Annotated in this window: 51 protein-coding genes, 3 tRNA genes and 1 riboswitch (1 of these 55 only partly in view); of the genes, 9 read left to right on the forward strand and 45 right to left on the reverse strand. The window is 53.8% G+C overall.

The features are described from left to right. Nucleotides 1-256, forward strand: a 256-nt coding sequence (locus BN5935_RS15430; protein ID WP_204244910.1) for a hypothetical protein, incomplete at its 5' end; no start/stop codon positions are given. Between the two features lie 514 nt (nucleotides 257-770). Here the strand turns inward: BN5935_RS15430 and BN5935_RS11575 are convergent. The 13 genes from BN5935_RS11575 to BN5935_RS14960 form a co-directional block, all read right to left on the reverse strand. Continuing rightward, nucleotides 771-1,985: a site-specific integrase gene (locus BN5935_RS11575; protein ID WP_064974829.1), complete on the reverse strand. Its 1,215-nt coding sequence runs from the start codon at nucleotides 1,983-1,985 to the stop codon at nucleotides 771-773. A 251-nt stretch (nucleotides 1,986-2,236) separates the two neighbouring features. Continuing rightward, nucleotides 2,237-2,338: transfer RNA gene (locus tag BN5935_RS15230), tRNA-Gly, on the reverse strand. Between the two features lie 311 nt (nucleotides 2,339-2,649). Beyond that, nucleotides 2,650-2,847 (reverse strand): hypothetical protein, encoded by a 198-nt coding sequence (locus BN5935_RS11580; protein ID WP_064976222.1) that lies wholly within the window; start codon nucleotides 2,845-2,847, stop codon nucleotides 2,650-2,652. A gap of 457 nt (nucleotides 2,848-3,304) precedes the next feature. Then, nucleotides 3,305-3,733 (reverse strand): lipocalin family protein, encoded by a 429-nt coding sequence (locus BN5935_RS11585; protein ID WP_064976223.1) that lies wholly within the window; start codon nucleotides 3,731-3,733, stop codon nucleotides 3,305-3,307. A gap of 36 nt (nucleotides 3,734-3,769) precedes the next feature. Beyond that, nucleotides 3,770-4,234, reverse strand: a complete 465-nt coding sequence (locus tag BN5935_RS11590) for a lipocalin-like domain-containing protein (RefSeq protein ID WP_064976224.1) — start codon at nucleotides 4,232-4,234, stop codon at nucleotides 3,770-3,772. Beyond that, complete coding sequence (locus tag BN5935_RS11595) at nucleotides 4,231-4,653, reverse strand: lipocalin-like domain-containing protein (RefSeq protein ID WP_082944123.1); 423 nt, start codon at nucleotides 4,651-4,653, stop codon at nucleotides 4,231-4,233. Before BN5935_RS11595 ends, BN5935_RS11590 begins: the two co-directional genes overlap by 4 nt. Before the next feature lie 352 nt (nucleotides 4,654-5,005). After that, complete coding sequence (locus BN5935_RS11600) at nucleotides 5,006-5,302, reverse strand: hypothetical protein (protein WP_064976226.1); 297 nt, start codon at nucleotides 5,300-5,302, stop codon at nucleotides 5,006-5,008. A gap of 248 nt (nucleotides 5,303-5,550) precedes the next feature. Next, entirely contained in the window at nucleotides 5,551-5,943 is a 393-nt protein-coding gene (locus tag BN5935_RS11605; protein WP_064976227.1) for a hypothetical protein, read from the reverse strand. A 1-nt stretch (nucleotide 5,944) separates the two neighbouring features. Next, complete coding sequence (locus tag BN5935_RS11610) at nucleotides 5,945-6,418, reverse strand: hypothetical protein (protein ID WP_147625823.1); 474 nt, start codon at nucleotides 6,416-6,418, stop codon at nucleotides 5,945-5,947. A gap of 157 nt (nucleotides 6,419-6,575) precedes the next feature. After that, the gene (locus BN5935_RS14945) at nucleotides 6,576-7,112 is read right to left on the reverse strand and encodes a hypothetical protein (protein ID WP_082944211.1); all 537 of its coding nucleotides are present in this window, start codon (nucleotides 7,110-7,112) and stop codon (nucleotides 6,576-6,578) included. A 69-nt stretch (nucleotides 7,113-7,181) separates the two neighbouring features. After that, the gene (locus BN5935_RS14950; RefSeq protein WP_235821087.1) at nucleotides 7,182-7,553 is read right to left on the reverse strand and encodes a hypothetical protein; all 372 of its coding nucleotides are present in this window, start codon (nucleotides 7,551-7,553) and stop codon (nucleotides 7,182-7,184) included. Between the two features lie 177 nt (nucleotides 7,554-7,730). Then, on the reverse strand, nucleotides 7,731-7,979 hold the full coding sequence (locus BN5935_RS14955) for a hypothetical protein (RefSeq protein ID WP_082944125.1): 249 nt from the start codon (nucleotides 7,977-7,979) through the stop codon (nucleotides 7,731-7,733). A 6-nt stretch (nucleotides 7,980-7,985) separates the two neighbouring features. Further along, the gene (locus BN5935_RS14960; protein WP_082944126.1) at nucleotides 7,986-8,261 is read right to left on the reverse strand and encodes a hypothetical protein; all 276 of its coding nucleotides are present in this window, start codon (nucleotides 8,259-8,261) and stop codon (nucleotides 7,986-7,988) included. A 590-nt stretch (nucleotides 8,262-8,851) separates the two neighbouring features. Between BN5935_RS14960 and BN5935_RS11625 the strand changes: the two genes are divergently transcribed. Continuing rightward, nucleotides 8,852-9,463 (forward strand): hypothetical protein, encoded by a 612-nt coding sequence (locus BN5935_RS11625; protein WP_064976229.1) that lies wholly within the window; start codon nucleotides 8,852-8,854, stop codon nucleotides 9,461-9,463. A gap of 388 nt (nucleotides 9,464-9,851) precedes the next feature. Beyond that, nucleotides 9,852-10,403, forward strand: a complete 552-nt coding sequence (locus BN5935_RS11630; RefSeq protein WP_147625824.1) for a hypothetical protein — start codon at nucleotides 9,852-9,854, stop codon at nucleotides 10,401-10,403. A gap of 39 nt (nucleotides 10,404-10,442) precedes the next feature. On the opposite strand, the gene BN5935_RS11635 is transcribed toward BN5935_RS11630, so the two are convergent. The 3 genes from BN5935_RS11635 to BN5935_RS11645 form a co-directional block, all read right to left on the reverse strand. Continuing rightward, nucleotides 10,443-11,648: a site-specific integrase gene (locus tag BN5935_RS11635; protein ID WP_064976231.1), complete on the reverse strand. Its 1,206-nt coding sequence runs from the start codon at nucleotides 11,646-11,648 to the stop codon at nucleotides 10,443-10,445. A 179-nt stretch (nucleotides 11,649-11,827) separates the two neighbouring features. After that, nucleotides 11,828-11,900 (reverse strand) — tRNA-Gly (locus tag BN5935_RS11640). 109 nt (nucleotides 11,901-12,009) lie between these two features. Continuing rightward, on the reverse strand, nucleotides 12,010-12,612 hold the full coding sequence (locus BN5935_RS11645) for a nitroreductase family protein (protein WP_064976232.1): 603 nt from the start codon (nucleotides 12,610-12,612) through the stop codon (nucleotides 12,010-12,012). A gap of 97 nt (nucleotides 12,613-12,709) precedes the next feature. Between BN5935_RS11645 and BN5935_RS11650 the strand changes: the two genes are divergently transcribed. The 4 genes from BN5935_RS11650 (at nucleotide 12,710) to BN5935_RS11665 (ending at nucleotide 15,333) form a co-directional block, all read left to right on the forward strand. Further along, nucleotides 12,710-13,696, forward strand: a complete 987-nt coding sequence (locus BN5935_RS11650) for an acyl-CoA reductase (protein WP_064976233.1) — start codon at nucleotides 12,710-12,712, stop codon at nucleotides 13,694-13,696. A 46-nt stretch (nucleotides 13,697-13,742) separates the two neighbouring features. Next, a complete protein-coding gene (locus BN5935_RS11655; protein WP_064976234.1) occupies nucleotides 13,743-14,255 on the forward strand; it encodes an IS1096 element passenger TnpR family protein in 513 nt (170 codons plus the stop codon). Next, nucleotides 14,245-15,144 (forward strand): tRNA (adenosine(37)-N6)-dimethylallyltransferase MiaA, encoded by a 900-nt coding sequence (gene miaA / locus BN5935_RS11660; RefSeq protein WP_064976937.1) that lies wholly within the window; start codon nucleotides 14,245-14,247, stop codon nucleotides 15,142-15,144. Before BN5935_RS11655 ends, miaA begins: the two co-directional genes overlap by 11 nt. A 103-nt stretch (nucleotides 15,145-15,247) precedes the next feature. Then, nucleotides 15,248-15,333 (forward strand) — tRNA-Leu (locus BN5935_RS11665). Between the two features lie 328 nt (nucleotides 15,334-15,661). Here BN5935_RS11665 and BN5935_RS15235 read toward each other — a convergent pair. The 13 genes from BN5935_RS15235 to BN5935_RS11725 form a co-directional block, all read right to left on the reverse strand. Then, nucleotides 15,662-16,678 carry a glycoside hydrolase gene (locus tag BN5935_RS15235; RefSeq protein ID WP_147625825.1) on the reverse strand — a complete coding sequence of 339 codons (1,017 nt, stop codon included), beginning with the start codon at nucleotides 16,676-16,678 and terminating at the stop codon, nucleotides 15,662-15,664. A gap of 68 nt (nucleotides 16,679-16,746) precedes the next feature. Next, nucleotides 16,747-17,259 carry a hypothetical protein gene (locus tag BN5935_RS11670; RefSeq protein WP_064976235.1) on the reverse strand — a complete coding sequence of 171 codons (513 nt, stop codon included), beginning with the start codon at nucleotides 17,257-17,259 and terminating at the stop codon, nucleotides 16,747-16,749. 85 nt (nucleotides 17,260-17,344) lie between these two features. Then, nucleotides 17,345-17,734, reverse strand: coding sequence for a hypothetical protein (locus tag BN5935_RS15240; RefSeq protein ID WP_147625826.1), 390 nt, complete (start codon nucleotides 17,732-17,734; stop codon nucleotides 17,345-17,347). A gap of 1,028 nt (nucleotides 17,735-18,762) precedes the next feature. Then, nucleotides 18,763-19,659, reverse strand: a complete 897-nt coding sequence (locus BN5935_RS11680) for a BT4734/BF3469 family protein (RefSeq protein ID WP_064976237.1) — start codon at nucleotides 19,657-19,659, stop codon at nucleotides 18,763-18,765. 93 nt (nucleotides 19,660-19,752) lie between these two features. Next, a complete protein-coding gene (locus BN5935_RS11685) occupies nucleotides 19,753-21,201 on the reverse strand; it encodes a DUF3987 domain-containing protein (protein WP_064976238.1) in 1,449 nt (482 codons plus the stop codon). Further along, nucleotides 21,194-21,505 carry a helix-turn-helix transcriptional regulator gene (locus tag BN5935_RS11690; protein ID WP_064976239.1) on the reverse strand — a complete coding sequence of 104 codons (312 nt, stop codon included), beginning with the start codon at nucleotides 21,503-21,505 and terminating at the stop codon, nucleotides 21,194-21,196. The genes BN5935_RS11685 and BN5935_RS11690 overlap by 8 nt, the downstream gene beginning before the upstream one ends. Nucleotides 21,506-21,836: 331 nt before the next feature. Next, on the reverse strand, nucleotides 21,837-23,168 hold the full coding sequence (locus tag BN5935_RS11695) for a site-specific integrase (protein WP_064976240.1): 1,332 nt from the start codon (nucleotides 23,166-23,168) through the stop codon (nucleotides 21,837-21,839). Nucleotides 23,169-23,471: 303 nt separating this feature from the next. Continuing rightward, nucleotides 23,472-23,996: a hypothetical protein gene (locus BN5935_RS11700; RefSeq protein WP_147625827.1), complete on the reverse strand. Its 525-nt coding sequence runs from the start codon at nucleotides 23,994-23,996 to the stop codon at nucleotides 23,472-23,474. 616 nt (nucleotides 23,997-24,612) lie between these two features. Then, nucleotides 24,613-25,185, reverse strand: a complete 573-nt coding sequence (locus tag BN5935_RS11705) for a DapH/DapD/GlmU-related protein (protein WP_064976938.1) — start codon at nucleotides 25,183-25,185, stop codon at nucleotides 24,613-24,615. A gap of 8 nt (nucleotides 25,186-25,193) precedes the next feature. Beyond that, nucleotides 25,194-26,252, reverse strand: a complete 1,059-nt coding sequence (locus BN5935_RS11710; protein WP_064976242.1) for an alpha/beta hydrolase — start codon at nucleotides 26,250-26,252, stop codon at nucleotides 25,194-25,196. Between the two features lie 162 nt (nucleotides 26,253-26,414). Beyond that, nucleotides 26,415-28,496, reverse strand: coding sequence for a TonB-dependent receptor (locus BN5935_RS11715; RefSeq protein WP_064976243.1), 2,082 nt, complete (start codon nucleotides 28,494-28,496; stop codon nucleotides 26,415-26,417). A gap of 9 nt (nucleotides 28,497-28,505) precedes the next feature. Then, nucleotides 28,506-29,600 (reverse strand): YncE family protein, encoded by a 1,095-nt coding sequence (locus BN5935_RS11720; protein WP_394330949.1) that lies wholly within the window; start codon nucleotides 29,598-29,600, stop codon nucleotides 28,506-28,508. Continuing rightward, complete coding sequence (locus BN5935_RS11725; protein WP_064976245.1) at nucleotides 29,588-30,160, reverse strand: DUF2284 domain-containing protein; 573 nt, start codon at nucleotides 30,158-30,160, stop codon at nucleotides 29,588-29,590. Before BN5935_RS11725 ends, BN5935_RS11720 begins: the two co-directional genes overlap by 13 nt. A gap of 180 nt (nucleotides 30,161-30,340) precedes the next feature. Here BN5935_RS11725 and BN5935_RS11730 point away from each other — a divergent pair, with 180 nt between their 5' ends. Beyond that, entirely contained in the window at nucleotides 30,341-30,706 is a 366-nt protein-coding gene (locus BN5935_RS11730; RefSeq protein WP_064976246.1) for a hypothetical protein, read from the forward strand. Nucleotides 30,707-30,846: 140 nt separating this feature from the next. On the opposite strand, the gene BN5935_RS11735 is transcribed toward BN5935_RS11730, so the two are convergent. The 5 genes from BN5935_RS11735 to BN5935_RS11755 all read right to left on the reverse strand — a co-directional run bounded on the left by BN5935_RS11735 (nucleotide 30,847) and on the right by BN5935_RS11755 (nucleotide 37,610). Next, on the reverse strand, nucleotides 30,847-31,317 hold the full coding sequence (locus BN5935_RS11735) for a radical SAM family protein (RefSeq protein WP_064976247.1): 471 nt from the start codon (nucleotides 31,315-31,317) through the stop codon (nucleotides 30,847-30,849). After that, nucleotides 31,318-33,411: an anaerobic ribonucleoside-triphosphate reductase gene (gene nrdD, locus BN5935_RS11740; RefSeq protein ID WP_064976248.1), complete on the reverse strand. Its 2,094-nt coding sequence runs from the start codon at nucleotides 33,409-33,411 to the stop codon at nucleotides 31,318-31,320. It abuts the gene before it with no gap. 145 nt (nucleotides 33,412-33,556) lie between these two features. Further along, a riboswitch (cobalamin riboswitch) is annotated at nucleotides 33,557-33,753 on the reverse strand. A gap of 190 nt (nucleotides 33,754-33,943) precedes the next feature. Then, the gene (locus tag BN5935_RS11745) at nucleotides 33,944-34,714 is read right to left on the reverse strand and encodes a S1/P1 nuclease (RefSeq protein ID WP_064976249.1); all 771 of its coding nucleotides are present in this window, start codon (nucleotides 34,712-34,714) and stop codon (nucleotides 33,944-33,946) included. Nucleotides 34,715-34,752: 38 nt separating this feature from the next. Next, nucleotides 34,753-36,399: a transcription termination factor Rho gene (rho, locus tag BN5935_RS11750; protein ID WP_064976250.1), complete on the reverse strand. Its 1,647-nt coding sequence runs from the start codon at nucleotides 36,397-36,399 to the stop codon at nucleotides 34,753-34,755. Nucleotides 36,400-36,713: 314 nt separating this feature from the next. Beyond that, nucleotides 36,714-37,610, reverse strand: a complete 897-nt coding sequence (locus tag BN5935_RS11755) for a helix-turn-helix domain-containing protein (RefSeq protein ID WP_064976251.1) — start codon at nucleotides 37,608-37,610, stop codon at nucleotides 36,714-36,716. Between the two features lie 192 nt (nucleotides 37,611-37,802). On the opposite strand from BN5935_RS11755, the gene BN5935_RS11760 reads away from it, so the two are divergent. Then, nucleotides 37,803-38,336, forward strand: a complete 534-nt coding sequence (locus BN5935_RS11760; RefSeq protein WP_082944127.1) for a flavodoxin — start codon at nucleotides 37,803-37,805, stop codon at nucleotides 38,334-38,336. Nucleotides 38,337-38,372: 36 nt separating this feature from the next. Here BN5935_RS11760 and BN5935_RS11765 read toward each other — a convergent pair whose 3' ends face one another. The 11 genes from BN5935_RS11765 to BN5935_RS11815 all read right to left on the reverse strand — a co-directional run. Then, nucleotides 38,373-39,116, reverse strand: coding sequence for an MIP/aquaporin family protein (locus tag BN5935_RS11765; protein WP_064976253.1), 744 nt, complete (start codon nucleotides 39,114-39,116; stop codon nucleotides 38,373-38,375). A gap of 12 nt (nucleotides 39,117-39,128) precedes the next feature. Then, the gene (gene glpK / locus BN5935_RS11770) at nucleotides 39,129-40,622 is read right to left on the reverse strand and encodes a glycerol kinase GlpK (protein ID WP_064976254.1); all 1,494 of its coding nucleotides are present in this window, start codon (nucleotides 40,620-40,622) and stop codon (nucleotides 39,129-39,131) included. Nucleotides 40,623-40,808: 186 nt separating this feature from the next. Beyond that, nucleotides 40,809-41,192: a hypothetical protein gene (locus BN5935_RS11775; RefSeq protein WP_147625828.1), complete on the reverse strand. Its 384-nt coding sequence runs from the start codon at nucleotides 41,190-41,192 to the stop codon at nucleotides 40,809-40,811. A gap of 520 nt (nucleotides 41,193-41,712) precedes the next feature. Further along, nucleotides 41,713-42,891, reverse strand: coding sequence for a TolC family protein (locus tag BN5935_RS11780; protein WP_064976256.1), 1,179 nt, complete (start codon nucleotides 42,889-42,891; stop codon nucleotides 41,713-41,715). Nucleotides 42,892-42,893: 2 nt separating this feature from the next. Next, nucleotides 42,894-46,019 carry an efflux RND transporter permease subunit gene (locus tag BN5935_RS11785; protein ID WP_064976257.1) on the reverse strand — a complete coding sequence of 1,042 codons (3,126 nt, stop codon included), beginning with the start codon at nucleotides 46,017-46,019 and terminating at the stop codon, nucleotides 42,894-42,896. Between the two features lie 12 nt (nucleotides 46,020-46,031). Next, nucleotides 46,032-47,180 (reverse strand): efflux RND transporter periplasmic adaptor subunit, encoded by a 1,149-nt coding sequence (locus BN5935_RS11790; RefSeq protein ID WP_064976258.1) that lies wholly within the window; start codon nucleotides 47,178-47,180, stop codon nucleotides 46,032-46,034. Nucleotides 47,181-47,291: 111 nt separating this feature from the next. Then, entirely contained in the window at nucleotides 47,292-47,666 is a 375-nt protein-coding gene (locus BN5935_RS11795; protein ID WP_147625830.1) for a DUF6769 family protein, read from the reverse strand. 114 nt (nucleotides 47,667-47,780) lie between these two features. Beyond that, nucleotides 47,781-50,390 carry a glycoside hydrolase family protein gene (locus BN5935_RS11800; protein WP_064976260.1) on the reverse strand — a complete coding sequence of 870 codons (2,610 nt, stop codon included), beginning with the start codon at nucleotides 50,388-50,390 and terminating at the stop codon, nucleotides 47,781-47,783. A gap of 17 nt (nucleotides 50,391-50,407) precedes the next feature. After that, nucleotides 50,408-52,018: a RagB/SusD family nutrient uptake outer membrane protein gene (locus BN5935_RS11805; protein ID WP_064976261.1), complete on the reverse strand. Its 1,611-nt coding sequence runs from the start codon at nucleotides 52,016-52,018 to the stop codon at nucleotides 50,408-50,410. 12 nt (nucleotides 52,019-52,030) lie between these two features. Beyond that, nucleotides 52,031-54,946 (reverse strand): SusC/RagA family TonB-linked outer membrane protein, encoded by a 2,916-nt coding sequence (locus BN5935_RS11810; RefSeq protein WP_235821088.1) that lies wholly within the window; start codon nucleotides 54,944-54,946, stop codon nucleotides 52,031-52,033. Nucleotides 54,947-55,059: 113 nt separating this feature from the next. Further along, a protein-coding gene (locus BN5935_RS11815) for a hybrid sensor histidine kinase/response regulator transcription factor (protein ID WP_064976262.1) crosses the window boundary here: on the reverse strand, nucleotides 55,060-57,671 show its 3' portion. 1,384 nt of this gene lie beyond the right edge of the window; only the last 2,612 of its 3,996 coding nucleotides appear in the window; the start codon falls outside the window, past its right edge; it ends in the stop codon at nucleotides 55,060-55,062.

Genomic DNA, 57,671 nt, shown 5'->3' on the forward strand with positions numbered 1-57,671 from the left:
GGGGGGGGGGATTTTTCATAGTAAAAATTACCCTGTTTTGTTTGGCCCTTTAAACAATAATACATACTTTTGTACAGTCAGTTATGGTCTCTTACAAAGAGACCATATATTCTTGTTGGCAGATTTATTGTTCCCAATTACACTGCGAATGTCGCAAAAATCATTTCAGCCATTCCGTAGCTTGTTTTGCAAGATTCCGAATCTCAATGCTGAGAGTTTTCAGTTCTCGCGTTCGTTGGTAGTTAAAGTGGCGTGACTTGGGAACGCCACATCCGGCCTCGCACAGCGAGGACCTTTGTCGGACAAAACGCAGTTTGTCGGACAAAGGTACACCTCGCTACCCTCTGATGAGGGTAAAGACCCGCCGCCGAAAATCCGGATCGAAGATTCTGATAAGTGGCTGGCGGGAGTTCTGGCGCCGGGGAGTTTCCCGATGCAATATTACGATGATTTTCAAAGACTAAAAAGCATCGTTACCGGCCATAGACGGCCCGGGGAGGGCACTTGGAATCAGGAAATAAAAGCCGTATTACCTTGCAACGGAATTGATGCAAATCACTGGTTCAATCAATAGATGGATGGCCATTCATAAAAATAATTCTCTATCCAAAGATTTCCAGATTTCTTGAAATATTGAATTCCAGAAATATTTATTCCAATATGTCCAGAAATATAGATATCAGGATATCTCCGAATAAAAACAGCAGCAGCGGCAAAGAGCCATCATAGCTCTTTGCCGCTGCTGCCGATTCAATCGTTCGTTGTTGGTATTATGCCGTCAGCACCTCCCCGATCTTTCGCATCTCCCGACTGATGTTCGCTTCCGAGATTTTCGCATACCTTCGCGTCATGTTCGTATTCGTATGGCCCAGAATCTTGGCGATGATGTCGATCGGCATGCCGTATTCAATCGCCAGCGTAGCGAACGTATGACGGGCGCAGTGTGTCGTCAAATTTTTCGGGATATTGCATATCCCGGCCAGTTCCTTCAAGTAGGCATTCATCTTTGAGTTGGAGGGAACGGGCAATAGTTTGCCCCGGGATTTGCAGGTTTCGTCGGACTCGTATTTTTGCAGAATCCGGACGGCCTGCGGCAGCAACGGCACCCTACTCATCACCGACGTTTTTTCTCGGGGCTTGTGAATCCATTGCATTCCCTGCTCGTCCGTGGTGATATGCTCCCGCTGCAAGTGGTCCGCATCCGTAAAGGCCAGGCCTGTCAGGGCGCAGAAACAGAATACGTCCCGGATGCGGTCCAATCTGTCGTTGGGCATCGGATTTTTCAATAAGGTATCCAGTTCCTCTTTCGTCAGCGGAACCTTGACGTTCGTCCGGTCCACCTTCATCTTATAGTACCGGAACGGATTCTTTTCGATCCATTCGTTTCTTATCGCATAAAGGATAAAGTTTTTCAGACAGCACAACAGGTTGACCGCACCGTTGTTCTTGCAGTTGTGTGCTGTTTGCATAAAGGTATTCAGACCGTCGATATATTCGTAGCCGATCATATCCAGCGGCAGGTCGTCTTTGCGGTACTGTTGTTTGGTATATTCGGTCAGGTAGCGCAGCAGCCGGTGGTACTTGTTTGCCGTAAGCTGGGTGATGCGGGTCCCGACCTCCTTCTGCCGTTTGTCGCAGTACTTTGAAAATTCGGACAGGAACATCCGCGAACCGGAGGAGCTGATTAGCCGTTGTTTGATCGAAAAGCAGTCCGGAGTTTTATTCTCTTTGAGGAGTTGGTCATAGGCCGCGAGAATATTGGCCCGGTAGCTGGCGATAATGCTGTTGATTCGCTGGTCTATCTCGTCTTTGTAAAGCGAGCGTTCGAGACGCTGGTTCCAGCGTTCCGGTTCGATCTGGCACTGGGTGTGGACTTCGGTCGCACGGCCGGAGGTCGTGATGCGGGCGTAAATGGGCGCTTTGCCCTTTTTCGTTACTTTGGTCTTCTTGCAGAAGAAAATCACGTTGAATGTCGTTCTGTGCATGGCTGCATGGGTTTGGAATGGTTAAACGTATGCAGCATAGAAATATTGCAGCGTAAAACAATGCAAAACAGCGCATTATGCGTAATTCGTGACCTGTTTTTGTCCGGGTGAAAACAGGTCACGAATTGGGTCGTACAAACCTGCTTTCAAATGCATCTTTTCGCAGGGCCTAAAAACGAAAAAACCTTACATATCATTGATACATAAGGTTTTCTGCTTTAATCTGCGCCTTTTTCAAAGGTCTCCAGAGCGGAAAACGGGACTCGGACCCGCGACCTCAACCTTGGCAAGGTTGCGCTCTCAAGCCCCCAAAACGCTGCGCGTTTAGGGGTAACCAACTGAGCTATTTTCTTTTACGACGATTTTTCCGAATGTGTTTTACCTCGTTTTTCGCATTGGTTAAACGGATGGTTAAACATTTGCGTCTGTCTGCTGGTTTGTAAATGGTTGTTAATTAGAGAATTGTTCAATGGGCTAAATAAGTTCTGAACACGTCATTTCTTGTTATTCATCGGCATAGTGATTTAATGGTTTCCAAATAAAAATTCCCGACCGTTAAGCCGAGAATTTGTGTCTGTCTACTGAAAGTAAAGGAAAAACGCCGCATTTTTTCGGCCCTCTCTCCTTAACCTTTATAGATACGATGCAATTCAACTCCACTAAATTATTGGGCAAATTGCATCAGATAATTTTCGCAAAATCCTGCTAACGGGAATTTCACCATCTCGTCCCGTCCATCGGGCGTGGTGTATTGAAATAGGATTGTATCGGCTTTTACATGGTAGTCGAACAAACTCACCTGTTCGTCTGTTCCTTCTATCCGTACTGTATTTGCTGCCATTATGCCGATTATCCCGTCCATGTCTTTCAGTTCGCACTTTCATCCGAATATATAGCGTCGATTTTTGGTAAGTGTTATTTCGACGGGCTTTGTTATGTCTGCCATATTAGGGGCAAACAAGTAGATAAATGTTTCGGGATATATTCTGTCTTTGGGTTTCTCGACAAGCAGGGCTATTCCCTCTGTCTGGCTTCATTTGACCGTCTTTTGGATTATCTGCCTATCTTCCCACGTTTCGGCCTTTCATTCGGTTTTCGGTTGTTTGTATCTGTTCATATTGCGCAAAATATTATGTTATTTTTATCTTTATAAAGATAAGATTATTAGCGTAATAAACAAAATAAGAAAGTGACAAACTCTGCAAAAGGGTCTTATAGATTAACCTTTTCACAAAGCCTGTCACTCGGAAAGAAAAGACAAACTTGGACAAATGGCATGAAATCAACCGCTTTGTCCAAGTCTGTAAAGTAAATCAGAATCAGATGCGCTTATAAGTACGAACCTCTTTCCCGTTGTAACCGTCTTCCTCGTCGATGTCGATAATGTTAAGCGTTGTGGAGTTCATCATTTCGATAACTGACTGCTCGGTATAACCGTCGTCTTTATCGTCGTGATAAATTTTCGTAAGTTTATCCCCACTTATTGAGTATGTCCCTTTTGACGTATGCCCTGAATTCGGGTATTCCTCCGTCCAAGTTCCATTACTATTAAATGTCAGATAGTGCATCGGTTCGTCGTCTTTGGGAATATCTTTATCTACGACAATCACACCATTATCGTAGCCTGTAAGATGCGTGTATTCCCACTTACCAACGATTGAATTTTCTTCATTTTTGTCATCATCAGAACAAGCGAAAAATGAAGTCGTTATAAAGATAGCAGTTACAAATAAGAGAATCTTTTTCATGGTAGTTTGAATTTATATATGGTGCTATTATCCTTTTTATCTATTTATTTTTTTGTAGGTATAGGTATCTTCTTCTGTAAATTCGGGGTCGATTCTGCGTTCAAATAATATGAGTTGAGAAGATGTGAGTTTTTTGATTTGAAATTCCTGCATTTCTTCATAATCTCCATCCTTTTCTACGATTGTCAGTACATTATTAGACATCGTATATGTTCCGTTTTTTGAATTATTGACGCTTTGATTCGTATAGCTTACCCTTTTCATTTTTCCATGCCCGTCAAAGGTATAAGTCCAATAATAATCGTCATCATCTATTGCAGGATATGAATCAGACCATTCATCTCGTATCCCATCGTTATTGACACTCCACCCCTCAATGAGGGTGATTTGCCACGTTCCCGCAATTTGATTAGGGTCAATCTTGTTGTCATCATCATCGGAGCAGGCCGAGAACGTAACAGCCGCAAACATAACGGCGGCAAGTAAAAGCATCTTTTTCATCGTTTGCTGAATATTTTAAGTTCGTATTCTTCCCAACCATCACCCTTTTCGTGGTACTCCAATTTAAGGGTCGATGCCGTCAGTTCCTTAATTGTAAAGGTTTGCGGGTCGCCGTATTGGCTATATCGCACCGTCAGTTTATTATTGGACGACACCGAATAGTCGATGCTTTCCGATGAATCCATTTCCTTGTAAGACCCAGTATTATCGGAATTGAACACGAAATAGATTTGCGCATCGTTCATGTCCTCGTTCCACTCGTCTTTTACACCCTCGTCGATTTCATAACCGACGGAATGTGTGTAACGCCACGTTCCGACAAGTTCATCCAAATTGATTTGCACTTTATCGTCGTCATCGGAACAGGCGACAAAGGCAGTTGTGGCGAATAGAGCCACCAATAGAAACAACTTTTTCATAATTGAATAAGTTTAGGTTGTCGCCCCAGCACCAACACGACGATTAATGTTTGGATTTAATTAAACAGAAAGCGTGGTGCTGAAAACTCATTTCATTGTAACAGGTCGTAGGAAACCTCGAAGATAAAATAAGCAACAGCCCCACGCCTATCCCATATAAGGATATGACGCGGCAAGTCGTCGGCTTACTCCTTCTTCTATCGAATTTCCTACGTTCGTTACAAAGGAATAAACTTACACTTTCCGTGTTTGTTCGTATGTCCCACAAATGTAGGAAACAAAAACGGATTATGCAATTATCGGCATCTTGGGGGCTGTTGCAGTTATAGACGTAGAATTAAAATTGATCGGGTTAATCTTCTCCGCAAATTTCTTGTATCACGCCATCCATGTAAATCGCCTGCCCGCTTGTCAGCCGTCCCCACCAGCGACACCCTAATTCGTCGATGATGATTTCGCCCTGTTCTTTCAGCCGTTCGGCCAGCCACGGAGTAACGAGCCACCATTCCAGCACCTCGTCTCCGTTAAAGGGATAGATGTATTCCTCGTCGATTTTTCCCGCTTGGATTAACCCCTCGATAACTGTGCTTTGTCCCCATAGGACATGGATGTCCGTAATTCGTTTGGCTCTCTCTTGTGTTTCGTACATAGCGATTAAGGTTTTGTTTATCGCTTATCAGTAGTAATCCAACTCTATATAATATCAATAGTCTTTTATTGTATCGGTGTCCTGAACGCAGATAGGAGTAGTCTGTTTTATGTGGAATCCGATTAAATGGGATGGATGAAAATTCGGTTTTCCATCTGAAAATGGGGAGGGGTGAAAAAATGGAGAGTGTCGGTATAAGCACACTATAAAAAAGCGAGGAAAAATCCTCGCTAATATGAATCAATTTATTATTTCTCCAGAAATGAATTTATAAACTTATCTATTCCTTCTGATTGAATTATAGCCGCATCATATAAATCTGAAATATATGGACTTGCAGGGAAAGACCAGCGACTATTATATGAAATCGGATCACAAATATCCAATTGAATATTTTCGCAAATTGTATATTCATCATAATCCGCGTCTGTAAAAAATCTGTAGGAATAGCGGTATAATGAAAAGCTCTTCGTTTGACCACCTACAGTAACTGTAGCCATCATTGCGTGCCCAATATTTTCGACATAAAGATTTGTCTGAATATTATCTCTCCTTAATGAGATTGGCTCCCATTCTATCTGTCCTTCTCTAGTAAGAGATGTCATTTTCTTTATTGTAGCCTCAAGTGATAGATTTTTCATATTATAATTGGCTTTTTTCAAATTTAAGTAAATCAGATAATTGGCATATGTGGCTATATAGATTAATCACATCTTCCTTTGTATATTCTTTAGTGTAAATCCTTTGAAATATTCTCCACAAGGGAGTTTTAGTTCGCTCTAAAACAAAATTACTATAAATAATCAAATCACAAGATTTAATAAAAAATGAAAGGTCGGAATTGAAGGATTTACATTTTATTTTATCAATTAACACAATTAAGGATTTAATCTGAGAAACTTCTTCCTTAACTTGCCCCCAATCCTTTCGGGTGTACGCTTTATATAAAGCATCTTTTAAAGCGGTTATTCTATGTATATAATCATCCATTTGACTATTGAGGTACACATGTTTTTTGGCGTCTTGAATAGACGCTTTAACTCTTAAAGATACGATAAGAGTTGCACCACTTATAATCAAACTTAATATTGAACAATAATCCGCAAATTCATTCATATTGCAAATATATATGAAATATTACAACATTATATTCGTCACTCTCCTAATTGTGCTATATTGCAATCTTTTTCCTCGCAACGAATTTATCCCGAACGATGGTGTAGCACTCGGTGTTCTTGCCGTCGATGTTCTTGTAGCCTTTCGCCGTATCGAATCATTGGGCAATATCCGTCGCTTTTGCTCTGCGCTCAACCCCCAAATCGTCGTATATGGTCTGTAACCTCTCTTTAATGATTTTAGAGGGGATCGCCTTTCCGTGGGGGAAATCGGTATTTATCCGTTTGACGATTTTATATGCGAGTTCGCCCGCCGAACATTTAATCAGTTCGCGCCGTATCTGCGTCTGATTGTATTTGAGTTCCCGCACCCGTTTTGTCCCCAATATCTCAAAGGCCTGTTTTACCAGCGGGTTCCGCCGCTCGATAAGCGATAATGCGAACACGTCCGTCGAAAAAGGATTCGTGTCGGACGCCTTGAGTTCGGCGTATCGGTCGAACAACTCCTTAAACGGTATCTTGGCTTTGGCGTTCTTTTCCAACTTGGTCAGTCGGATGTCATGCCGTTCGGCAGTTGTTATCTTGTTGTCGTTACGCTCGTATTCCGTAATAAGGTTACGGCTGTCGGCGTAAATCTCGGCATAGTTGCGGAAATTCAGCAGTTCCAATTTGATTCGGTTGCGGTCTATGGTCATTGTATCGGTATTGATGTATTTGTTGTTGGTATAAATTTGGTTGCGCAAATCTTCATCTGCCGTCGCATATCATTTCACGAAGCGTTCGGCCTTGTCCAATTCTTTTTCCGTTGCGGCTTTGAATTGCGGATAAGTGATGCCCTCGGCGTATCGTACCGTCGAGAAGATGTGCGTTATCTCCTTGTAACGTGTATCGCGTATGCGCCCTGCAATCTGCCGTATCGTCGTCGAAACGTCCAGCAGGTGGTGTCGTGCCGTACCGTCGCTTACGACGTATATTTTGCCCTGCTTGTCGTAAATGTCGCACCCCTCGAAAGCCGTCGAGGTGTAGAAATTGATTTTGCGAACCTCTTTATCTGGAATCCCTATCGAATAATCTCCGCCTAATTTCTCGCGGTTTATCTGCTCGGATGTCCCGCTCGTCGAACAGACGATTTTCACCTTGTCGGGTGACAGTCGGGCATGATGCAGCACCCGTCCGATAAAATCGACGCTGTTTACAAAGAAATGCAGGTTGCAGGGAATATTGTGCGTTACGGCATTGTGGCAAAGATTTACGACCGATGCTAACGGACTGTTTTCATGCCACAACCGCACCTGTATCGGCGGTTCGCTGGGTCAGACTATCCGCGTTGTCGGCAAGGGCTGCAATTCATTCAACAGAAATTCCCGCTCGATGGGTGTCGCGGACATATAAGTCGCACGGTTGAATTTGGGCATTTCGGCAAGTAATCCCGTAACGGCTCGGTGTCGGAATGAATAGTCGAACAGCAGGCGGTGATATTCGTCTACCAACAACAGGGCTTTGGCGTATATCTCCGCTCCTGCAACCTCTGCGACGCGCGGAATCGCGTCATAGGTGGCCATGATTTTTCAGCGGTCGTGCGTTTTCAGATAGTCGGCTATCTCTTGGTTGGTGACACCGCTGTAAACCCCCAGCAGGTCGGCGTGTTCGGGCAGTTTGTTCTTGATAAGGTTTACCGTCGGAACGGCAATTAAGGTTGGCACTCGGTTCTCGATGGCAAGTGTCGTTGCGCCGCATCCCGTCTTGCCCTTGTTAAAGATGCAGTTTGCGGGCAATTCGTTATTGAGTTCGGCGATTTGCTGGACGTGGAGTGCGTCCGAGGGTGCTGTAATGATTGAGTTCATAAGTAAAGAGTAAGGAAAAAATTACGTCGCAGATTTTTTGTGCGGGTAACATCTTTATTAGTAAATCTAATTTCCGACACGCTTTTTATGCGGCCGCATTTTTTCGGTGTAGGAATCTGTCTTTATAGGGAATTTGAATTTCCGACACAAAAAATATGCGAGCAGGGCACAAAAGCAAGGGACACCGAAAATGCCCCTTACATGACCTTACCCTTACTTGTCGGATGTTCCTCTCTCGTATTATAAAGATAGCACCTTTTTTATTGGTAACAAAGGTCGGACAGCAATTAATCCGAACATTTTTATCCTTGCCTTATATGGCATTATAGGAGTGTTGTACGGGTGTCGGAGTGCGTTCGACCTGCCGAAAACCTGCGAAAAGTCGCTATTAGCGAAAATCCGCACGCTTCATTGTTCTAAAACGCCTCCCGATGCGTGTGCAAAAGTCTTATCAAGGGGCTTTTCGCCGCCTTATTGTTCTGTTATTCTCCCGAAACGTGTGTTTCAAGTACTATCAGCAACTTTTACTTGGCGGCGAGGTGTTATTTACAACCGAAAATGTTAAATTTGGGTACTAAAACCACCTGACGATGAGCACGAAGATAGAATGCGAGGACGGCTCGGTCTATTTCGAACCCGAACCGAACGAAACCGAGAATCTGGAGTATGTCTATTTGCTCTGCGACGATTATGAGAACGGCAGCCATTATCCGTACCGTTTCTTCGACCGCATGTGCAACGGGTTAATCGAAGCCCCTTTCAGCAAGTCGCAGTTTATGGACAACGACGAAATCGTGTCCACTTTGGAGGGGTACGAATTGGATGCGGAGAAATTTTGGATGGCGGTACTCTTTATTTATGATTGGGCCGAGAATCAGTTTGTCAAATGCGTCGATATAAAATCCCGTTCGCACGGGATGCTGTTGCGGGAGCTGCTCGGCAAGTTGGGCGACAATATGGGCGACGTGACGATTCAGATTCGCAAAGGGCGCAAGAACTTGGACGTACACCCGATGATTAAGCGGGATATGATTGACGCCCTGCACGCCAAATTGGAGGAGTTGAAGCGGAAAGGGGCGGACAACCTCTTTACTGTTCGGAGGACTTCAAGGCAGATTACCCTGTACTGTCCTATAAGATGTATTTCGCTACGGAGCGGTTGCGGGAGTTGTTCGCGGCATTGGAACGATGCAGGAGGATAGGGAAACCCAAACGGCGCAAAGGGTCGCTCGTGTCCTATAACAAAATGTTGCTGTTCGCCCGTATCGTCTATATGTACCGTTACACGGACAATCCCGCATTTTTGGACAGCGACGACCCGCTGAAAGGAATCCTAAAATCTTATAAGGGCAAAATTCCAAAAACATATTCCGCAATTTACTTGTAGGGGAGCTGAAAAGCTCCCTTTTTTTACTCCCTGTCGTTGGTTAGCAGATTTCTGACCTTTGCAGTGTCGGATGGTGATAACGACTGCAAGACGAACGGGGCGAGTGACAGAAGCCCAAGTCACGGTGAGAGGTGGCGACAGGTACTTTGACGTATTTGAGAAACAAAGAAAAATCAAACTAATTCATTAAACATTAAATAGATATGGGAAATAAATATAATAAAACCGCAAAATCAACGTATTATAAATCATCTAAAAAAGAACACATGAAAACTGAATATATGATTATTCCTAACCCTAAATATGCATCAGGACAAGAGTGTCTGTCTCTCACATTTTCAGAAGAAATGATTCAAGAATATCTGGATAATCTGACAGCCGACCAGTTTATAGGACCTTCAGACTTCGGGAATCGAAAATTCGCTTTTGCGATTGATGACCTCCATCTTGATATGTTGAAAAACTATTCTCCTATTGATTTAGTACTTTATCCTGCGGAATTTCTCGCAAACAAAACCAGACTGGAAACACCATCTGGAGTGCAAATTCCCGAAAACAAGGTTGCCGAGTATATAGTTATTCTAAATGGCTTTAACACATTTACCTGTGTTACCTATGACAAATTCATTGCCAGCATTTTCTACAAGGCGCAAAGCCTCGGCGGTGTAGTCAGTGATGAAAACGGTTATATCTTAACGACAAAAGGACATAGAATTAAACAAACTGCGAATCGAATGGCTGGCCAAATTCAATAGAGCCAAAGAGGTGGGGACTTGTGCCCCACCTCTTGCTTTTTATAAAAGATTCTGCATCGCCGCGTCGATTTGGCTGTTCTCAAACGAATCGAGGTAGATTTGGGTAGTCGATAAATCGGAATGCCCGAGCGATTCGGAAATGATGGCAATGTTTACTCCCGACCGTTTCAAGACCGTTGCAAACGTATGCCGCGCAACATAGGTAGTCAGTTCGATTTTCAGCCCCAATAATCGGCTCCACTCGTGCAGGGCCTTGTTCACATGTTTCAGCACCTTGCGCACTCGGTCGTAAATCTGCTGCTCGGTCTTGTGTATACGGAGGTCGAGTATCGGAAAAATATAATCCTCGTCCGCATGGTCGGATTTGGCGTATTTGCCGATAATCGCTTTCGACTGCTCCGAGAGGTGGCAGGTCATCTCCTTGCTGGTTTTGTGGCGGGCATAGTAGATTCTTTCCTCTTCCATATCGCAGTAACGCAGGGTGGCGATGTCCTTGAAATTGATGCCTGCCGAGAGGTAGGAAAACAGGAAAATGTCCCGTGCGAAATCCAGATAGGCCGAACCGTCGGCGGGTATCTCCGCCTGCATCAGTCGTTGCACCTCCTCCTTGCGGATGGCGCGTTTACGGGTGGCTGTCCACAATCGTCCGATTTTGAATTGCAGAAACGGACTGTGCGGCGTGGTGAAAATCCCCTCGGCAAGAGCCTTGTTATAGACGGCTTTCAGAACGCTGAATTTCGTGGCTATCGAATTGCTCTTGTTCCCCTTTTTCATTAGGAACAGTTCGAAATCACGCAGGTAGCCGACCGTAATTTCGTCGAAACGGATATTGGTCGAACGGAATTGTTGCAGGAGTGAGAACGTGACCTTGTGTTTCGATGCCGAGCCGATTTTACCCACCGATTCCAACTGTGCAATCGTGCGGCGGAAATATTCGGCTATCGTGCAATAAACCCTCCGTCCGTCGGTTTCCAGCACATTGTCCAGCGTTACGGGGACCTCCAACGCTTCGAGCCGTTTGACGCGCTTGTCGTATTTCTCGATTTGCTCGTAAATCCGTAGCTGAACGGCGGGATTCTGCGTTTTAAGTGTTTGGGTGTCGAAATCCCAATCGTCGGCGGGGATATTGATTCCTGTGCTTACATAGCGGCTGCGGCGATTGACGGTAAAACGCAGGTAGATGTTCGTGGTGCGGTTTTGATTGATGCGGTCTTTTCTGCAAATGGCATTGATGCTGACACTCATAATGTTGCGACATTACGCAGACAGGCGCGAGCGATGTTTTACCGCCGTAAAACATGGTTAAACAAATGGTAAAACATTCTTCGGAAAACGGCGCGAAAAAGGCATTATGGGGAGTTTTATTTCACACCCGTAAAAAGATAAACGAGCGATAATTCATTGATTATCACTCGTTTACTAAGAGCGGAAAACGGGACTCGGACCCGCGACCTCAACCTTGGCAAGGTTGCGCTCTACCAACTGAGCTATTTCCGCATGGCATGTTTCGTAATTGCGAATGCAAAGGTAGCTAAAAAATCCGAATCTCCAAATTTTTCAATTCTATTTTGCAAATTCTTTACGATATGCCCCTCTACCCTTCCTGTTATTTGAAGACGCGCAGACGCTCGTCCAACGGTTCGAAACTCTTCTCCTGAGGTTCGCCGGCCGGAAGTCCGAACGGCATCTGGGCGATGAGCCGCCATTGTCCGGGCAGTTTCCAGTGTTCACGAACCTCGTTGTCGATCAGCGGGTTGTAATGCTGGAGCGAAGCCCCGAACCCGGCATCTTCGAGCATCGTCCATACCGCCAACTGATGCATTGCCGAGGTGTGCTCGGACCAGACGGGGAAGTTGTCGGCGTAACGCGGAAACTGTTCCTGAAGCCCTTTTACGACTTCCGTATCCTCGAAATAGAGCACCGTGCCGTATCCCGATGCGAAACTGCCGTCGATTTTTTTCTCCGTGGCAGCGAACGCCTTTTCCGGGACGATGGCTTTCAGCGTTCGCTTTACCAACTCCCAGAATGCTTTGTGGTGTTCGTGCAGCAGCAGCACGAGCCGCGCCGACTGCGAGTTGAATGCCGAGGGGGTGTGTTTCACGGCGAAACGCACGATCTCCTCGATCTGCACGTCGTCGATCGGGGATTGGGGTGCCAGTTCGTAATAACTGCGGCGGTGGCGCAGGGCCTCTTTCAGATTTCTCTCCATGGTCGTACTGTATTTAGTATCGGATGCTTTCTTGCAAAAATAGCACAACTTCCGGAAAAATGTGCAGAATTCGGGGTGAAATAGTATCTTTGTATTCGTGAAAAACGCAATTGATCTCTTTTCCGAACTGGGTGTGCGACTGCGCGGATTCGGCGGCGACGATGTGACGCGGGTCGTTGTGAATGCCGCTTGCCGTGCCAACGGTTGGTTTACGCCTGCCGAGGTTCGCCGTGCCGTCGGGGCGATCGCCCGGGATATGCTGAACCGCGAAAAGCTCGAAACATGGCTGGCCGACTACCCTGCCGTTCCGGTTGTTGCGCCGCGCCGCGTATTGGTGGTCATGGCAGGAAATATCCCGCTCGTCGGCTTTTTCGATCTGCTGTGTACGGTCGTCAGCGGTCACCGATGCCTGATAAAGCCCTCGGCCAAGGATAGCGTCCTGATGGAGTATATCGTTGCATTGCTTCGGGATATCGACGATTCGGCACCCGTGGAATTCTACGACGGAGCGTCGCCCGTCGATGCGGTGATTGCCACCGGCAGTGACAATGCCAACCGTTATTTCCGAGCCCGTTACGCCGGAATTCCCTCGCTGCTGCGCGGAAACCGCCAGTCGGTCGCCGTGCTTTCGGGCGATGAAACACCGGAGCAGTTGGCCGGATTGGCCGACGATATTTGGGCTTATTCCGGGTTGGGATGCCGCAGTGTGTCGCTGTTGTTCCTGCCCGAAGGATATGAACCAACGCTTCAAATGCCGCCTGTAAACGACAAGTACAAAAATAATTACCTTCAAGCGCGGGCGTTGTTGGCGATGCAGGGGCATCCGTTCCTCGACCTGGGCACGGCCGTGGCTGTCGAGCAGCGGGCTTTCCCGACGGCTCTGAGCCAGATTGCCTATACGCATTACAAAACGCCGGACGAGGTTGCCGGATGGCTTGCGATGCACGACGACGAGTTGCAGTGCGTCGTTACCGAATGTCTCCCCCACAGCCGCCGCGCCGCATTCGGGTGTGCTCAGTCGCCCGCGTTGACCGATTATCCCGACAATAGGGATGTAATTGCGTGGTTGACGGCTCTGAATTGAGAAAAAGTATTATATTTGCTATACGGATAAAAAACACATTACTACGATGTCGATGGTTTTCCGATTCCGGATGTTGAGCGATGAGAATGACAATTTCGTGCGCGACTATGAAGTGCTGTACGATATGACGTTGCTCGATTTCCACAATTTCATCCTCCAATCGCTCGAATACGAGGATTGCATGGCTTCGTTCTTTACGGCCGACGACCGCTGGGAGAAACAGCGCGAATTTACCCTCATGGACATGGATGACGGCGGCGAGAATGCCCCCATGGCGATGGATAAGGTGACTCTGGGCCAAATTATCCACGATCGCCGCGACCGCCTGATCTACCTCTTCGACCTGTTCGGCGACCGGGCCTATTTCCTCGAGTTGACCGGAGCCTACGAAGCGGCCAAGGACGGCGCATATCCGCGCGAAATCTATGCGCAGGCCGAGGCCCCGGATCAGTACGACCCTTCGAAAAACCGCGTGGAGGGCGAAGGCTCGATCTTCAGCGAGGTGATGAGCGATTTCAACGATTTCGAAGGTGACGACAGCTACGACGATACCTACTAAACGGTTGCTGGTCGTCGTCGGTCCGACGGGCTCGGGTAAGACAGACCTCAGCGTCCGTCTGGCGCTCCATTATGCGGCTCCGATCCTTTCGACCGACTCGCGTCAGGTCTACCGGGGTATGCCGATCGGCACGGCTCAACCTTCCGCGGATCAACTTCAAGCAGTTGAACATCATTTTATTGCTTCGCATGACCTCAAGGATAACTTGAACTGTGGCGAATACGAGGTGCAGGCTCTTGCGAGGCTCGAAAAACTCTTTGCCGTGCGTGATTATGTGGTTGCAGTCGGCGGATCGGGGCTTTATGTCCGGGCGCTGTGCGAGGGCATGGACGATCTGCCGCAGGCCGATGGAGTCCTGCGGCAGGAGATGGACCGCCGGCTGGCGGAGGAGGGGCTTGGGGCGCTTGCCGAGAAGCTCCGGGAGCTGGACCCGGAGTATTACCGGATCGTCGATCTCAATAATCCGGCGCGTGTCATGCGGGCACTGGAGGTCTGCTTCCAAACCGGTATGCCCTATTCCCGACAACGCACCGGAGAACGGCGTGAACGACCGTTCGAGATCATCAAAATCGGCATAGACCTGCCGCGCGAAGTGCTTTACGACCGCATCAACCGCCGGGTGGATCAGATGTTGGCCGACGGGCTGGAAGCCGAGGCCCGGGCGCTGTATCCCTACCGGGAGCTGAATGCGCTCCAGACAGTCGGCTACCGCGAGTTTTTCGACTATTTCGACGGACGTATCGGCTATGACGAGGCTGTGGAACTGATAAAGCGCAATTCGCGGCGTTATGCTAAGCGGCAGCTCACATGGTTCCGCCGCGATCCGGAGATACGGTGGTTTGCCCCCGACGACGATGCGGCGATCATCGCTTATGTCGATTCGAAATAGGGAAAACGGTCGATTTTGACCTGCCGCAGCGTTATGTTGCGGATGTTTTGGCAAATCCCAAATATTTTCGTACTTTTGCGCTCGTCTTTCGCCGAAAGACTGCGCCCGGATGGTGGAATCGGTAGACACGCCGGACTTAAAATCCTGTGGCCAGTAATGGCCGTGCCGGTTCGATCCCGGCTCCGGGTACTTTTTAAAACGCTAATAATCTTATAGTTAGATTGTTGGCGTTTTTCTTTTGGGATTTTTGTCAACGAAATGTCAATCTAATAAAAAGCCTCTCGAAATTCTATGCTTTCAAGAGGCTCTCTGTTGGGCTAATTTACTTGGATTTCCCTCCCCTTCTCCCATAGGCGGGGGGGGTAAAACGGCTCTCAAGGTGTTTATTTTGAAGTCTGATATTGCAATTTTTTTTGAATGAGGTTTTAGGGTTCCAAAATTCATCCTATCGTAATATTTGCAAAAACCACCTCACAAACTTTTGCGAGGTGGTTTCAGTTAGAGATAAGGATGGCTTTTATGGCATTGCTACGATTCCTTTTGTATCTGCTGTGATCCTATTACCGGATTCGTCTTTTATTTGAATGGGGTCTGTCCATGTCGTACCGTCAAGAGAGGTCGTTATGAAACTGCCTGCATCATAGGTTGAACCTATCGTTGCAAACGTATTCTTACTAAAAATAATGCTTTGCCATTTAATAGGCCATGATGAAAAAGAATTATTGGTATATTTAATTGGAGCGGTCCACATTTTACCATCCGTGGAGGTCGTTATGTAGCTATATGAACTTGTTGCGCCAACAACGACGAATTTTCCATTCCCGTATGTAATGGCCTTTGATACGTCAAGTTCGTTGTAATTATTGGTCTTGATCCAATTAATTCCATCAGGTGATATCCCAATGACACCCCCGCCTCCAACAGCAGTGAATTGATCATTGCCATATGTAATAGCGAGCATATTATGACTTGAATCAAACCAATTAGGGGTGGTCCATGTTTTTCCGTCGGAGGATGTGGTAATACGTCCAGAACTACCGACCGCGACATATTTACCATTACCATATGTAATATCATTCAGAGATTTTGTATCTAATCGCTGTGGTGTAGCCCATGTCGTACCATTGGTCGATATGGAAACATAGCCTGCGCCCATATATGTACTATAACCGACCGTTACGAAAATTCCGTTACCGTATGTGACAGCATTCCAGTAGTTGCCTTGTGGTATTGCCACTCGTATGGGCATCGTCCATGTTTTTCCATCGGTAGATGAAGTTATATATCCATTTGTTCCAACGGCCACATATGTCCCATCACCATAAGCGATAGCGTTCCATGAATTTGTTCCAATTATGGCCGTAATTTCATCGGATATACTGATCTTTAGCAAATCTTCTGTTGGCGGTATTTTCGTTGGCCTTTCTGGTTGTTCCGGCTCATCAGGAGGTACGGGAATAGTCTCAATATCATCCTTATCACAAGCAATAAGCAGGCTTGCCAGCAACATCAAGCAAACGAGTTTAGCATTCATTTTGATTCAAATTTTTAATCTCTTTATAGGGTTCAAGCCTTTTGATGCTTGTATTCTGGAATTATCTTTTAGAATTGATATCCCAGCTTGATGGATACGGCATTGACATTGATACTCACGCCAGATTCCGAAATTTGCTGTACGTTGTAGCCAAGGCTCACGAGAAATGCACTCTTTTTGGTTGTTTTGAATGCGCATCCGACAGCCGGAGTACATAGCAGACCGGAAAGGCCGCTTACACCTTCGGTCAGTCCGACGGAGGCGCCGATATCAAAAGAAAAGAATGGACTTACTTTCTCCATGACAGGTAGATAGCCTTTCAAGTTCAGAAAAATTGGTAGAACCAGTTCTCCTTTGTCGTACATTTGATGGTAGTAGTCGAAGCCGAGCCCGAGCCCCGTTGAAAAATATTTGCCAACTCGGATGCCGTTTACCCAATGAAGGTTTACTCGGTTCTGGGAGAGCAATCCAGTACCAATTGAATACCCTGCATCTACTTCGCCTTGATACCGAATTGGGGCTTGTGCATTTACAAGAGTTGCTGATAGGATTGCGACAAGGAGTAAAATTACTTTTTTCATAGTTTTAACTTGTTTAGATTTAATTCGGAAGAATGCTATTTAAGAACTAAAGTTGCCTCGCTTTTTCTATGTGGTTTAACATTCTTTAATTAATTCTTTTTGTGAATTTTGCTTGTTGCATATCGCGAATACCATCACCTAACCACCAAAAAATAAACATTTCATCGTTAGATAGTCTATCGACTCTTATAGTACAAGAATTGCAATGTATGTACTCCCCATCCAAGCTATATTTTTCTACATGGTAGAAATAAGCATGTCCAGAACTATTAAATGTTCCGTTACTGTTGAATGTGAGAGTAATATCCATTTTATAATTTTGGTTTTTACCCCCATCGTAATAACTATCGGTGTACCATGTTCCATACAGTAAATTTGCATCATATTCAAATTTTTTAGGATCAAACTCATCCTTTTTAGAACAGGAAGTAAAAGATAAAGTAATGATTGAGAGAAATAAGAGTAGCTTTTTCATACATGTAAATTATTAAGTTAAACAATGATACCCACCTTTTTAGAGGGCTTATTTTGTTAGGTTTTTTAGAGATATGGAGATATCACTCAAAAGGCGCAAGACACACCAAATTGTGAAGCCCCAAAGTAGGCATCCCAATCCTATTGCTACTATACTCCATTCTTCGTGGGTACAAGCAAGAACAAGGGAACATAGTGTTGTAGTAATACTTAACCCAAGAATAATATTGGCGATCAAACGAGATGTCTTCTCGACGTAGGTTTCATTTTGAGATTTGTTATTCATTGTTTTTCCACAGAGTGTGCAATGATTGTTGTCAGGTAGATTTTCGGCTCCACAATAGGGGCATAACTCTGAATTTTCCATAATAACATAACTTTAGGTTGAACAATTAATAGTCTATTGAAAAAGGCGATACTGTTGTCAGCACCGCCTTTCAGGGAAAAATTCAAATGAAAACGTGGACTAAACCCTTATTTGCTTTTAGAGGTCTTCGACTACCTTGCGATCAAATAACGAGTAAAGCCCACGCTGTAAACGTGGGCACTGGCTCTACTCTTGATCGCTTTGGAAATTGTCGAAGTTTCTAAAAGCAAGTGTAAAAAGCTGGTGCTTAACTAATATGTGTGTATTTTATTCTGTTTTGCCGTTTGTCGTGTTTTGGTTTTCCGCAAAGATAGCGATTTTTTCAAATTCCCAATCCTTGTCGCTTTAATAATGTAAACACGAGTTCCTTACGGGGAAGCATGTCCCGAGGTAATACTCCGCGAAAAGTTTGGTATATACCTTCACTTCCCTGCTGTTGAACCACCTGTTAGCGACCACGGGCGCAGACTGCGGGGATAATCTGGAGTTCGGGAATGCAGTGAGGTAAGCCTCCACTTGGCTCCACCCTGCCAAGACGTATAGGGTTATGGCCGTTCTGGTGGGTCGGTCTATCAGGTCTCGTCGAAGCATAAACGGGGTCTTGGGTCTGATGTCGCAGGCTCCGTTTTCCGATTCGCAGTTATTATAAACAACACGTCGTTTCATAAGTTCTGTTTGAATGTTAATCCGTACTCTTTGCAAATTTTGAAGAATGTAGCGAGGGTTATTCCCGTTCCCCGGCTTCGCAGGCATGCCGAATATTGCCTGTCGCACTCTGCGGGCTTGTAGGATGGCGCAAATTGACTGATGGCATGGAATATCCCCCGTCCCTGCTCCCCGAGTCCGTCGGCAATGGCAAAAGCCAGATTTCGCCATGTCTCATATCCTCCCGTGATGTCGATTCCTTGTCGGCATATCTGCTCCGTGAGCTGTTTGGTACGTTTTGCGGCCTCTTCGTCGTCCGGATGATACAAGGGCCCTATTCGGGGTTTAGGGGGCGTGTATAGCCCGGAATAGGGCTTTGCCCGCATGTTGACGTGTGGAGCTTCGTCCCAAGTGCATCCCCTGAGCCTGCATACGTCGCGGCAACATCCGTCTATGACGATTCCGAGCTTCTGGAATACACCTTTTAGGGCGTCGAAGTGCTGTTCATGCTTTTCCGGGCTGGAGATCGGGATCAGGCAAAACAATCCGTTCCTTCGCCCGCTGGCACTCAGGGAGCAATAAGCGATGTTCTGCATCCGGGCAAGACGTTGTTTCAACTCTTCGAAGTCGGTGATCTCCGGATTCTCTTTCGCGTCGATGTCTATGCAGATCAATCCGCTGTGTCGAATCAGCCCGTCTTTTTTGCGGTAAGAGAATAAGCCGCTGGGAGTGATGCCGGGCAATGACCGTTTGATCCGATCCCTCTCGGCCTTCTCGGTGAAGGTTCGAAGCCGCTCGATGTCGGCTCGGTGTGTATCGCTGTGCAACCATTCCCAAAGATTGATTTCCTGCGGATTCCTCGGGCTGGTGCAGTTTTCGAATAAACTCACGGGTACGTCGAGTATATTTTTCATAACGTCTTCGTTTTAATGGTTGTAGGTTGTATTGCGGATTGTGCCTTTATTTATAAGGGAGAACGTCGCTTACAACCTACAACCTACCTTTTTCTATTTCAGAAGTTTGCTTATCGCTTGCTGTGTTGTTCCGAGAGCTTCGGCCAATTTGGTTTGGCTCTTGATTGTGTATCGTTTGGACAACTGTTTTAGAAGGTCTGCGTTGGATAACCCTTGCCCGTTGTCTCCTTCGGCTATCAGGCGATACACCTTTTCTCCGGTTGCGATGAAATACTCGGCCAACTGGACGGCATATTTTGCGACACGCCCGTTTATTTCCAAAGGGAGGGGTTCAAGTATATGCCACGCAACAGCGATTGCGATTGCCAGCCTGTTGACATGAATCATCATCTTACTGTAAACGGCCTTCAAATGGTCTATTTCCGTCCCGTTTTGGAGGTTGACGGTCCGTTCTTCAAAAGCGCGTAAGACGGCTCTTGCGTCCTCGGTAATCGGTATTTTTCCGAGTGACTTCTCTTTGGTACGGTTGACTATCCGTTGGATAAATTCGGCATATTCTTGCTTGGTTTCATCCGGAACCCCGTCTTCTCTTGATAAGGCTTTCTTCATGTTGTCCGGCCATACAAAAAGGACCCGCGGTGCAAATCCGTTATCCCGTACTGACTTGTCCCGAAGCCATTCCATGAGTACCGGAGGTTGAACAGAGCCTAATATTGCTAAAAACGGTTCTGGAATATGTGTCGGATCGCTTGTCTTGCGATTGATCATAACGGGTCTACCGTCGAATAGCGACAAATAGTGTTGAAGGGAGCCTGTTCCAGTGTATCGGTTTAAGTCGTTGAACCAGCCCTTTACCTCGTCTCTAAATAATACAAGGCCGTCCGGATTATTGTGTAGGGCCTGAAACAGAGACTCCGGGGTGACATCGGTAATAAGTCGCTGTTTATAGATCGGTTTGGGAGGTGGCTCCTGCTTTTGCTTTTTGGCCTGCTGTTGGTACTTCTTCTGCCACTCCTGAACTGCGGCTTCCCATTCGGTGTAAGATTCCGTGTCGTTTTCCTGAATTGGAGTGTAGGCGGCAGTCATCGGATCTGATTTACCGATCCCGCTCGGGGCTACAAGAATCATCCATAATGTGGGATAGTTCTTGTATCTCTCATGCGTGTAGGCCCCTTTCCCTATTGCTCCTCCGATTGCATGGATGATCGAAGCGGCTATAAATTCCGGCGGTATACTATAGGCTTGTGTGTAGTCTTGGATGTAACTTTGCAGGAACTCCGGGAGCCCCCGGATCGGGAACGTCGACAGAGCGTTCGGGTCGGGGTTGATGTCGTTGAGATCATCCGGGATGGTAGGTTGTACCCTTGTCGGCTCCGCCTCTTCGGACGAAGCGGAATAAGGGGGAGTTTGTTCGGCCTTTGCCGGAAGGGCCGGAACTGCTTCTTCCTCCGGGCTGTCCGGGGCAAACAGTTCGATGTTGATTGGCAGATCGGTAGAGGGGATTCTCCGATTTTCAGAAGGGTCGTCGATGAACTTATTCATTGTTGTGTTCTTCGTTGTTTAAGATTTGATTAATTTCCGATAGTTTGTAGCGAGGTCTACCCCCGATGTAGACTGGGAGTAAATACCTCTCTTTCTTCCATCGCCAGAGGGTTGAGCGGTCGACGTCTAATTTCTTGGAGGTCTCATTGATAGAGAGGTATCTCTCCTCGGTCTCTGCGCGGATCGTGGCCTCCATCTGTTCTTTGGCCTCTTTGATGATCACAAGTGCGAAATTCTTGAGGTCTGCGGCGCTGACTGATAGTGTTAACTTTGCTTCGGAAGTTAGTATTTCATTAATATTCATTGTTTTGGGTTTTTAGTTTTGTCTTTCCTCGGGATTGTTACCTTGGCCCCGGATGTTTGACATTGCAAAGATGGAGGCTATGCGACCTTTTTCCATGCATGATGCTGAAAAAATGATTTATTATGTTGTAAATCAGTTTGTTATAAATACTTGCTAAGGGAAAATACCCCCCCCCTAAGCAAAAAAAGAGAGGCGAAAGCTCGCCTCTCTTGGAGTTGATCTTGTGTATGTATCAGGGGTTAAAGCCGCTTTTGAGGTAAAGGAGATTACGCTTTGGGGAGTGTGATTCCTAAAAATCGGTTATGAACAAAATACCAACATCTTTGTTGCATTATTCCAGCATTTTAACGAGGTCAGTTTTCATCTGTTCGTCAATCTTCCTATACCTTGAAAAGGCTTTGCTTCCTTCTTTGTGTCCGGATAGTGCTCCGACTAAATTAGGGTCTTTCACTTGCTTATAAAGATTGCCGACGAAGGTTCTTCGGGCGAGGTGTGAAGAAGCTATCTCGTTTAATGGTTTCACTTCTTGCTCTCGGGTTGATGGATTGACTATCGTAACCTTGCGTGTTAGCCCGGCGGCTAAGAACATCCGTTTGATAGCTTGGTTGTATTTCTGCTCGGAGATGAACGGAAGCAGTCCCGGTCCTTGATGATCTGTGTAACGATTGAGTATTTGTTTTGCAATCATGTTAAGCGGTACTCGGACCGTGAGAGGCCGTCCCTCCTTCGTTTTTCGTGGAATATACTCAATAGCCCCTTCGATTACATTCTCGTTAGTCATTTTCAGAAGGTCCCCGACGCGGCATCCGATCTGACACTGGAATACGAAAATATCCCGTTGGATGGCAAGTTGCGGATGCCGGGATAGATTGGTGTGGTATAACTTGGTGTATTCGTCTCGGGATAGGTAATAAGGTGTCCCATATACGCACTCTTGTACCTTGAAAAGTTTGAATGGATTGTTCGAGGTCCGTTCCGCATCCACGGCCCAGCGAAAAAATGTCCTCAACTTGGTAAAAATGTCGTTGAGTGTGTTCTGCCCTCGTGGCTGAGGGGTTCGGCTCTCCGGAACGGCCTCGTATATGACTTTGAATCGTTCGTCTTGGCATAGCTGATGCTCTGACTTGAGGAACTGCTCAAGGTCTTGCAGGGTGTCTACTTTTACGTTATCCAGTGTTAGATGAAATCGTTCGCCGTGGATTTGCTGTGTGTATAATTCGTATCGTTGCAGAGCTCTCCGGACTACACGATAGTTCTTTTTTCGGACCTCTGATAGTTTGTGCTTTTCGAGAAATTCATCGAAGGTTTCGAAAAACGTCTGTGAGGAACGTTCGTACTTCTCCGGATGGTGGAATTTGTCGATGATCTGTTCGATCCACGCTTTATTTACGGTTGCTTTATCCGCGAGTGTGAAGGCTTCGATGATCAGGTTTTTGAGTTCATCCAACTTCTTTTGGAGTATTACAAGGTCCTTCTGTTCTTGTCTGTCCAATCGTGGGATGATGGGCTCTTCCTTTGCGGAATCCCAGCGGTTAGGGGCGATGTATAGGCCGCTCTTAACTCTGAAAATAAAGTCTCGTCCGCCGACGAATCGGAATAACAGCGGAGATTTTCGGGTGATCTTGTCTTGTTTGGAAGATAACGTAATTGTGATCCGTGCCATAAGCGATTGATTTAACTAATGGCAAAGTTAGTGAAATGGTTGACAAAAATGAATATTATTGTCAACATAATTTCAACTTAATACAATTTGAGGCAATATAATGCAATAACTTTCTTTGATTTAATATGTTGTAAATTAGGAAAATAAATTAATTTACCTATGAAAAAAGGATAGGTTCAGAATAGATACTTATTGCATATTTCAAACACGGCTCCGGGTACGGAAAACACCACTTAATCAGTTGATTAAGTGGTGTTTTGCTTTTGTTGGGGTGTAAATAGAACAACTACTGCAATGATTTTTTCATTTGTCGTTAAGTGTTTCCTTAATATCCTTTATATTAAGTGAAATATTACAAAATACGCGTAATAAAGCCCAAATAACCAATGTAGATACAAGAATGGCGATTGCGCTTAATATGGCTGTAAATCCCGTTATCGTATCGTAATCACTTATCAACATTATTCCGAATATGAGGACAGTAACGGTAATAATAACCCCGCAAACCATAACGAGTGTTGCAATAGTTCTCAACGCAGATTCTGACGCATTGGATTGAGTAGATGTTTCGTACTGAATCTTAACTCCTTTATGTTTGGGTGCTTCGTTTGATACACTCGTTTCATTTTTTATGATTTCTTTCAGGATTTCCAAAATTTGTTCGTTGGGTAATTCTTTAGAATCCCCATTATTAACTACTCTTTTTCTAATCTCTAGCCAAGCCTGTTCTACGGCTTCTTCTTGATAATCACCTTTGGGCGAGGATACAATTTCTACGAGTTTTTCGTTTGTGTTCTTCGCAATTACATCTTCAAATTTGTTTTTCATCTTCATTTTGTTTTAGTTTCACTTTTCAATGACCAAGTTTGGGGCGCAGATAATATTGTGTTTTTATAAAAGTGTTCAACGTATGTAGTGTAATCCGATGCGTTGATAGCATTACGTTTTAATGTACGTTTCCGGGGTGACTAAAGCCTATAAAACGCAAAACGGCGAGCTGTTTTCAGCATCGCCATTCATTAGTTACGTTTACGAAAACGTGGACTAAACTATTATCTGCTTCCCTCGGTCTTGGCCAACCTCGCACAACAAATAAATAAGTAAAGCCCACGCAAACGTGGGCATTAACGTAATTTTCATTGTGCTTCAAATAAACGGCCAAGTTTAGGGAAGCGAAAAAAAGCTAATGCTTAATATCGTTATTTTTTATTTACGTTTCTGTTTTGTCAAAAATTGGTGTTAGTTAAAACGGTTTTGTTTTATCATAAATTTATCTCAAAAGACTAATTTAGGCTTATAATGAGACAAAGTTATAAAACTTTTAGCGAAAAACAAGGTCTGTCAATTCCCAATTGTTGAGCTGAAAATCGTGCGGGATAATCGGCAATGTCAAATCCTGCTTATCGGTCCTGTTCGGCGGCTTGTTGCGCAGGGGGCGATCATTTTACTGTCGAACATGGATGCCTCGGATCGGTTTGGCCGGGACTCCGCCGACGATGGTGTCGGCCGGGACATCGCGCGTTACCACCGCCCCTGCTGCAACGACGGCATTGTCACCGATGGTTACTCCTTGGAGGATCGTGGCGTTCGACCCGACCCAGACATTCCGGCCGAGTGTGATCGGCGCCGGGTGGGTCGTCTTGCGGTCTTCGGGCGCAAGGCCGTGGTTGAGCGTGGCGAAGACGACGTTGTGCCCGATCTGGCAGTCGTCGCCGATGGTTATGCCACCGTGGTCCTGAAAATGGCAGCAGGCGTTGATGAATACCCTGCTGCCGATATGGATGTTTTTGCCGAAATCGGTGTAGAACGGCGGGAAGACGCGCAGCGAGGGAGCGACCTCGCGGCCGAACAGCCGGGAGAGCAGGGCCCGCACCTCGCCGGGCGTGTGGTAAGCGCCGTTCAGCTCGAACGTGACACGCCGGGCCTCGTCGCTCATTTCGTTCATGAACCGGTGGATATCGGGCGTGTCGAGCGGGCCGCGCGTCTTCACATATTCCAGAAATTCGGGGAGTGTCATCATGTTTCTTATTTCAGATACTCCCGGAAGAAGCGTTCGATCTTGTCGAACGGGATCAACGTCAGGTTGTCGTACAGGTCCACATGGCTGGCGCCGGGGATAATCAGCAGCTCCTTGTTGTCGCCTTTCAGTTTCCGGAAGGCATCTTCGCTGAAATAGCGCGAATGGGCCTTCTCGCCGTGGATCACCAGCACAGCACTGCGAATTTCGTCGCTGTAGGTCAGGATGGGCGTGTTGATGTACGACAGGTCCGAGGTTTTGTTCCAGCCGTTGTTCGAATTGAGCGAACGGGGATGATAGCCGCGCGGGGTCTTGTAGTAGGCGTGGTAATCCTTCACGAACTGCGGGGCGTCGTCGGGCAGCGGGTCTACTACCCCGCCGGCAAGCGCATAAGTGCCGTTTTTCGCATCTTCCGTGCGCTGGGCGTTGAGCTGCCGGCGGAGTTCATAACGCGCGTCGGCATCCATCGAATCGAAGTAGCCGTTGGCCTTGACGCGGTGCATATCGTACATCGTCGCCGTTACCGTCGCCTTGATGCGGGTGTCGATGGCTGCGGCGTTGAGCGCCAAGCCTCCCCATCCGCAGATGCCGAGGATGCCGATGCGCTCGGGGTCCACGTTGTCGCGCGTCGAGAGGAAATCGACGGCGGCGCTGAAATCCTCGGTGTTGATGTCGGGCGAAGCGACGTAACGGGGTTCGCCGCCGCTCTCGCCGGTGTAGGAGGGGTCGAAGGCGATGGCGAGGAAACCCCGTTCGGCCAACGTCTGGGCGTAGAGGCCCGACGCCTGCTCCTTCACGGCGCCGAACGGGCCGCTGACGGCGACGGCAGGCAGTTTCCCGGCGGCATCTTTGGGCGTGTAGAGGTCGGCTGCGAGCGTAATGCCGTAGCGGTTGCGGAAAGTCACTTTCGTGTGGTTCACTCGGTCGCTTTGCGGGAACACCTTGTCCCACTCCCGGGTCAGATTCGGATTTTCTTTCATGGTCGTATCGGAATGATTGTTGTGTCCAAAGCCGGAAAGCAGGCATGCCGCAATCAGGGCCGCTGCCAAGATCAGGATTCGTCTCATATTGCATTCGTATTGGTTTACGATGCAAAAGTAGGGAACAATCACCGTCCGGACTTTACCAATATCATGGATATGCCTACCAAGATTACTGATTCCGGCTGAAAAAGCGGGCGGGATGCCGTCGATTCGACTGTATTCCGTCTGTAACGGCTTGCGCCGTATTTATTTCCGCCTGCCCCACTTGGGTTTGATGCCGATGAAGAACTCGACGTTCATGCGCGGCATGGGGCGCGCGAGTATCGAGAGGTACTCCTCATTGAAGAGGTTGTTGACGGTTCCTTTGAGCGAGAGGTCGGCCCAGCGGAATGCGAATCCCTTTTCGAGCGAGAGGTTGCTCATCAGGTAGGGAGTCAGGGAGCCCGTGAGGGTAATGTCGTTGCTCGACATGGTGTAGCGCTGGCTGTAATAGCAGAACTGGTACAGCAGCCCCCAGCTTTTGTAGGTCAGCCGTCCGGTCGCCGTGGCCGAGAATTCCGGTTCGTAGGGCAGTTGCTTGCCGACGGACTGGTCGGCCGGGGACATCGGTTCGCCCTCGTTGATCGACGGCGCCCATGAAAAAGTGCCGTTCAGACCCAGTTTCAGCTCCTTTGCCAGCACTACGGCGAGGTCGGCCTGCGCCTCCACGCCGTAGGCATGGACCTTTTTGATGTTTACGGGCGAGAAGAATCCCTTGGCCGTCGGCAGCCACAGAATCCAGTCGTCGATATGCTGGTCGTACCACGACGCCGAGCCCGACAGCGTATAGATTCCCTCTTTCCCCACGGCGAACGACAGCCCGGCTTCGTACTGGAATCCGCTCTCGTTCTTCAGGTCGGTATTTCCGCCCGGCAGGAAATAGAGGTCGTTGAGCGTCGGGAAACGGTAGTTGCGCGACACGGAGGCTTTGGCCACGATGTTGCCGCGCTTCGACAGCAGGTAATCGGCGAGGAATGCCGGGACCGTGGCCCACTTGGTTCCGTACATTTGTTCCCGCACGACGACCGACATGCCGATCCGCTCCGTGGGCCGCCACTTGGCCGACACCGAGCCGTCGAGTTCGATGCGGCCTTTGTCATAGCCGACGATGCCTTTGCCGCCCTGCTGGAGGATGATGTTCTTATCCACGCTCTTCACGAAATGCTGGTGCGCCGAGAAGCTGGCCGAGAAAAACCATTTTTCGCCGACGGAATATTCTCCGTCCACCTGCCCGTAGAATGTGTCGATCTTGCTCCGTGAACGGGTCATGGTGTTCATTATGCCGTTGCCGGGGTCCCGGCGATAGTCGTAGGCCATCCATGTATGGATATACCCCGCTTTCGCCGCGACTTTCCAGTCGTTCCGGTAGTGGTCCCACGAGAGGACGCTGCGCAGGGTGTGTTCGCGCTGGCGGTTCTCGACCTGCGTGTCGTCGGCATAGTCGGTCGTCAGCAGGGCCAGCTCCCGGTTGGAATTGATATACCAAGCGTTCAGTCCGAAGCGGTCGCCGCGCCCGGTGTTGTAGTAGACCTCCTGCAAGACATGCACGTCGTCGAAAGCGCCGCTCTTGTTGCGCTCGGTGGGATAATACGACCCGATGATGTTCATGTCGTCGTCGTAGATGTTTATCTTCTTGTCCCGGTTGCGGTACTTGTAGTCGTTGGCCGAAGATTGGTAGACGGCGCGTGTCGATACCTGCCAGTGCTCGTCGCCCCATGTCAGGCGCAGGAATTCGTCGAAAGTCCTGTACATGCCGATCCCTTGGATGTATTGCAGCCCGAATCCGTCGGCTGCGGCCGGTGCGGTCGAGAGCTTCACCAGTCCGCCCAGTCCGCCGCCCGTCTCATTCACCGACGAGGTGCCGTGCAGCAGCGAAGCGTCGTCGATGAAATAGGACGGGATCATCGAGAAGTCGGTCATGCCCAGCATCGGGTTGTTGATGCGCATGCCGTTCCACGTCACCTGCGTATGCGAGGGGCCCGTGCCGCGGAACGACACGGTCGAAAGCGTTGCGCGGCCGTACTGCTTGACGAAGATCGACGAGTTGAACGTCAGCACGTCGGCGATCGACAGGGCGATGTTCTCTTTGAGGACGACCGAGTCGAATTTCGTCTCCTGCATGCCGATACTTTTCATCGGCCGCCGGCCCCAGACCGGGACTTCGCGGATAGCCACGACGCCCTTTTCGCGCCACGATGCCGCTCCGGTCTCCTTGGCGGATTGGTCTGACTGCGCCCGCAGCAGTGCCGGAAGCAACAGGAATGCGAACAATATGACTTTGTTTTTCATCTCGTTCCGTTATTTCCAGCAGAATGCGCCGGGCGTGACGCCCACATAAAATTCATCGACCGGTTCGCCGTTGGCCCTATAGCGGTAGATGATCCCCTGCTGCTGGTAGTCGATGGCGTCCGCGACGTAGACATCCCCGTTGCGGGGATTGACCGTCAGTCCGTAGTATTTCGTGTTGCGGTATTTCAGGAACGGGCGCGCCGGAATGCGGTCGGCATCGACATCCATCGCCCAGATGTCGTCGTTGATCCAGAAAAGTTTGTCGCCCGTACCGTTGATCTGCACCTCCGAAGGGCTGTCGCCCAGCTTGAATTTGAACTGCTTTTCGATCTCGAACTTCGCCGCGTCGATGCAGTAGAGCGACGGGGCTTCGTAACCGTAGGGACTCCCCTCGTAGCCGCCGTCGGTGATGGTCCACAACTTGTAGTTCTTATCCATCACCAGCGACGTGGGCTGGATACCCACGACCAGTTCATCGACCACCCGGTCGGTTTCGGTGTCGATTTTCAGGATGCGGTTCTGGTACGACCAGCAGTTCACGAAGACGTATTTGCCATACTGCACCATCTGCTCCGTGGAGCCCGATTCCATCGTCATGTTCGGACACTCGATGTAGCCCGTTATTTCGTACCGCTTGGGGTTGACGATGAAGATACGGTTGTCCCAGATCTGCGTGACATAAGCCTTCTCGTCCGAAACGAAATGGATGTAGCGCGGAGAGGAGAGGTTGGTGATGCGTCCCACCTCCCTGAACGTGTTGATGTCGATGGCGAAGATGACGTGCGAATTGTTCACCACGATCCAGCCCACGCCGTCGCGGATGGTCATCGACTGCGCCACGTCGCCCAGCTTCATGGCGTTGGCCCGGTAGAAAACCTCGTTTTCCACCTGCTTCGTTTCGGGGTCGTAGTACGACAGCGTCGCATTTCCGTACTGGAACATGCCCTCGTTGGTGATGAACAACCCCGTGCCCGATGCCGAGAACTCCTCCGTCTTGCCGTAGTCCCACTTCATGCAGCCCCCGAGAGCGGTCAGGCAGAGGGCTGCGGGGAGTATATAGCGTAAAATCCGTTTCATGGATGCAAAGATAGCTATTCGTTCCATATAACGTTTTCCGCATTGTGGAAAAAGCCGCAGACAAGGGTCAGGTACTCGGGGATATGGCCGTCGCGGCTCCACTTCAGGTCGATGCCGAACAGTTCGGAGGTCGTGCGGCCGATGTCGAACCCGCACGCTTCGAGCGAGGGTCGGACCTTGTCGGGGTGACGGCAGGGCTTTCCCGAGGGGCGCGTGCAACTCCCTTCGGGGCAGTAGAGACATGTCCCGACGTAGGCGAACGAGCGGCCGCCGTAGAGACGTTCCATTTCGAGCAGGCGCTCTTCGAGCCGCAGCCGCTCGGGGTGGATCAGCCGCTTCGACTCCGAAAGGGGAATGTCGCGCTCTTCGGGAACGATCTTTGTAGCGACGAGCAGTGCCGAGGCGTATCCCGAGAGGTACTCCCCCACGTCGAACCCGAACGGCGGGCATCCCCAGCTGTTCCCGTAATTGGGGCAGGCGCGGCAGTAGCCGCCGATTCGCCCGGCGTCGCGGAACCGGGCGATGTATTCGGCAGCCGGGAGTTCGGCGGTAAAGTCCCGGGCGGTGTATCGGAGTGAAAATTCCATGCGGCAAAAATAGTCGTTTAATCGCTCTGTGACCCCGTTTTCGGAAAATAATGCGGATTTCCGGACAGTTTTTCGGAATAAACCGCTATATTTGTCCCGAAGCCACTCCCCGTCCGCAGGGACGAACGGAGTCGGCAGGAGGCTTTTGATGATGACGGACCGAACCAAAACGCAGCGCTTATGAATATTGTATTATATGGTGTCCCGGCGGAAACCGCCCGGCAGATTGCAAGGAAATACGACCTGAACCTGGTCAACACCCCCGATAAATTCAACCCGGCCGGATCGCTGGTCGTCGTTCCCCCGATGACCGCCCCGCGCCAGTTGCTGACCTTCTACAATGCCATGCTGCATCACGAAGACGCGGTCGATGCCGTAATCATCTGCGGTCTGGAGACCTGCGACGCGGCCAGCACCGTTCAGTACTGCACGCCTCCGGGCAAATTCTTCTCCCTGAGCGGTGAACTCGAAGCCGAAGAGTTGGAATCGGAACTCGTCCTGATCCTCGACTCGCTGTTCGCCGAGGGCAACCGGATCAATCTTTAGACATACGCCGGCCGTCGGGCCGCTTATTATACCTCCGGGCGCAAAATTTGCGGACCCGGAGGTAAATCGTTGTATGGCAGACAACTCTTTTACTAATCTCTGATTCTCCGGGTTCCGCAAATCGTGTGTGCCGGCATGGGTTACGGCTTGTGCCGGAACCGTTCCGTGATATCCTCCATGCCGCCGTCCGGCCCGACCTTGTAGAGCCGCTGGTTGGTCGTCGGCGCCGTCAGCGGGCCCCGTTCCTCGACCCAGCCGCCCAGTTTGATGTAGTCGAATGCCGCCGTGTCGATGCCTTCCGGCAATTCGTCGCGGCCCGAATACCACCCCGTGTGCAGGATCGGGAAGGTTTTGCGCACGACCCCGGCCAGCGCCGCGATTTCGTGCGGCGCAGCGTCGCCGCCCATGAAGCAGACGCAGGTCACCGAGCGGCCGTAGCGGTCGAGCAGGCCGTGCAGCTCCGTCTCGTCGAGTTCCCGCCCGGCATCGGCGGTCAGATGGGGGCTGTGGCACCCCGGGCATCGGTTCGGACAGTTGGTGATGTTGATCGCCAGCGTCGTCTCGCCCGGAATCTCCGCGAATACGACGTCGAAATTATGATACCGGACCATCTACTTCGCTTGGGCGTAAAAGCGCCGCGACGCCTCCTGCTGGCGTGCCGCCGAGAAGTTCGAGACCCGTTTCATGTATCCGATCACGCGCGTCAGGTAGTCCAGATCGTCCGAATGGCACTCGGGACACTCCTTCAGGTAGCGTTTGTCGATGTGGCCGCACTTGTTGCATACCGTGTTGGGGATATTGAACGTGAAGTAGTTGCATCCTTCGGTCGCAGCCACGCGCAGCAGGTGGCGGTACTGCTCCTGCGAGAGGTGGTCTTCGAGGTTCATGTGCAGCGCCGAGCCGCCCGTGAGGTGGTCGATATACCTGCGGCCGTGGAGACGGAACTTGTCGATGACGTTCAGCGACTCGTCCTCCACGATGTAGAAATAGGAGTTGTAGCAGTCGCGCGGCACGACATAGCCGTCTTCGCGGTCCCATTTGGCATGTTTCACGCCGACGTTCTCCGCCGGGATCATCTCGCAGTTGAACATCAGCTCCTTCGTTCGGTATTTCTTGTTGTAGCGCTCGATCAGTCCCAGCAGCTCCTGCACGAACGTCGCGTAGTCGTCGTTGTCGTTGATCGGAATGCCCAGAAACTCCGCGGCCTCGACCAGTCCGTTGACGCCGATGGTGAGGTACTGGCGCGAAAGATTGATGTAACCCGCGTCGAACAGCGGCAGCATGCCCTTGGCCTGCAAATCCTTGAGGTTCTCGTTGTAGGCCGTCTGCACCTTGTGGACCAGATCCACCACCTCTTCCAGATATTTCAGGTAGTGCATGCCGTTTTTCACGGCGTACTGGATGCAGCGGTTCAGGTTGATCGTCAGCACACTCTTCGAACCGGTCGAGACGCCGCCGGCCCCCAGCGTGTAGCTGAAGCCGTTGTCCTGAATCTCGTTCCGCAGGCGGCAGCACGACGACAGCGAATCGGCGTTGTCGCTGATATAGGTGAAGAACGAGTGGCCCGCGGCGTACATTTCGGCCGTGATGTCGCCCCACTCCCTGTCCATCACGTCGCCGTCCTTGGTGAGCAGCGCCATCGTCTCCACGGGGAAGGTCAGCACGGTTTTCGTCCGCTCCTTGTTGAACCACGTCATGAAGCGCTTCTGCAACCACGACAGCGAATCCCAGTGGGGCTTCGAACCGTCCGGGAAGAGGAATTCCCCGAAGAGCGACTCGAAATAGTAGCGGTCGTAGTAGGCGACGTTCCAGAACACGGCCTGAAAGTTGCGCGCACCGGTCGGCTGGTTGATCGAGTAGACGATCTGCTCGAAGCAGTCGGTAATCATCTTGTCGATCGTGCGGTGCTTGTTCGAGAGGTCGACGACCTTGTCGGCGTGCTTGTAGTAATCCTCGCCGTACTCCTGCTCGATGAAGTAGTTCATGTACATCAGGAACTCCGGCGTGGCGCAGGCCCCCGAGAGCATCGACGACACGATGAAGACCATGTTGACGAACCCGCCGCAGAACGATTTGAGGTTCGTCGGGCGCGTCGAGTTGCCGCCGACCGACAGCGTGCCGTTCAGCAGCCACGGATACATCGTGATCGAGGCGCAGTAGTTGGCCATCGAAGTCTCGTCGTTCTTGTAGATGAAGTGGTCTTTCAGCAGACGCAGGTACTTGTCCGCCAGCTCCTTGCCGTACATCTCCTTAATCCGGTCGGTCAGCAGGCGGCGGTTCAGGCGGATGAAGTTCTGTTTGGGCAGCTCGCCGATCAGCGTGGCGATGTTCTTGTTCTCGACGTTGGCGTTGGCGTCGTACTTCGAACCCGTGGCGGGGTTCTTGGCGTCGCAGTAGTTGATGAGGAATTCGAGTTTTTCGCGGTCCTCGCGGTCTTCGGTGTGTTTCTGGCGGTAGAGCATGTAGCTCTTGGCCACGGCGAAATAACGCTCGGCCATCAGGGCCACCTCCACTTGATTCTGAATCTCCTCGACCGACATGCCGTCGGCCACATGCACGCGGCTCAGTACCGACGTGAGGTCGTCGTCCGTGGCGTAGCCGCCGACCGAAAGGAACGCCTTGCTGATGGCGCGTTTGATCTTCTCGACCGAGAAGGGCGCACGTTTGCCGTCGCGCTTGATGATGTAAAGTTCTGAAATACCCATATTCTTCTGAAATCTGTTATGTGTTCTGCATGTATGCGGAAAAGTGTCCCGGTCCTCTCCGCGCGTTGCGGACAGGCCCGTTCGGTCTCCCTCGATGTTGCTTTGTAATAATCTTGTTCGGGTATCGCCCTATATCCCGAAGGCTGGTACCTATCCCGGCAAGGCAGGTCTTCTGACTCGCTCCGCCCGCACGCCTTCCCGTCCTCGCGGACAGTGGCCCTAAGAGAGTGCGGACCTTTACGGAGCTTACAGCTACGGGAATAGTCCCTGATTTTCACAGGAGTTCCCTTTTGATCCCATGCCGGCTGCGGCCGGCGGAGAACCTTGCACGGAAACAAATGTAGACATAGTTCCCCGACGGGCAAACGGGCCCCTCTTTTTTTCTTCAACAAATTGTGAACAAAAAACGCGGACCTGCGCCGCAGCCGCTTCCGGACGGGATTCGGAGCATTCCCGGCCGACGGCTTCCGCCGAAAACGAAAACCGCCCGCAGACCTTGCGATCCGCGGGCGGTTCCGTTGTCCGGACTCCCCTATCGGTAAATCTCGTTCAGCAGGCGCGCCAGACGGTGGCCGCCGCGCAGGAACTGCTTCTCGATGACGGGCGTGTATTTGAAAATGTAGTCGTATTCGATCTTCGTGCCCTCGGGACTCGACGCATAGATCTCCTTGCAGATGTCGTGCGTCTCCTTCACCCAGTCGGCGGGCTCTCCGGCCGTGATTTCGACGATCTCCTCGTCGCTCAGCCGGTCGATCTGCTCTTTCCACTCGGTGTAGCTCCAGTTGCGCACGGCTTCGGGCAGGTTCGTGTCCCAGACCGAATGCAGGTTGGTCTCGCGGTCGAAGAACCGCACCGGGCGCAGGTTGCCGCCCAAATCGCTCAGGCGTCCCAGATGCATCGGGCAGTGCATGTCTCCCACTAAGTGAACCAGCATCTTGAGGTTCAGCGTCTCCTCGTCGGGAGTGAGTTTCCCCGATTTGAGCTTTTCGGTGATTTTGGTTACCGCCTTCAGCACGTCGCCCTTGGGATTCTTGGGCATGGTCTCGATCGTCTTGCCCTCGTCCACATTGAGGTAGTGCCATGTTTTCGAATAGGCATACTCGGGCCAGTAGCTGGCGAAGTCGAGCCAATTCGCGAAATAGACGGGTGAATAGCCTCCCAGCGCTTTATGGACCTTTTCGGCCGCTTCGGGCGTCAGGTGGCATTCGGCGATGTAGGCCGTTACGTCGTGCCCTTTCTGTCCCCACGCGAACGCACCGCGGGCGAAGAGGAGACACAAGCCTACGAGCAGGTAGTTTTTCATGGATATGACGGGTTTGCAGTTTGTGCGTTACTCCATTATCAGTGGTTCATCGTGGCGAGGAACTCCTCGTTGGAATCCGTCAGGCTCATCTGCTTTTGCAGGAACTCCATAGCCTCCACGGGGGTCATGTCCGAGAGGTATTTGCGCAGCACCCATGTACGGTTCATCACGTCGCGCGGCAGCAGCAGGTCTTCGCGGCGGGTTCCCGAGGCGATGACATCCACGGCCGGATAGACGCGCTTGTTGGCCAGCTTGCGGTCGAGCTGCAATTCCATGTTGCCCGTACCCTTGAACTCCTCGAAGATCACTTCGTCCATCTTCGAACCGGTGTCGATCAGCGCCGTGGCGATGATCGTCAGCGAACCCTTCTCCTCCGTGTTGCGGGCCGCGCCGAAGAAACGCTTGGGCTTGTGCAGGGCGTTGGCGTCGACACCTCCCGAGAGCACCTTGCCCGAGGCGGGCTGCACCGAGTTGTAGGCGCGTGCCAGACGGGTGATCGAGTCGAGGAAGATCACTACGTCGTGACCGCTCTCGACCATGCGCTTGGCCTTGTCGAGCACCATCTCGGCCACTTTCACATGGCGCGAAGCCTGCTCGTCGAACGTCGAGGCCACGACCTCGGCCTTCACGTTGCGGGCCATTTCGGTCACCTCCTCGGGGCGCTCGTCGATCAGCAGGACGATCATGTAAACTTCGGGATGGTTGTCGGCAATGGCGTTGGCGATCGACTGCAGAAGCATCGTCTTACCCGTTTTGGGCTGCGCCACGATCAGTGCGCGCTGGCCTTTGCCGATGGGCGAGAAGAGGTCCACGACACGGGTGGACATGTTGTTGTGGCCGTTGCCCGTCAGACAGAATTTCTCGCTGGGGAACAGCGGCGTCATGTATTCGAACTGGACGCGGTCGCGGATGTATTCGGGTTTGAGTCCGTTGATCTCGTTCACGCGCACCAGCGGGAAATATTTCTCGCCCTCCTTCGGGGGACGGATCGCGCCGTTGACCGTGTCGCCGGGCTTGAGGCCGAAGAGTTTGATCTGCGACGGGGAGACGTAGATGTCGTCGGGGGAATTGAGGTAGTTGTAGTCGGCCGAGCGGAGGAATCCGTAGCCGTCGGGCATGATCTCCAGTACGCCCTCGCCCTCGATCTCGCCGGCAAAGTCGTCTTTGGTGATGACCTCCTCGACGATGCGGGGAGCAGGTTCCTCCGCCGGAGTTTCGGCTGCCGGCTGGGGGGCCGCCTCCTGCACTTGCGCCTGTACTTGCACCTTGGGCTTGCGGCCGCGGCGTTTGGGCTCGCTGGCTGCGGGCTGTGCCTCCTGTACGGCCTGCGGCGCCTGTTCCTCGGCCGGGGCTGCCGCTTCGGACTCCTTTGCGGAGATTGTCTCCATCGGGAGTTCGGGTTCCGTTTCGACCTCGGGCAGCGGCGCCGGAGCGGCCGTTTCGGTCTTCGTCAGCCGCGGACGGCGTCCGCGTGGGGCTTTCTCCCGAACCGCTGCGCGGGGAGCCTCCTCTTCCTTCTTCTCCTGTTTCGGTTCTGCGGGAGCGGCCTTCTCCGGGGGAGTGTTTCCGGCTATTTTCGCTATCAGTTCGCGCTTCTTGATTATGATGTTCTTGATGCCCAACGCCTTAGCGATTTCACGCAATTCGGCAAGGCTTTTTCCTTCCAGCGCTTTCAGATCCTGCATATTGTTGTGTTGTTCAATGTGATTTTCAAAAACCGGACGGTCGCCCGGTTCGTTCGAATTCGCTTGCAAAGATAGTGCATAATTTTGAAATTCAAAATAAAAAAGCGCATCCCGTCATACCCGGCGGGCGAAATTACCTATATGCGGGGTGAAACGCCCGTCGAAATACCTATTAATGGCGATTGTACGGGGGCGGATTTTGTACGACCTTTGCCTCAGAAACAATGAGAATCAGATTTCAGCCATTGCATTGTTTGTATTGTTAATGTTTGTGTGTGAAAAACCCTTCCGTCGCGACGGAAGGGTTTTTGGTTTCAGTTGGCCGTGCGGTATTCGTTGGGCGAACACCCCACCACCTTCTTGAACAGGCGCGTGAAGTGCTGCGGGTAGCGGAATCCCAGCGAATAGGCCACCTCGCTGATCGAACGTGTGGTGTCGAAAATGCGCTCCTTGGCGATGTCGATGACCTTCAGTTGGATGTATTCCTGAGCCGATTTTCCGGTCTCCTTCTTCACCAGATCGCCGAAATAGTTGGCCGAAAGGTGCAGTTGTTCGGCGCACCAGCGTACCGTCGGCACCCCCTCCTGCTCGGGCCGGTCTCCCTGAAAATAGTCCCCCAACAAGCGTTCGAATCCAGTCAGCACGTCGCGGTTGACGTCGACGCGCGTGATGAACTGCCGCTCGTAGAAGCGCGTGCAGTAGTTGAGCAGCAGCTCGATGTTCGAGACGATCAGCGTGCGGCTGTGGTTGTCGATCGAGTGGTTCAGCTCCGACTGGATGTTGTGCAGGCAGTCCACCACCACGTTGCGCTCCTGCTCCGAGAGGTGCAGGGCCTCGCTTACCTCGTAGGAGAAGAACGAGTAGCTGCCGATATTGCGCCCGAGCGACGTTCCGCGCAGCAGGTCGGGGTGGAACAGCAGGGCCCAGCCTTTGGGCTGGTAGGTCTGTCCGTTGCTCTCGTAGCCGATGACCTGCCCCGGGGCGAGGAACACGAGCGTTCCCTCCTGATAGTCGTAGTAATTGCGTCCGTAGCGCAGGTCGCCGCATTTTACCTCTTTGAGGAATACGGTGTAAAAGCCGTAGACCTGCCGTTCGAAGCGGGCGGGGCCGCATTTCGAAAAGTCGATGACGCTCACCAGCGGATGCAGCGTCTCGACGCCGCGCGATTCGTTGAATTGGAAGATGTTGTCGTATTTTACCGGGCTGTTCATATCCGTTCGTGTTGTTTGACACAAAGATAACACATTTTTCGGAGCCGGCTACAGCACTGCCGCCGAATCGGTAATTATGGTACGACGACCCGTAATCCGGGTAGGCCCGGCAGCCGTTCCGTGCCTTACTTTTGCAGTGTGGAAATCCCTAAATTTCGGATAACGATGAAAACAAAACTGATTTTAGCAACGATGGCAACGATTTTCGCATCGGGCGCCGGTGTGCAGGCGCAGCCCGCTCCCGCCAAAAAAGTGCTGGTGGCTTATTATTCCCACAGCGGCAATACCCGCGAGGTGGCCCGCCAGATCGCCGGAGCTTCGGGCGGCGAGCTCTTTGAGATCGTTCCCGCGACGCCCTACCCTTCGGACTACCAGTCGGTGGTCGATCAGGCGAAAAAAGAAATTAGCGCCGGGGTGCGTCCCGCGCTGAAAAGCCGGGTCGAAGATATGTCGCAGTACGATGTGATCTTCATCGGTTCGCCCTGCTGGTGGGCTACCGTGGCTCCTCCCGTGGCGACGTTCCTCACCTCTTATGACCTTGCCGGAAAGACCGTTGTGCCGTTCATGACCCATGAAGGCAGCCGCATGGGCCGCAGCGAAGCGGACATCCGCAAGCTCTGTCCCGAATCGCAGGTCCCCGACGGGCTTCCCGTCCGCGGCGGTGCGGCGGGCAGTTCGAAGGATACCGTCGAAAAATGGGTTAGGTCGCTCGGATTGGCCGAATGACGAAAAAAGGCTTCGATTGTCGAAGCCTTTTTTTATTTATCCGCAAATGTAGATGCAGCCATAGATAAGTCCGGCCGCGAGCGCTCCCGCGAGGGGCCCTGCGACGGGTACCCAACTGTAATCCCAGCCGCTCGGGCCTTTGTCCCGGATCGGCAGCACGGCATGCGCCAGCCGCGGCGGCAGGTCGCGGGCGGGGTTGATCGCATAGCCCGTCGTGCCGCCCAGCGACATGCCGATGGCCATGATGAGCATCGTCACCGGGAAACTCCCCAGACTGCCCATCCCGATTTCGGGCGTGTTTTGCTCGTTGCCGATCGCGAGGATGACGAATACCAGCAGGAACGTGCCGACCACCTCGCAGAAGAAATTGCGGGGCTTGTTCATGATCGCGGGCATCGTGCAGAAGACTCCCAGTTTCGTTTCGGGTTCGTCCGTGGCGTCGAAATGGTCCTTATAATAGAGGTAGACGAGCACGGCGCCGCAGAATCCGCCCAGCAGTTGTGCGGCGATGTATCCCGGGACATACGCCCACGGGAACGACCCCGCGACGGCCAGTCCGACCGAGACCGCGGGATTGAGGTGGGCGCCCGACCACGGTCCGGCGATCAGCACGCCGCACATTACGGCGAGTCCCCATGCCATCGTGATTACGACCCAGCCGCCGCCGTAACCCTTCGAACGTTTGAGGACGGTCGAGGCCACTACCCCGTCGCCCAGCAGTACGAGCACCAGCGTTCCGATGAACTCGAACAGGCATTTGGTAAACAATGTCGTCTCCATATCCGTCCCTGTTTAATCCGTTTTACCGCGCAGCACCCGCCGCACGGCGTCTTCCCAGCCGGTGATGGCCTTGTCGATCTGCGTGCGTTCCTCCGTGGGTTCGAAAATGTGCTCCGCCTGCCATTGCTCCTCGATCTCGGCGATGCTGCCCCAATACCCCACGGCAAGTCCGGCCAGATAGGCGGCTCCCAGCGCCGTGGTCTCCGTCACGCGGGGGCGGATGACCTTTTTGCCGAGCAGGTCCGACTGGAACTGCATCAGCAGGTTGTTGCGTGCCGCACCGCCGTCGACTTTCAGTTCCAGCAGCGTGATGCCTGCGTCGCGCTGCATGGCGCCCACGATGTCGAGTGTCTGGTAGGCAATGCCCTCCAGCGCCGCACGGGCGATGTGGGCCGCCGTCGTGCCGCGGCTGATGCCGCTGATGGCTCCCCGGGCGTATTGGTCCCAGTGCGGGGCCGCGAGCCCCGTCAGCGCGGGAACGAAATAGACGCCGTTGGTGTCGGGCACCGAGGCGGCCAGCGCCTCGACCTCCGACGAGGAGCGGATGATGCCGAGCCCGTCGCGGAGCCACTGCACCACCGAACCCCCGACGAAGATGCTCCCTTCGAGGGCGTAGTTGACTTTGTCGCCGATCTTCCACGCCACGGTCGTCAGCAGGTTGTTCTTCGAGGCGATGGGCTTCTCGCCGCTGTTCATCAGCAGGAAACAGCCCGTACCGTAGGTGTTTTTGACCGATCCCGGTTCGACGCACATCTGTCCGAACAGTGCCGCCTGCTGGTCGCCGGCGATACCCGCGATGGGGACCTTGTGGGCGAAAATCGTGGTTTTCGTCGCTCCGTAAACCTCGCTCGACGACTTCACCTCGGGCATCATCGACGCCGGGATGTCGAACAGTTTCAACAGCTCCTCGTCCCATTGCAGGGTGTGGATGTTGAACAGCATCGTGCGCGAGGCGTTGCTCACGTCCGTCACATGGACCTCGCCGCGCGTCAGCCGCCAGATCAGCCACGAATCGACCGTTCCGAACATCAGCTTGCCCTTCTCGGCGCGGGCCCGGGCCCCCGGGACGTTGTCCAGTATCCATTTGATCTTCGTGGCGCTGAAATAGGCGTCGATGATGAGGCCCGTCCGTTCGCGGATATATTCCGTCTGGCCCTCGGCTTTCAGGCGGTCGCAGTACTCCGAGGTGCGGCGGTCCTGCCAGACGATGGCGTTGTAGACCGGTTCTTCGGTCTCGCAGTCCCACACGATGGTGGTTTCGCGCTGGTTGGTGATGCCTATTGCGGCGATGTTCAGTCCGTTGATGTCGATGGCCGAGATCGCCTCGGCGATCACCGAAGCCTGCGACGACCAGATCTCGTGGGGATTGTGCTCCACCCACCCCGGTTTGGGAAAATACTGGGGAAACTCCCGCTGGGCCATCGAGCAGATCTGCCCTTTGCGGTCGAAGACGATCGCCCGCGAACTGCTCGTTCCCTGATCCAATGACAAAATGTACTGTTCCATATCTTTCGGTTTTTGTGATTGCCGCAAAATTCCTGCCCGGCGAACCCCGGCAGGCCATCGTTCACAAATCTACCAAAAAAATCCGTATTTCGAATCAAAACTGAAAAGTTTTTTTTCGAAACTTTGCGAAAAACGCCCGGAACGATCCTTGTCGCTCCGGGCGTTTACGGCCTGATTCGGATGGCTCTATTTCAACGTTTCGAGCTTGGCCTGTATGGCTGCTGCCTGCTTCTGCTTGCGTTGGTAAACCACTGCGGAATAGAGGCAGAAAATCATGGCAAGCAGCGATATCCAGCCGATCAGGCCGCCGCCGATGCTCAGGAACGTGAGGACAAATCCGATAATGATGTTGGTCATCGGATTTTTCTCGACCCGGAATCCGAGGAATGCCAAGGCCCCTGCGATAAGTGCGTAGACAATGCCTACGCTGAGCCAGAGCAGGTCTCCATGTGCGCCCAGAATGAGTCTCAACGCGCTGATGGCGGTCAGAACGGCTACGACGTACATGACGTACTTCGCTTTGCCGACCAACTCCAGCGAATCGTCCGCCTCGGTCTTCATTCCGACCAACTTCCGATACAGGAACTGGCGCTGTGTTTCCGTGTCTCCGGTAATAGGATAACCGCATTGGGGACAGGATGCGGCATTCTGAGCAACTTCATACTCGCAACAAGTACATTTCATAGGGGTAAGTTTTGGTGGTTGGTATTTTTAAGATGGTAAAATGCCCAGTTCTATCAATATTTCAATCAAAGCAAGAGCAGACAATACAATTCCGCCCCATAATGCACTTCGGTGATTGACCTTGCTCACTTCGTTATCCTCATCCTCATCATTTAAAGGGAATTTTACAGATAAGACGATGAGTCCAATACTCATTAATAACAAAACATACCACATAATGGATCTGCTTAATCGTATCTTAAACAAATCTAATGATAAATAATCGCAAATGCAACTATTTAAACGATTAAATACTGTATTTATTGTCGATTTGTTTTGTTGCTACCGTTGTTGCGGCAATCGGATTACCAAGGCAAAAGGGCTGCCTGCACACCGCAGACAGCCCTTTTTTCGACAGATCGTGCCGTTACAGCATCACCGACTGCAACTCGGTCAGCGCCAGCTCGTAATCCCGTTCGGCCGCCAGCGCTTCGTCGACCGTCGTGTAGTAGAGCCCCAGCTCGACGATGTAGTCCAGCAGCGAAATCTCCCCGGCGTCGAGCGCCCTGCGCAGCAACTGCGTGTTGTCCAGCTCGGCCAGCGCCTTGCGATACTCCCCGGCCGTGCGCTGCAGGCCGAGCGTGCGGTCGTACTGGTTGCGCAGACGCTCGTAGAACTGCACCGTGGCGTCTTTCTGTTGCAGTTCGGCGGCCACGACGGCCGCCTTGGCCTGCTTCACGCGGTTGCGGTTCGACCACAGGGGCACGGAGAGTCCCAGCGTGATGCCTCGGAAATTGCTCTCGGGAACCAGCTCGCTCATGTAGCCCGCCGAAATCTGCGGCAGTCCCGAAAGTTTCCCCAACTTCATTTCGCGCCGTTTCAGCTCGACATTCTGCCGGGCATAGGCCAGCGCCGGATTTGCGGCGGCGGCTTCGTCGTACCACGCTTCGAAATCCTGCGGCAGCACGGGCTGTGCGTAAACGGCCTGATCGAATGCGATGGGTTCCCCGCCGTTGAGACGCTGCAACTCGGAGAGCAGGTTGGCGCGCTCCACCTCGTTGCGGCGCAGTTCCCCCTGCGCGGCCGAGAGGCTCAGCCGGGCTTTGTTGACCTCCAGCCGGTTGGCGTTGCCGTCGGCCAATTGGCGGTCGTAGAAATCGGCCACGGCCTGCGCGTGGGCCAACCGTTGTTCCAGCTCGGCTTTGAGCGCGTTGTAATAGATCAGTTGGATGCACGCCTGCTTGGCTTCGAGCAGGACGGCCATGCGTCCGGCACGGTACTCGACATCGAGCAGTCCGTTCTGCGCATCGGCCACGCGGCGGCGCGAACCGGCGATGGTGGCGATGTCGAAACTCTGCGAAACCCCGAAATCCTTGCGGTTGCCGATGGACGACGGGTCGCCCCAGAGGTAGTCGAACGAAACCTCGGGATCGGGCAGCGTGATGCCGGTCTTGTTTTGCAGTTTGTCGGCCTCGGTCTGCTTGCGCAGGGCTTCGAGCGTCGTGTTGTTGCGCTCGATCTGCTGCAATACGGCGTCGATCGGCTGCTGTGCCGCCACGGGCCCGGTCAGAGCCAGTACGGCGATCAGTATGATGTACTTTTTCATGGTTATTCTTCGATTAATACGGTTTTTGCCGACGCGCTTCCCGGCGTTTCGGGTCCTTTCCGGCTCGTCAGCATGTACATGGTCGGGATGATGAAGCCGTTCAGGAGCGTCGAGGTCAGCAGTCCGCCCAGCATCACCTTCGCCATGGGGCTTTGGATCTCGTTGCCGGGCAGTTCGCCGCCCAGAGCCAGCGGAATCAAAGCGAGTGCCGAAGTGAGCGCCGTCATCAGGATCGGGTTCAGCCGGTCGAGCGAACCGTGCAGTACGGCCTCGCGGAGCGGAAGCCCCTCGCGGCGCAGTTCGTTGTAACGGTCGATCAGCAGCATGCCGTTGCGCGTGGCGATTCCGAACAGCGAGATGAAGCCGATGATGGCGGGGATGCTGACGATGCCGTCGGTGAAGAACAGCGCGAAGACGCCTCCGATCAGCGCCAGCGGCAGGTTCAGCAGCACGACGGCCGACTGCGTCAGGTCGCGGAACTGGGCGAACAGCAGCAGGAAGATCACGGCGATGGACATGATCGAGGTGATGAGCAGCGTCCGCGATGCGGCCTGCGCGCTTTCGAACTGCCCGCCGTATTCGATGCGGTAACCCTCCGGGAGCGTGATCTTCTCGCCGACGATGCGGCGGATGTCGTCCACGACGCCCTGCAGGTCGCGTCCCGCGACGTTGGCCGAAATGACGATCTTGCGCGATACGTTCTCGCGGTTGATCGTGTTGGGACCCGCCGCCGAACGTATCTCGGCGATCTCCGAGAACGGAATCTTGGCCCCTGCGGCATCCACCGTCAGGTTGCGGATGTCGTCCATCGTGCGGCGGCTCGCGTCGTCGACCTTCACCGTCAGGTCGAACGAGCGGTTGCCCTCGTAAACCTGCGACACGGTGGCCCCGGCCAGATAGACGTCGACCATTTCGGCGAACTGGGCGGGTGTCACGCCGTATTTGGCCAGCATTTCGCGGCGCGGCACGATCTGTAACTGCGGCCGTTCGATCTGCTGTTCGACATTGAGGTCGGCGATACCCTCCACGCCCCCGATCGCGGCCTTGATGCTGTTGCCGATCGAGAACATGCGGTTCAGGTCCGTGCCGAAGAGCTTGATGGCGATGTTGGCCTGCGTGCCGGAGAGCATGGCGTCGATGCGGTGCGAGATAGGCTGCCCGATCTCGACATTCACGCCCGGCAGGGTCTTGAGCTTGGCGCGGATTTCGGCCAGCACCTCGTCTTTCGAACGCTTGCCCAGTTCGAACGGCGCCTCGATCTCCGAGGTGTTCACCCCCAAGGCGTGTTCGTCCAGCTCGGCACGGCCCGTCTTGCGGGCCACGGTCTGGATTTCGGGAACCGAGAGCAGCAGCTCCTCGGTGCGGCGTCCGATGGCGTCGGACTCCTCGAGCGAAATGCCCGGCAGCGTGCTGACGTTGATGGTGAACGAACCCTCGTTGAAGGCCGGCAGGAAGCTGCGTCCCAGCGAGAAGAACAGCCCCAAAGCTATGACTAACAGCACGCCCAGCGACCCCAGCACGAGGCGTTTTCGGTGCAAAGTCCACTCCAGCGCCGCCCGGTACCACCGCTGGAGGTGGCGCACGACGAACGGATCGCGGTCCAGCCGCTCGCGGCGGTCGCGGCCCAGCAGGTAGCTGCACAGCACGGGGGTCAGCGTCAGCGCCACGAGCGTCGAGGCGAACAGCGCCGTGATGAAGGCGATGCCCAGCGGCCGCAGCATGCGTCCCTCCATGCCCGTGAGGAAAAAGAGCGGCACGAAGCTGACGACGATGATGAACGTCGAATTGAGAATCGGCATGCGCACCTCGCGCGAAGCGTTGAAGACCACCTGCAATGTCGGGCGCCGTTCGGATTCGGGCAGGCGGCGGTTTTCGCGCAGACGTTTGTAGACGTTCTCCACGTCGACGATGGCGTCGTCGACCAGCGACCCGATGGCGATGGCCATACCGCCGATGCTCATGGTGTTGATCGTCAGGCCCATGAATTTCAGTGTCAGGATCGACACGAGCAGCGACAGCGGGATGGTGACCAGCGAAATGAGCGTCGTGCGGACGTTCATCAGGAAGAGGAACAGCACGATGACGACGAACACGCCGCCCTCGTAGAGCGATTTGCGGATGTTGTCGATCGAGCTGTCGATGAACCGCTGCTGGCGGAAGATGTCCGTGGCGATGCGGACGTCGGCCGGCAGCGAGGGCTGCAGGTCGGCGACCGCGGCGTCGAGTTTCTCCGTCAGGTCGAGCGTCGAGGTGGCGGGCTGCTTGGTGACGGTCATCAGCACGGCATCCTCGGCCCGGTGCGATGCCGTGCCGAGTTTCGGCGCCTTGGCTCCGACCTTGATCTCGGCGATGTCGCCCAGTGTCACGGGGACATTGCCCACACGCTTGACGACGGTTTTGCCCAACTCCCCGACCCGGTCGGTCGAGAGGATGCCGCGGATGATGTATTCGTTGCCGTATTCATAGAGGATGCCGCCCGTGGCGTTGGTGTTCATTTCGTTCGCGGCGGCCATCACCTCGTCGAGCCCGACGCCGTAGTGGCGCATCTTGTCGGGCGAGAGCAGGATCTGATACTCCTTGATGTCGCCGCCCAGCACCGTGACCTGCGCCACGCCGCCCATCGACAGCAGCCGCGGACGAATGGTCCAGTCGGCCAGCGTGCGCAGGTCCTGCATCGAGGTCGAATCGGCCGTGAGGCCGAGGATCATCACTTCGCCCAGAATCGACGACTGCGGTCCGAGCGTGGGATTGCCCGCCGTTGCCGGGAGCGACTCCCCCACTACGGCCAGCTTTTCGGAGACGATCTGCCGGGCGCGGTAAATGTCCGTGCCCCAGTCGAACTCTACCCAGACGACCGAGAATCCGGTCGTCGAGGAGGAACGCACGCGCCGCACGTCGGTGGCGCCGTTCACGGCCGTCTCGACCGGGAAGGTCACCAGCCGCTCGACCTCCTCGGGGGCCATGCCTTTGGCTTCGGTCATCACCACGACGGTTGGGGCGTTCAGGTCGGGAAACACGTCCACCTCCATGCGGGCCGTGGTGTAGATGCCGCCCACCAACAGCAGGACGGCCCCGACGAGGACGAACAGTCGGTTCGTCAGCGAGAATTTTATGATTTTGTTCAGCATGGCGGTCCGGTTTTAATGGTTGTGCGTATGGCCCGGAATGGCTCCCGACACCGACGCCAGCTTCACCTGATAGGCGCCGCGGGTCACGACCTCGTCGCCCGCCTTGAGACCCGAGAGTATCTCCGTGCGCAGGCCGTCGTCGGCGCCGATGCGCACCTCCTGCTTTTTGTAACCTTCCTCGTCGAGTTTCACATAGACGAAATAGATGCCCTGCTCCTCGGTGAGCGCCGTCGTGGGCACGGAGATCACCCCGTCGCGGCCCCTTTCCAGCAGCCATATTTCGGCAAAGGAACCGGCGATGAAGTTGCCCGTGTTGCTGAACTCGAAGACTACGGGCAGATAGAACGACTCCCCGTCGGGCGTGCGGCCGTAGGATACGAGGCGGCCGCTGAGTTCGCCCAGACTGTAAACCTTTTCCTCATATGAGGGGCGGAAGTTGGCCGAGCGGACCCCTGCCAGCCGGTTGAAGTAACTCTCCGGGACTTCGGCCCGGAGCTGGAGCTTCCGGTTCTGCGACACGACGGCAATGGGCTGTCCGACGGTGACATACTCGCCGTTGGCGACCAGCAGTTGTTTGAGATGGCCGCCGATCGGCGAGTTTACCGACAGGCCTTTTGCCCCCGTCTGCCCGGCATAGGCGTCGTAGGCGGTTTTGGCGTTCTCATAATTGAGCCGTGCCTGCTCGAAGTTCTTCTCCGAGATGATCTTGTCCTTCACGAGCGACTGCGCCCGTTCGAACTCCTTCTTGGCGGTCTCGTAGGCGACGCGGGCCCTGACGACGGGATCGCCGTCGGCCAGTTGCCGGGCCGAGATCGAGGCGAACGACTGCCCCTGCGCCAGACGCATGCCGGGAGCGACATCGCCCGACGCGAATGTCAGGACGCCGCCGGTCGGGGCCACGACGGTCTGCTCGTCGCCCGATGCCGGCATGATCTGGCCGCTCGTGCGGATGACGCCCGAGAAACTGCCCGGTGCGATGGTTTCGGTTTCGAGCCCGGCGGCTTCGGCCTGCTCGGGCGAGAAATGTATCTCTCCGGGAGCGTGCCCTTCGGCATGTTCTTCGGCTTCGTGATCGTGGTCGTCGGTTTTACTGCCCGATGCGCAGGCCCCGGCCAAGAGCGTCAGTGCGACGACGGCCGGCAGCATGAAAAAACGTTTCATAACGAATCTGCATATGGGGTTGACAGCCGCTTGTGCGGCCTCAACCTGTTTGAAAATAGAGAATCAGGGGATGCTTTGCGGTCCGGCGGGACCGTCGGAATGCGGAATTCGTCAGGCGACGGGCGGCGCCCGCAACGGATTGTCGCGGGTGAGCAGTACGAGCGGAACCCGCACAGCAAAGGGAGCATAAAGCCGTTCGGACGGCGCAGTGTCGTCGGTCGGAACGACCGGCAACGTAGTGACGGGGATTGCGATCAGTTGCTGCCAGACGGTTTGCTGCGCGGCTTTCTCGGCCAGCGCCGCCCGGGTATTGAGCGGACAGGAGGCTTCGTCGGAGGCATTGCCCGGTGTCTCTCCGGTGCCCTGCTCCCGCTCGGCCGCTGCGAAACAGATGTGGTCGTCGTGATGGTGATGAGGCGTGACGGAGGTCGTCAGCAGCATGAATACCGCTGTTATCAGGAATAATATGGACCAGTTCCGTCTCATTTTGTTCGTATAACGCTGTAAAGTTACAAAAATATATTTCCCGGCGGAATAAAATGAAGGGGAGGGAGCTGTTTTTCAGCTTTCCCTCCCCTCTGTTCGGAAGATTTTACTCGCCTATTCGAGGCCGCACCATTTCAGGAACGCCTCCTTGCTGACCGAGGCGCAGCCCGTCGAGGAGTGTCCTCCGGCGAAATAGGGTTCGTCGCGGTCGGGCACGCTGCCCTCGCAGCCCCAGCCCTCGTAATACATGTAGAGCATTCCGTCGAGTTCGAAGACCTCGCCGAACCAGATGCCGCCCTGATCCCAGCGTCCGGCAGGACCGCGTTCGAAGAACGGCCGGGTGTTCTGCACCTTCGTCCAGTTGAGCAGGTCATCGGAATAAGCGACATGGAAACGGTCGGGGAAGTCGAAATGACGGTCGCTGCCCTGATAGACCATAAACCATTTGTCAACGCCTTCGAGCCGGAATATACGCGATCCGTTGACCGACTTGAGGTCGAAATTCCCGGGTCCTCCGCCCGGCAGCAGCACCGTATGTATATCGGCCCCGGCCAGCGTTTCGGGGTTGCTCGTCACGGCACAGTCGATCTTCATCAGTCCGTTGTCATAGCCGTAACCGTAATAGATGTAGTATTTTCCGCCGTGGTAGACTGCCTCGCTGCACCCCACTCCGTCGCGGAGCATCTTGCCGGCCGAGAAACTGAAGCCTCCGTCCGTGGATTTGCGGCAGGCCAGCGAGCCCTGTTTGTTGTCGAGTGTGCCGCGCACGGCCTGATAGAAGAACCACACGTCGCCGTTCGCTCCCACGCAGGGGGCGCAGTCGAGCAGGTGCAGTTCGTCGCACGTCCCGGGCTCGCCGTGGGCGATCACCGGATTGGAGGGATATTCGGTCCACGGGCCCGCCGGTTTGAAATCGTTCACCTCCTGCGTGAACAGGCCGATCTGGTCGTGGTAGAATCCGTAGGGGTTGTAGCCGCTGCCGCGGATGTACATGCGCCACTTGCCGTCCGGTGATTCCGCGGGGGTCAGGATGGCTGCATTGGCGATATGCTCGCAGCGCCATTGGGGCATGTCGTTCCCATAGGTCAGCACGGGGCCGTCGCCGACGCGCTGCATCAGCGTTCCGGCCTTGTTGTCCGGACCCTTGATGTCGTCGAAATACCAGTCCTCGCCCGATCCGGTCTCCCCGGCGTCGAACAGCAGGATGATTTGGGTGTACTTGCCGTCGGGCAGGTTGCGGGCCGAGAAATCGAACGTCAGTTCGGTCCACTCGTTGGCATTCGGCACCACGACATTGGTGATTTCCTGCGGGGTGGCGCCGTTACCTTCGAGTTTGAAGTAAACCTTGCCGTTGGCCTTGGGCGACCAGACCTTCATCGTGAAGACCGCGCTGCTGCTGAACACCATCGGGTCGGAGATCGGATTGCTCCACAACAGCTCCCACTGATGGCCGCCGGAGACCACATGGCCTACATGGGCGCTCGTGTTGATGCCCGTCTTGTGGGGATTTTCGATCACCTCGAAACTCATCGGCAGGTCCGAATCGTTGATGTTGAACTGCATGTTCACGTCTTCGAAATTGCAGAAATCGATCATCTGCGCCGGCTGGGGCTCGGCTTTCTTCTCGCCCTTGGGACCGGTCACATCGTCGAAATACCACGTCTCGCCCGGAGCCGCGACTCCGGCGTCGAACAGCAGCAGGATGCGGTCGTAGGTGTAGTCGGGCAGGTTCATCGACGCGAAATCATAGGTGTAGGTCACCCACTTGCCGGCTTCGGCCGAAGTCACCGAGGTGATCTCCTTGGCCTCGGCACCCGCCGAACTTTCGAGTTTGAGGTAGATCGACGCCCCGGCTTTCGGCGCATAGACCTTCACCGAAAATTCCGCGCCGTATTTGCTGAATGCGAAGGGATTTTCGAGGGTCTTGCTGTAAAGCAGCTCCCACTGCGCGCTGCCCGTGACGACACGTCCCACATGGCCGCTGTCGTTGCCGTCGGTCACCGGATTGGGGACGATTTCGTATTTCATGTCTTCGCTGCCGGCGATCTGGAATTCGAGGTCCGAGGTCTCGAAATCGCTGTAATTCTCCTGTCCCTCGCCGGGCGTCGGGCCGGGACCGGGATCGGCACCCTCTCCCTTCATCTGGAAGATGTCGTCGAAGAGCCATTTCTCGCCCGAACCGGTCTCTCCGGCGTCGAACAGCAGCACGATCTTGTTGTACTTGCCGTCGGGCAGGCTGCGGTCAGTGAAATCATAGGTCAGCGTTTCCCAGCGGTTGGCCGAGACCGATACCACATCGGTAATTTCCTGTGCATTGACGCCGTTGCCCTCGAGCTTGAAGAATATCTTGCCGCCGACCTTGGGCGAGCAGACCTTCATGGTGAATTTGGCTCCGTCTTTCGTGAAGTCGAACGGTGCGGCCAGCTCTTCGCTGTAAATAAGCTCCCACTGGCCGCCTCCGGAGATCACCTGACCGTAATGGTCGCTCGTATTGCCGCCCTGCTTGTCGGGGTTCTCGACGACGCTGTATTCGAGCGCGTCGTTGGTCTTGAATCCGAGGTCCGAGGTCTCGAAGTCGCATACGACGACATACTCCTCGCCGGGGTCGGGACCCGGCCCGGGTTCTATGGGTTCATACCGCACCAGTGGTTCGTCGTTGCCGCAGGCGCTCATGGCCAGCGTCACGGACGAGAGGAGCATAAAACTGTATTTAAGAATGTTCATGGTGGTTGATTTTTAGGTTACAATCTCGGATATCCTTCGTTCTGCCGGAGTTTGTCGTTGGCGAGCAGCTCGTCGCGCGGGATCGGGAAGACGTTCAGGTGGGCGTCTTCGCCCGTGCCCTCGTGCTGGAACCACTTTTTGGTCGTGAAGACCCCGAAGCGGATCAACTGCTGGCGGCGGTGTCCCTCCTGACAGAACTCCCAAGCATATTCCTGCAGGAAACGCTCGTCGTCCAACTGCGACGCCTGCAGCATCTTGGCCGACGTGAAGTCCGCGAAGGCGCGGCGGCGCACGTCGTTTATCAGCCCTGCGATGGTTCCGTCGGCCGTCTTGCCGTTCTGGCGCCACAGGGCCTCGGCCTTCATGAAGAGCACGTCGGCATAGCGGAAGATGACGAAATCGTTGCTCAGCAGGTTCTTGGCCTTCTTCTTGATCTCGTATTTGCTCATCCGCACACCGGCGCCCTCGCCCGTCATCGATTCGGGTTTGCCGGGGTTGTAGATCGGGATGTTGCGCGTGTAGACCAGCGGCAGGCCCTGATCTTTCGGGTCTTTGGGATCACACATGATCGGCGAACCCGGTACGCCGGTCAGCTCGCCCGTGTTGTCGTAGAGCGGACCCTCGGCCCACGAATCCTCGAAACGGGTGTCGGCCGGATCGTAGCTGTTCGCCAGATCGGGCGTGGCGCAGCAGCCGCCCCAGAAGAAGGTCTCGGTGTCGTGGTGGTAGCGGTAATTCCAGTGGTGGGTCCAGAGATGGATGCGGAACGGCAGCGCCGCGTCGTAAATCTCGTCGTTGCAGCCCGCGAGGATGATCTCGGGCGAATTCTGGTTCTCGGTGACGAATATCTGCTTGTAGTCGCTGTCGAGCGAATACTTTTTCGAATCGATGATCTCGTCGCAGAGATCCACGACCTCCTGCCAGTAGCTCTCGCCCACCCATACCTCGGCATTGAGGTAGACTTTGGCCAGCAGCATCGTGGCGGCATAGTAGTCCCAGCGTCCGTAACCCTTCTCGGTCAGCAGGCCGCGGTTGTCCTTGATCTCCTTTACCACGAACTCGAAAATATCCTTGCGCGGAGCGGTCTCCGGGAGCCAGCCTTTCGGAACGTCGTATTTGGTCACCAAGGGCACGTTGCCGTACATGTCGCAGAGCACATAATACCAGAAGGCGCGCGCCACATGCAGTTCGGCCATCAGTTTCTCCTTGCTTTCGGGCTTGATATCGGCGCTCCCGAACTCGTACATCAGGCGGTTGCAGGTGTTGATGGCCGCGTAGGCCTTGCGCCAGTTACCCAGCACATGGGCGTCGTCGATCTTCCATGTGTGGTTGTTCAGACGCTGGTAGATGCCGCCGTCGTACCACGAACCGCCGCGGCTCGGGGTCACCCAGCCGTCGCCGGTCTCCTCGTTGGTGTAGAGCCAGCAGCCCTCGGTATGGACGTTGTCGCCGGCATAGAGCGTCCTCAGGTCGGAGTATACCGAGCCCAGCGCCGCGGGAATGTCCTCTTCGGTGAAGTTGTCGAAGTAATCGTCGGCGGTAAGCTGGTCGTAGACGCGCTCGTCGAGATTGGTGCAGGCTGCCTGCACGAGAGCCGCCGCCGTCAGTATGTAAATCAGTTTTTTCATCGTTGCAGCAATTTAAAATCCCAGTTTGACACCGAAAGTGAAGGTCCGCGTGGTCGGATACCCCGCGACGTAATCGACGCCCGGCGTCAGGCCGTTGAAATTGATCTCGGGATCGACGCCCTGATAGCGGGTGAAGGTGTAGAGGTTCAGTCCCGAGGCGTAGAGGCGCAGCGTGCGGATCGGGTTTTTGGGGTTCTTGAAGCGGAACGTGTAGCCGAGGGTGATGTTGTCGATCTTCACGAAGTCGCCGTCCTCGACATAATAGCTCACATAGGCCGGGGCCGTGGCCACATAGTGGTTGTACTTGTTGCGCAGGATCGACCGCGGGAAGTTGTGGTCGGCGCCGCGTGCGAAGTTCTCCCACAGCATCCGGTACTGGTTGAGAATCTGGAAGTCGAACGAGCCGCGCAGGGTGACCGAGAGGTCGAAATTCTTCACCTGCAGGTTGGCCGTCAGCGCCGCGTGCATCGTCGGGATGCCGTTGCCGATCACCTGCCGGCTGGCGTTGTCGCCGTACTCGCCGCCCTCGACGATCCACGAACCGTTCTCGTTCATGCCGATGCTCTTCCAGCCGTAGAAGTCGCCGATGCGGCCGCCTTCGCGCACGATGTGCGTGCTCTTCTGCACGGGCGCTCCGGTGGAGCCCAGTTCGAGAAAGTCGCGCTGGTACATTTCGTTCGAAAGGCGTTTCATCTTGTTGGTGTTGTACGAGAAGTTGCCCGTTAAGTCGAAGCGGACGTTCTTCGTGCGGACGATGCCGCCGCTGAGCATCACCTCGACGCCCGTATTGCTCACCTTGCCGACGTTGGCCAGCGTGGTCGACGCGAGGTTGGGCGGCACGGGGACGTTGTACTCGTAGAGCAGTCCGTCGGTGGTGCGGTTGTAGAAATCGACCGAACCCGACAGGCGGTAATCGAACAGCACGAAGTCGAGGCCGGCGCTGAACTCGTGTTTCTCCTCCCATTTCAGGTTGGGGTTGGCGTTCATGTGCGGGGCTATCGTGTAGACGTACTTGCCGTCGATCAGCACGGGCGACCCGAACGAATATTTCAGGTGCGAAAGATAGGGCGACGAGGGTTCGCTGCCCGTCACGCCGTAGCCGACGCGGAGTTTCAGTTCGTCGACCCAGCGCACGTCCTTCATGAATTTCTCCTTCGAGATGCGCCATGCGCCCGATGCGGCGTAAAAGAGGCCCCACTTGTGGTTGGCGCCGAATTTCGAGGAGCCCTCGTAGCGGAGGCTCGCCGAGAGGAGATAGCGGTCGTCGTAGCCGTAGTTGGCGCGCCCGAAGAACGAGATCAGGCGGCTCATGTTCTTGAACCCTCCCATCGAGGCGAACCCGTCCTTGAGAGCCATGCCCGTTCCGATGATGTTCTCGCCGAGAATGTCGGTCGGAAAGTCGTAATTGTACATGTTGAATCCGTCGGTCAGGTAGTCGTTGTAGCTGTAACCGGCGAGCACCGAGAAGTCGTGCTTGTTCCAGCGCTCGGTATACTGGCCGTAGAGTTCGAGGGTCTTGGTCTGGTTCATGCTGCTCTGGCGCCACGCCTGCCCCTTGTAGTTGGTGTCGAACTTGCGGGAGGCATAGCTGCCGTCGATATTGCCGAAATAGCGGTAGCCGCCGATCATCGTGAACGTCAGGGGTTCGATCGGGGTGTAGGTCACCTTGCCCGAAGCCTGTATCTCGTTCCAGCGGGTGGTGTTATTGTACTCGTTGATGAGCTTCACCGGGTTGGTCGAATCGACGAAGATCGAGTAATCGCCCGTCGGACCGTAGATCGGCTCGGTGGGATTGGTCACCAGCGTGGCGAACAGCACCTCGTCGGTCGATACCGTGTGGCCCACGGTGAATACGTCGTTGATGTTGGCGCTGAGGGTCATCTTGTCGTTGAAGAGCGATCGGTTGAACCCGAATTTGAGGTTTGTCCGCTCCTGCCCCGTGTTGCGGATGATGCCGTCGCGCGAACGGTAGTCGACGCTGGCGTAATAGTTCGACTTGGCGTTGCCGCTCTTGAGCGCCAGATGGTGCGTGTGCGAGAATGCCGACCGGAACACCTCGTCCGACCAGTCCGTCGAAGCGCCCTTGTCGGTCGGCGTGAAGAACCCGTTGGTGGTCTTGCCGAGGTTGCGGTATTCGTCGGCCGAGAAGACGTCGATCTGGTTGGAGATGGTTTCCACCGACGCGTAGCCGTGGTAGTCGATCGAGAATTTGTCGCCGGCCTCGGCTCCCTTCTTGGTCGTGATCAGAATCACGCCGTTCGTGCCGCGCGTACCGTATATGGCAGCGGCGGAACCGTCCTTGAGGATGTCGATCGACTCGATGTCGTCGACCGAGATGTTCGACAGACTGCCGCCCGAGATGCCGTCGATGACGATCAGCGGCTCTTGGCTGCCCGTCAGCGTCGAGACGCCGCGCAGCATCACCTGCACCCCGCTGTTGTTGGGGTCGCCCGAGGTCGTGTTGACGGCCAGACCCGCCACGCGGCCCTGCAATAATTGCAGCGGGGAGGTCACGGCGCCCTGCACGAACTCGTCGCTCTTGACCGAAGCCACCGAACTGGTCAGCGTACTTCGCTTGACGGTGCCGTAGCCGACCACCACTACGTCGTCCATGGCGATCTCGGCGTTGTTCAGCGTGACGGACAACTGGGTCTGTCCGGCCGGGACGCTGCGTTCTGCGGATTCATACCCGATGTAGGAGAATACCAGCACCGCGGGGCTTTTCTGCAGACGGAGCGAATAACTTCCGTCGACGGCGGTCGATACGCCGTTTGTCGTGCCCTGTTCGATGACGGTGACGCCCGGCAGCGGCTGCCCGTCGGTCCCCGACACGACGCCTGTCACGGTTTGTCCCTGAGCTGCGGCCGAAAGCGCGAAGCCTGCGAACAAAACGCACAGGAACATCCTGAAAGCTGTAAAGTTGTTCATATACAAAATAGGTTAAAGTTTCAACACAAAATTAAGGGTTAGCAGCTCCGCGGAACAGGATTATTCCGTCAAAAACATGGACAAAACATGGATTCAGCGCCTTCGGAGAGCGATTACACCTTTTCGGGAGCATCCTGTTCGCGCCATTGCTTGGGAGAGACCCCGAAGCATTTGCGGAAGGCGCGGCTGAAGTAGGAGGAGTCGGAAAATCCGACGTCGAACGTGATCTCGGAAACGGTCCGCGAGGTTTCGCGCAGCAGGCGTGCGGCGTATTTGAGGCGGATGTTCTGGATGAACTCGTTGGCCGACTGTCCGGCGGTGACCTTCAGTTTGCGGTAGAGCGTCGACTGGCTCATGTTGAGCCCTGCGCATAGGTCGTCGACGCTGAATTCCGAGTCGGACAACCGGTCGAACACCAGCGCCACGGCCCGTTTGAGCCATTGCTCGTCGGAATCGGAGTGCGTGATGTCGACGTTCGAGAGGTCGATGTCTATCTTGTAGGCCTCGCGCGCTTTCCATGCATTGTATATGAGGTTGCGGATACGCAGGGCCAGCAACGAGAATTCGAACGGCTTGACCACATAGGCGTCGGCCCCGGCCTTGTAACCGCGTTCGCGGTAGTTGTTCTCCGACAGCACGGTCGTCAGGATGACGCGGATATGGCTGGTCTCGATGTTGCCCTTCACGGCCTTGCACAGTTCGAAGCCGTTCATGCCTTCGCCCAGCATCACGTCCGTGACGAGGATGTCGATCCGTTTCGACCCGATCACCTCCAGCGCCTGTTCCGCATTGGCGACACCCTCCATGCAGAACCTTCCGCGGAGCGCCTCGACGACCATGTTGCGCATGTCGGCGGCATCGTCGACGACCAGCACGACGGTCTGGCGCTCCATTTCGAGATAGGCCGGGTCGTCTGTTTCGGTCTCGATCTCGGGGGTCAGCCGCGACTCGTCGAATATCTCGGGATTGTAGCGGGCGATGTCCACGGGATGGACCTCGCTGACCCCGGCACGCACGGGGAGCCAGAAGGTGAAGCGCGTGTACTCGTTCTCGCGGGACTCGACGCCGATGGCGCCGTCGTGCAGTTCGACGAGCGATTTCACATACGAGAGCCCCACTCCCGAGGAGTAGCGGTCGTAGGTGTGCCCCGTGAAGAAACGTTCGAAGATATGCGGCAGTTTGTCGGGTGCGATACCGGGGCCCGAGTTGGTGACGGTGGTGTATACCCTGCCGTCGCGCTCTGCCGCACCGATCTCGACATGGCCGCCGACGGGCGTGTATTTGCAGGCGTTCGACAGCAGGTTGCTGAGCATCTTCTCCAGTTTGTCGATGTCGGCCCACATGATCAGCCCCTCATCGAACTCCTGCAGTTCGACGCGGATATTCTTGCTTTCGAAAAGCCATGCATAGCGTCCGAGCGCCGACTCGACGAACGGCCGGTAGTAGAAGGGTTGAATACGCAGCTTGAGGTGTTCCAGTTCGCGGAAAGCGAGCAGTTCGTTGATGAGCCCCAGCAGTTTTTCGGCGTTGCGCTTGATGATGTTGAAATACTTTTCGCGCAGCGAGGCCGGGACGTTGCCCTCGAGGAAGCTGTTGATGGGACCGATGATGAGCGACAGCGGCGTCTTGAACTCGTGCGAGATGTTGACGAAGAAGCGCAGTTTCAGCTCGTTCATCTCCTTGTCCTTCTCGCGGGCGAGCCGTTCCAGCTCGAACGCGTGCCGCGTGCGGGCGTTGTTCATCAGCAGCCAGAGCAGGTAGCCCGCCACCGACAGGGCCAGCGTCAGGTACGAAAGCTTGGCCGCGAGGCTCCGCCACCAAGGCGGACGGATGAATATGGCCAGCGAACGGCTGTTGTCCGAGGGCGTGCCGTCGGGTGCGAGCGTACAGACCGTCAGTCGGTAGCGGCCGAACCCGAGACCCGTGAAATCGATGCGGTGCTGCGTGCCGAGCCTATGCCAGCCGTCGTCCATGCCCTCCAGCCGGTAGGCGTAATTCAGAGCGTTGTTGTCAAAGACGTTGCATGTGAAATCGACGCCCCACGAAAGCCGGTTGCTGCGCAGCACCAGCTCCCCGACCGAATTGAGGTCTTCGGGCAGCGCACTCCCCTTCTCCGCCCTTACGGGCTGTTTCTCGTTGTAGACATAGAGGTTGCCGAAACGTATCGGATGCTCCCCGACGGGCGTTCCTTCACGGGCCGGGTCGATGGCCACGATGCCGTCGGTGCTGCCGAACCAGAGTTTGCCGCCGATGCGGGCGCAGGCGTTGTAGTTGAACCGGTTGACCGGCAGCCCGTCCGCGATGGTGTAGTTTGTGAAGCGCGTCAGCCCGGCGTCGCACTTGTAGATGCCCGAGTTGGACGAGAACCAGACGTTGCCGAATCCGTCCTGCAGGATGCCGTAAACCGTGTTGTCGGGCAGCCCCTCGGTCGTGGTCCAGCGGCGGACCGCGAGGTCGTCGATCCCGATGGCCGTCAGCCCCTCTTTTTCGGCGCCCGCGAGGATGCGGCCGTCGGAGAGTTCGCAGAGCGTGACGTATTTGCGGGCTCCCGTCTCAATGCGCACGGGCTCGTAATTGCGCGAACGGTCGAGTTTGAAAATTCCCTCGCCGTAACAGGCCAGCCAGATGTTGCCTTTGTAATCTTCGAGGATGTCCCACACGAAGACCCACGACGGTACCGGCGCGAAGCGTTCGAAACGCTCCGAGGCATAGTCGTAGCGGAACA

This window comes from Alistipes provencensis, assembly GCF_900083545.1.
Lineage (GTDB): Bacteria > Bacteroidota > Bacteroidia > Bacteroidales > Rikenellaceae > Alistipes > Alistipes provencensis.

Excerpts from the sequence above, each read along its gene's own strand:
- BN5935_RS11635 (WP_064976231.1), bottom strand. The coding sequence starts at position 11,648 with ATGAGTGTCAGCATCAATGCCATTTGCAGAAAAGACCGCATCAATCAA.
- BN5935_RS15240 (WP_147625826.1), bottom strand. The coding sequence starts at position 17,734 with ATGAAAAAGCTACTCTTATTTCTCTCAATCATTACTTTATCTTTTACT.
- nrdD (WP_064976248.1), bottom strand. The coding sequence starts at position 33,411 with ATGGGTATTTCAGAACTTTACATCATCAAGCGCGACGGCAAACGTGCG.
- BN5935_RS11580 (WP_064976222.1), bottom strand. The coding sequence starts at position 2,847 with ATGGACGGGATAATCGGCATAATGGCAGCAAATACAGTACGGATAGAA.
- BN5935_RS11590 (WP_064976224.1), bottom strand. The coding sequence starts at position 4,234 with ATGAAAAAGATGCTTTTACTTGCCGCCGTTATGTTTGCGGCTGTTACG.
- BN5935_RS11710 (WP_064976242.1), bottom strand. The coding sequence starts at position 26,252 with ATGAGACGAATCCTGATCTTGGCAGCGGCCCTGATTGCGGCATGCCTG.
- BN5935_RS11670 (WP_064976235.1), bottom strand. The coding sequence starts at position 17,259 with ATGAAAAAAGTAATTTTACTCCTTGTCGCAATCCTATCAGCAACTCTT.
- BN5935_RS11715 (WP_064976243.1), bottom strand. The coding sequence starts at position 28,496 with ATGAAAAACAAAGTCATATTGTTCGCATTCCTGTTGCTTCCGGCACTG.
- BN5935_RS11680 (WP_064976237.1), bottom strand. The coding sequence starts at position 19,659 with ATGAAAAATATACTCGACGTACCCGTGAGTTTATTCGAAAACTGCACC.
- BN5935_RS14960 (WP_082944126.1), bottom strand. The coding sequence starts at position 8,261 with ATGAACTCAATCATTACAGCACCCTCGGACGCACTCCACGTCCAGCAA.
- BN5935_RS11765 (WP_064976253.1), bottom strand. The coding sequence starts at position 39,116 with ATGGAGACGACATTGTTTACCAAATGCCTGTTCGAGTTCATCGGAACG.
- BN5935_RS11655 (WP_064976234.1), top strand. The coding sequence starts at position 13,743 with ATGTCGATGGTTTTCCGATTCCGGATGTTGAGCGATGAGAATGACAAT.
- BN5935_RS11600 (WP_064976226.1), bottom strand. The coding sequence starts at position 5,302 with ATGTACGAAACACAAGAGAGAGCCAAACGAATTACGGACATCCATGTC.
- BN5935_RS11630 (WP_147625824.1), top strand. The coding sequence starts at position 9,852 with ATGGGAAATAAATATAATAAAACCGCAAAATCAACGTATTATAAATCA.
- BN5935_RS11645 (WP_064976232.1), bottom strand. The coding sequence starts at position 12,612 with ATGGAGAGAAATCTGAAAGAGGCCCTGCGCCACCGCCGCAGTTATTAC.
- BN5935_RS11780 (WP_064976256.1), bottom strand. The coding sequence starts at position 42,891 with ATGAAAAAGTACATCATACTGATCGCCGTACTGGCTCTGACCGGGCCC.
- BN5935_RS11705 (WP_064976938.1), bottom strand. The coding sequence starts at position 25,185 with ATGACACTCCCCGAATTTCTGGAATATGTGAAGACGCGCGGCCCGCTC.
- BN5935_RS11695 (WP_064976240.1), bottom strand. The coding sequence starts at position 23,168 with ATGGCACGGATCACAATTACGTTATCTTCCAAACAAGACAAGATCACC.
- BN5935_RS11685 (WP_064976238.1), bottom strand. The coding sequence starts at position 21,201 with ATGAATAAGTTCATCGACGACCCTTCTGAAAATCGGAGAATCCCCTCT.
- BN5935_RS11690 (WP_064976239.1), bottom strand. The coding sequence starts at position 21,505 with ATGAATATTAATGAAATACTAACTTCCGAAGCAAAGTTAACACTATCA.
- BN5935_RS11595 (WP_082944123.1), bottom strand. The coding sequence starts at position 4,653 with ATGAAAAAGTTGTTTCTATTGGTGGCTCTATTCGCCACAACTGCCTTT.
- BN5935_RS11785 (WP_064976257.1), bottom strand. The coding sequence starts at position 46,019 with ATGCTGAACAAAATCATAAAATTCTCGCTGACGAACCGACTGTTCGTC.
- BN5935_RS11700 (WP_147625827.1), bottom strand. The coding sequence starts at position 23,996 with ATGAAAAACAAATTTGAAGATGTAATTGCGAAGAACACAAACGAAAAA.
- BN5935_RS11585 (WP_064976223.1), bottom strand. The coding sequence starts at position 3,733 with ATGAAAAAGATTCTCTTATTTGTAACTGCTATCTTTATAACGACTTCA.
- BN5935_RS11625 (WP_064976229.1), top strand. The coding sequence starts at position 8,852 with ATGAGCACGAAGATAGAATGCGAGGACGGCTCGGTCTATTTCGAACCC.
- BN5935_RS14955 (WP_082944125.1), bottom strand. The coding sequence starts at position 7,979 with ATGGCCACCTATGACGCGATTCCGCGCGTCGCAGAGGTTGCAGGAGCG.
- BN5935_RS15235 (WP_147625825.1), bottom strand. The coding sequence starts at position 16,678 with ATGAATGCTAAACTCGTTTGCTTGATGTTGCTGGCAAGCCTGCTTATT.
- BN5935_RS11725 (WP_064976245.1), bottom strand. The coding sequence starts at position 30,160 with ATGGAATTTTCACTCCGATACACCGCCCGGGACTTTACCGCCGAACTC.
- BN5935_RS11755 (WP_064976251.1), bottom strand. The coding sequence starts at position 37,610 with ATGAACAGCCCGGTAAAATACGACAACATCTTCCAATTCAACGAATCG.
- BN5935_RS11790 (WP_064976258.1), bottom strand. The coding sequence starts at position 47,180 with ATGAAACGTTTTTTCATGCTGCCGGCCGTCGTCGCACTGACGCTCTTG.
- BN5935_RS11795 (WP_147625830.1), bottom strand. The coding sequence starts at position 47,666 with ATGAGACGGAACTGGTCCATATTATTCCTGATAACAGCGGTATTCATG.
- BN5935_RS11575 (WP_064974829.1), bottom strand. The coding sequence starts at position 1,985 with ATGCACAGAACGACATTCAACGTGATTTTCTTCTGCAAGAAGACCAAA.
- BN5935_RS11745 (WP_064976249.1), bottom strand. The coding sequence starts at position 34,714 with ATGAAAAACTACCTGCTCGTAGGCTTGTGTCTCCTCTTCGCCCGCGGT.
- BN5935_RS11800 (WP_064976260.1), bottom strand. The coding sequence starts at position 50,390 with ATGAACATTCTTAAATACAGTTTTATGCTCCTCTCGTCCGTGACGCTG.
- BN5935_RS11810 (WP_235821088.1), bottom strand. The coding sequence starts at position 54,946 with ATGAACAACTTTACAGCTTTCAGGATGTTCCTGTGCGTTTTGTTCGCA.
- glpK (WP_064976254.1), bottom strand. The coding sequence starts at position 40,622 with ATGGAACAGTACATTTTGTCATTGGATCAGGGAACGAGCAGTTCGCGG.
- BN5935_RS11730 (WP_064976246.1), top strand. The coding sequence starts at position 30,341 with ATGAATATTGTATTATATGGTGTCCCGGCGGAAACCGCCCGGCAGATT.
- BN5935_RS11805 (WP_064976261.1), bottom strand. The coding sequence starts at position 52,018 with ATGAAAAAACTGATTTACATACTGACGGCGGCGGCTCTCGTGCAGGCA.
- BN5935_RS11760 (WP_082944127.1), top strand. The coding sequence starts at position 37,803 with ATGGCAACGATTTTCGCATCGGGCGCCGGTGTGCAGGCGCAGCCCGCT.
- rho (WP_064976250.1), bottom strand. The coding sequence starts at position 36,399 with ATGCAGGATCTGAAAGCGCTGGAAGGAAAAAGCCTTGCCGAATTGCGT.
- BN5935_RS11605 (WP_064976227.1), bottom strand. The coding sequence starts at position 5,943 with ATGAAAAATCTATCACTTGAGGCTACAATAAAGAAAATGACATCTCTT.
- BN5935_RS11720 (WP_394330949.1), bottom strand. The coding sequence starts at position 29,600 with ATGGAACGAATAGCTATCTTTGCATCCATGAAACGGATTTTACGCTAT.
- BN5935_RS14945 (WP_082944211.1), bottom strand. The coding sequence starts at position 7,112 with ATGACCATAGACCGCAACCGAATCAAATTGGAACTGCTGAATTTCCGC.
- BN5935_RS11610 (WP_147625823.1), bottom strand. The coding sequence starts at position 6,418 with ATGAATGAATTTGCGGATTATTGTTCAATATTAAGTTTGATTATAAGT.
- BN5935_RS11735 (WP_064976247.1), bottom strand. The coding sequence starts at position 31,317 with ATGGTCCGGTATCATAATTTCGACGTCGTATTCGCGGAGATTCCGGGC.